The organism is Seonamhaeicola algicola, from assembly GCF_007997385.1.
GTDB classification, from domain to species: domain Bacteria; phylum Bacteroidota; class Bacteroidia; order Flavobacteriales; family Flavobacteriaceae; genus Seonamhaeicola; species Seonamhaeicola algicola.
In genome coordinates this window covers 692,346-750,016 of the sequence record NZ_VOSC01000025.1, presented here as the reverse complement: position 1 = coordinate 750,016, position 57,671 = coordinate 692,346, and the positions used below count along the sequence as shown (strand labels likewise).

Here is a 57,671-nt window from a genome sequence, read left to right as displayed (position 1 = left end):
ACCAATTAAAAATTTATTAACACTAAAAAGTTAACAAGTTTTGAAAACATTATATTAAAACAATATTAAAAAGCAACTGCAAAACCAATACCTAAAAACTGTTTCCATTGTACTTTGGCGCCTTCTTCATCAAACTCACCATCTACATCAGTTTCTTTTAACGTTTTAACATCATCATCGTATCTTAAATGCGATCCAAGACTGGCGCGTATGTAGTTATTAACTTTAAAACCAAAATCTAACCTCCAATCTACATCTACATTTCCAAAATTGTTAATGTAATCTGTATACAAACTAACTTTGTGTTGCATGGTTATATTTTGAGCAACTTCCATTTCATAACTATTGGTTATTAAAATACCCAATTCGCGCCTAAACTTTTCTCCTGGTACAATTACGTTTCCGTCTTCATCAAAAACTGCTGGCTCAACACCAAAAGCACCTGCGTTGGCTAAATCTTCATCTAAAACAAAGGTTGCTTTAAGTGTTAATGGCGAAAAATAGGCTGATATTTTATCTATATTTTTTCCATATTCCATGCCACCACCAAAAAACAAATAACCAGGTGCTAAAAACCTTGAAATTGGGTTGCTAGTATTTGGGTATTTATAACCATTAGCAAATTGGGTTCTGAAATTTAACCTTGCTGAATAGTACCAATTTGAAGATAACGTAGGTTTGTAACCAATATTGGAGTTTAATTCAAACAAATCATCAGTTTTTCTAACCTCTCTAGATTGTTGTTTGTTTACACCGTAGCGCATAACAATATCATTACGCCATGAAAAATATTTATCGCTATAATTTCTTGAAGCCTCTAACCCCACAAGCCCAGATATAGAGTTTACACCACCGGCATTCCAGTTTACAAAAGAAACCTGATTTAAATCTATAGTTGCTTTGTTTTTTCTAACCCACTGCGGACCATCATATTTTTTGGGTTTTTCTTTTAAGTACAAGGAATCTGGTTGTGCGTTTGCAAATATAAAAGATAAACAAAATAGCACTAAAATGGTGTATCTCATGGCTTTATGTTAGGTTGTTATAAAATTTCATTTTATCAACAATCATTCCAATTTAATATATTGAAGAAAAAATTAGTAATTAAACACCCCAAACTCACTTTTTATAGTAAGTTTCTTTTCTTTTGCAGGTTTAACGCTTCCTATTATTTGAGCATCTACATTAAATGATTTTGAAATTTCAATAATGCTTTCAGCTATTTCTGGTTTTACATATAACTCCATACGATGGCCACAGTTAAACACTTGATACATTTCCTTCCAATCTGTTTTTGATTGTTCTTGAATTAGTTTGAACAATGGAGGTATTGGAAATAAATTATCTTTCACAACGTGATTTTCATCTATAAAATGAAGAATTTTAGTTTGTGCTCCACCCGAACAATGCACCATACCATGTACAGAATCACTGTTGTATTTTGATAAAATTTCTTTAATAATTGGCGCATAAGTTCTTGTTGGTGATAACACCAATTTACCGGCATCAATTGGCGAATTTTCAACAGCATCGGTTAGTTTTACGTCTCCTGAATACACTAATTCTTCGGGCACTGAAGCATCAAAACTTTCGGGAAACTTTTCAGCTAAATACTTGTTAAAAACATCATGACGCGCAGAAGTTAAACCGTTACTTCCCATACCGCCATTATACGCTTTTTCATAGGTTGCTTGCCCAAACGATGCTAAACCTACAATAACATCACCGGGTTGAATGTTAGCGTTATCAATAACATTGCTTCGTTTCATTCTGGCAGTAACTGTAGAATCAACTATTATAGTTCTTACTAAATCTCCAACATCGGCTGTTTCGCCTCCTGTTGAGTGTATTGTAACACCAAATGATTTTAATTCTGAAATAAGTTCTTCAGTACCATTTATAATTGCCGAAATTACTTCACCCGGAATTAAATTTTTGTTTCTACCAATGGTAGATGATAGCATAATATTATCTGTAGCACCTACACAAAGCAAATCATCAATATTCATAATTAAGGCATCTTGCGCAATACCTTTCCATACAGAAACATCGCCTGTTTCTTTCCAATACATATATGCCAACGATGATTTTGTACCAGCACCATCGGCATGCATTATTAAGCAATAATCTTCATCATTGGTTAAATAATCTGGCACTATTTTACAAAATGCTTTAGGAAATAACCCTTTATCAATATTTTTTATAGCATTGTGTACATCTTCTTTTGATGCTGAAACACCGCGTTGTGCATAACGTTTTGAAACTTCTTGACTCATAATGTTGTATTGTGATGCAAATTTACTTTTTTGAATTAAAAAATCCTGCTTTTTTAAAACAGGATTTTGGAAGTTTTGAACACTAGCGTGTAAATAACAATTCTCTGTACTTGGTTAATGGCCAAATTTCATCATCAACCAACAACTCTAATTTATCACAATGGTAACGTATGTTTTCAAACAATGGTTTAACATCATTACAGTAAGCCACTGCTTTATCTTCCATTTTTTCAATTTTATTTGCCTTTTTTCTAGCATCAACCATTTTGTTTACGTGGGTATTTATACCTTCAATATGTGCTGAAATTTGCTCTATTAAATTTATTTGCTCTTTAGCTACAGTTTTAAAACTTTTATCAAATATTTCTTTTAAACCTTTTACGTTTTCAATTAAAGTATTTTGATATTTTACTGCTGTTGGTACAATGTGGTTTAATGCAATATCACCCAGAACGCGACCTTCAATTTGAATGTGCTTAATGTAAGCCTCCATTTCAATTTCATAGCGTGCTCTTGTTTCAATTTCGCTCATAACGTTCATTTCTTTAAACAAATCAATTGTTTGTTTTGAAATTTTTGCTTTGAGCGCTTCGGGTGTGGTTTTGTTGTTGCTTAGTCCGCGTTTTTTTGCTTCAGTTTCCCAAGCTTCACCATAGCCATTACCTTCAAACAAAATAGTTTTGCAAGATTTAATATACTCACGCAGTACGTTAAAAACTGCTTCATCTTTCTTTAAACCTTTGGTGTCAATAAGTTTATCTACTTCAACTTTAAAATCTTTTAACTGTTTGGCTACAATGGTATTTAAAATTGTCATTGGGTTACCACAGTTGGCTGTAGAACCTACGGCTCTGAATTCAAATTTATTACCTGTAAATGCAAATGGCGATGTTCTGTTTCTATCTGTATTATCTAACAATACATCTGGTATTTTACCAATTACATTTAACTTAAGTTCAGTTTTTTCTTCGGGTGATAATTTACCTTTTGTTACACCTTGTAATTCTTCTAAAACCTTAGTTAATTGTTGCCCAATAAATACAGACATAATTGCTGGTGGTGCTTCATTGGCTCCCAATCTGTGGTCGTTACTTGCGGATGCTACCGAGGCTCTTAACAATGCTTCATGCGTATGAACCGCTTTTATAGTATTTACAAAAAAGGTTAAAAACTGCAAGTTACTCATAGGTGTTTTTCCCGGAGATAGTAAGTTTACACCTGTATCTGTAGATAAAGACCAGTTATTGTGTTTACCAGAACCGTTCATACCTGAAAACGGTTTTTCATGTAACAATACTTTAAAATTGTGGCGTGATGCTACACGACCAATAACATCAACAAGCAACGAGTTGTGGTCTACTGCTAAATTAGCTTCTTCAAAAATAGGTGCCAACTCAAATTGATTTGGCGCTACCTCATTATGCCTTGTTTTTGCAGGAATACCCAAAAGCATACATTCATGCTCTAAATCTCTCATAAAATTTAAAGCTCTGTTTGGTATAGCACCAAAGTAATGATCATCTAACTGTTGGCCTTTCGCTGAAGAGTGCCCAAGCAAAGTACGGCCTGTTAAAATAATATCTGGCCTGCTAGCTGCTAATAACTTATCTACTAAAAAATATTCTTGCTCCCAACCTAATGAAGCATATACTTTTTTTACATTTTTATCAAAATATTTACAAACATCGGTTGCTGCATTATCAACGGCATTTAGCGCTCTTAGCAAAGGTGTTTTATAATCTAGAGCTTCACCTGTATAGGCTACAAAAATAGTAGGAATACATAAGGTTGTACCATATATAAATGCAGGTGATGAAGGATCCCAGGCGGTATAACCTCTAGCCTCAAAGGTGTTTCTTATACCACCACTAGGAAAACTTGAAGCATCGGGCTCTTGTTGTACTAATTGGCCACCATCAAATTTTTCAATAGCTACACCATCGCTAACCGTTTCAAAAAACGCATCGTGCTTTTCGGCAGTAGATCCTGTTAAAGGTTGAAACCAATGTGTGTAGTGTGTTACGCCTTTGGCAAGCGCCCAATCTTTCATAGAAACGGCAACTTGGTCGGCTACATTTCTATTTATTTTTGTTCCATGCTCTACCGCATTCATAACGCCTAAAAACGCATCTTTAGTTAAATATTGACGCATAGTTTGCTCATTAAACACGTTTTCGCCAAAAATTTCAGAACGTTTTTTCTCTTCTTTTATATGAATTGGCTTGCGCGAAAGCGATGCTTTTATAGCATGAAATCTAAGTACAGACATTTGTTTAGTTTAAGTGGTTTAATTGTTAACGCAAAAATAACGATAGCGCATTAAGAAAAAAAGAGAATTAATGATTTTGCAATAATTACATAAAATACTTTACATTTTTTAATGTATACCCTAAAAAAATGGGGCATAAATAAAAATAACATAGCCATTTACTAAAACCACCCCGCAAAATTTAAAGTGTATATATAAAAGTATATATTTGTTGAAACAATATTAATTACTCATATAAATAAACATTATGGCAAAAATTAAACTGGAATACATTTGGTTAGACGGTTATTATCCAACTCAAAATATGAGAAGTAAAACCAAAGTAGAAGAACACGAAGATTTTAAAGGAACATTAGAAGAATTAAGCAATTGGTCTTTTGATGGTTCATCTACAAGACAAGCTGAAGGTGGATCTTCAGATTGTATCTTAAAACCTGTGGCTATTTACCCTGATCCAGAAAGAAGAAACGGATACTTAGTAATGACTGAAGTATTAAATGCTGATGGTACGCCACACGAATCAAACGGTAGAGCTACTATTGATGATGATGACAACGATTTCTGGTTTGGTTTTGAGCAAGAGTATTTCATTATGGATACACATACACAATTACCTTTAGGATTCCCTATTGGTGGTTACCCAGCTCCTCAAGGCATGTACTACTGTTCAGTTGGTGGAAAAAACACGCACGGAAGAGATTTAGTTGAAGAGCATGCTGATTTATGTATTGATGCTGGCTTAAACTTTGAAGGTATTAACCAAGAAGTTGCTTGCGGGCAGTGGGAATTCCAATTATTTGCTAAAGGCGCTAAAAAAGCTGGTGACGAAATTTGGATTGCTAGATATTTACTAGACCGTTTAACTGAAAAATACGGTTACTATATTGAGTACCACCCAAAACCATTAGGTAAAGATATGGACTGGAATGGTTCAGGTATGCACGCTAACTTCTCAAACAGTGTTTTAAGAACTTGTGGTTCTAAAGAAACTTATGAGAAAATTTGTGAAGCTTTCCGCCCTGTAGTAAAAGAACACATTGCTGTATATGGTGAGTTTAACGACCAACGTTTAACTGGTGAGCACGAAACACAATCTATTGACCAATTCTCTTACGGAATTTCAGATAGAGGTGCTTCAATTCGTATTCCAATTATCACTGTTGAGAAAGGTTGGAAAGGTTGGTTAGAAGACAGAAGACCAGCTGCAAACGGTGACCCATACAAAATTGCTGGAAGAATTATTAAAACTGTAAAATCTGCTAAGATTTAATTATAAAGATTAAATTTTGTTCATAATAAAAAAGCACTTTCAATTGAAAGTGCTTTTTTAATTTATATAGTTTAATGTTTAAAATATTCTAAAATACGTTACTAGTTTCTTGTAAATAATAAAAACATTAACACACCGTAACCAGCTACTAAAAACATTCCTTTTAATCTGCTAATTTGCATACGCTTTGGCAAAAACACTAAAGGAATTAACACAGCTGCAAAACCTAACATCCAAAAAATATCATTTGTTAAAATAGTAGGCTCAGTTACTGGTATTGGTTTTATAATTGAAGTTAAGCCTAAAACAGAGCCTATATTAAATATATTTGAGCCTATTAAATTACCCAAAGAAATAGCCTTTTCTTGTTTAGCCGCTGCAATTACAGAGGCCGCTAATTCTGGTACACTTGTACCAATAGCAATTAAAGATAAACCTATTACACCTTGACTTACACCAACAGCTACAGCAATTTCTTCGGCGCCTTTAACAAGCCATTCACTACCAAAATACAAAGCTGCAGCTCCAATTAACAACCAAACAATAATTTTAAAATTTGAAACAATAGCCAAAGCATCATCAACCTCTTCAGTAACAACATCTTTTTTAGCACTTCGAATTAAAATAAATAGAAATAAAAGCAATCCTAAAAAAAGAACAACACCTTCAAAAGCAGATAATACATTGTCGTTTTTTAAAAAAACATATAATAACATTGAAAACACCATCATAACAGGCCAATTAAGCTTGTAAAAAGACGCATCAACAGCAATAGCTCCAACCATAGCTGTTACACCTAACACCAAACCTATGTTGGCAATATTTGATCCTACTACATTATTTATTGCAATAGCTGGCGAACCTGACAATGCTGCATTTAAACTAACTAAAAGCTCTGGTGCTGATGTTGCAAATGAAACAACCGTCATACCTATTACCATTTTAGAAATGTTAAACTTAAATGATAATGCCACTGATGACCGAACTAAAAACTCGCCTCCTACTACTAATAATATAAAACCAAGAATTACCCAAAGTATACTCATAAACATCTATTTTCTGCGAATATAAACCAAAGTAAAAAGCAACATAAGAAATGTGAAATTTTTTTTCAGTAGTATTAATTTAAATAATGAAAATTGAAAAAAATAGAATTAAATTAATAAAACACTCCTTAAGTTTTCAAAACCGTCACAAAAAACCCCTACAAATATTACAAATTGAAACAAAAAACTCATTAACACATAACACTAAAAAACATAAACCAAGCTAGTCACTTAAACCACAAAAGCAAATTCTCTTTTTTACTTACAACTCTATATGCAATTTCATCGATTTTTGGTAAAACGTTTGGAACACATATTCTTAAATATATATCTTAAAAAAACATTGATAAAAATATACTTTTTACTAACCTTAAAACCTTTAAAAATATGATGACTGCTGTTAAAGTAATAGTTGATTTAGTAATTACAATTATCACTTCAATCTAAATCAATTAAAAAAGTAAAACTTAGTCTAGAATAAGTTTTACTATTTTTACACTAAAACATCACTTTAATGAAAAAGCAAGTATTTAAGGTTTTAGCAAAAGTTAACAAAGCCATTTTACCAAGCTACACAAAAAAAAGATTAGATATTGTTAATGCAAATAAATTCCAGTTAGCTATAATTGGTTGGCGTTGGTATGTTACAAAAAATGCTTTAGATTAATTTTTATTTAAAGACTCATAATCTTCAGGAGTATCTATATCCGTTAATACTTCTTCTGATTTAGGAGTAACAGAAATAACATTAAAAATACTGTTATTTAATACATCCTTAGCACCTTTATCTCCTTTTAAATTTGTAAGATATTGGAAAGCCTTCTTCGGAAAAATAGCCGGAACACCGTGCTTACCTCCATAATTTGAAGCTATAATACTATCTGGGTTGCTAGCAAAGGTATTCACAAGCAAATCAATATAATTTACGTTTACAAACGGTTGATCACAGAGCATTATTAAAACTGCATCTAATTGTTTTTCTAATGTTTCTAGGTAATTTATTCCTTTAACAATACTAGTACTTAAACCTTCTTTCCATTTAGGATTATCTATAAAAGTAATTTGACTACTAGAAACCGTCTTTTTTATATTTTGAGAGTTGGCCCCTAAAATACAATACACCTCTTTAATCTTAGAGTTTAAAGCCTGTGAGATAGCATGTTCTAAAAGTGTAGCGTTTTTAAACGGAAGTAATTGTTTAGGTTTACCCATTCTAGAAGCATTACCAGCTGCCAATATAATTACAGAAACAGTCACTTTAGCAGTGTAATTTACCATTAAGTGTTTTTAATGAAAAAGGTTCTCTACCTCTATTTACTGCTAAAATTTCAGAAAGAATAGACAATGCAATTTCTTCGGGTGTAATAGCTCCTATGTTTAAACCTGCAGGACTGTGAATACTTTCTATAAAACTTTCTTCTAAATCTTCTATGTACTCAAATAATTCGTTTTGAAGCTGTTGTCTTCGTTTAACCGATCCTAAAATACCAATATAAGCGAGTTTACAATCTTTCAGTTTTAAAAGATATCGTAAATCTTGAGCATAATTATGAGTCATTAAAACTACTGAACATTCAGAATCTATTTTAGAGGTATTGAAAACTTCTGGAGTACTAGCAATAACCTGTTTTGCTCCGGGGAAATCTTTTAATTCTTTTGGGTCACTCATAGATGTTACCACATCAACCTCCCAACCTAACAACGAGGCCATTTTACATAGTTTAACAGCATCATGCTCTCCACCAATAATTAACAATTTAAAGCAAGGTGGTAGGTTTTGCGAAAAATGTTTTAACCCTTCATTTTTTTGCTTCGGAAGAAATGCATCATTAAACTTAAACGCACTATTATTAAAGGTTATAACCGAACCAAAATGACCAATAGCATCATCTTCTTTTTTAAAATAAGATTCAATGTTTAATGATTTTCTATTTTCTATATTATGAAAAAATGCTGTTTTAAGCGCTTCTGAAACAAAAAAGGGTTCAATTAAAATATATAGTGAACCTTCACAACCTAAGCGATAACGTCCGTCATAAACCATAACCTTAGATTCTCCTGATGAAAATACCGATTGCGCTCTTCTTAAAACCTCTTTTTCAACACAACCACCACTAACTGCACCAACCATGATTCCTTCTTCTGTAATAAGCATTCTAACTCCTGGTTTTCGGTATGAAGACCCTTCTAAATCAACCACTGTAGCAAGCACACTTTTTTTTGCTTGCAATTGATTTTGAAGAGCAGCTTCTATGATTTGCTTTAACTCGTGGGTCATTAATTTTATGTTTAAAACTTAAAAATACGCATTATATTTATTTTACAATTTATCTGTGTAAGTATTAAAAAACATTTTTATACTTTTTTTTGCTTTTTCACTTAAATTTTTCTGATTCTGTAGATACCAACACACCCGTATAGCAATTAGAAAATAGTTTTATAAAAGAGGAATCAAAGCACTATTTATAATTTCTGAATTCAGATTATTCTCCTCTATAATACTCAGAAAAACAGAAAATTATTGAAATGATTTTATGTGATGTATGTCTTCGCCAAAACTGTCTAAATATTCTTTAGTAATGTTGTGCTTGCTATACTGAAGTGATCGTAAAACAGCTATTCTTTGAAGTTTATCACTTTTAATAAATAGTAATTTTAATGCTGTTTCATAAACCTCTTGCGGTAGTTTTCCAAATATTGAATACAAGACTTTATTAAAATAGAATTTATTATATGGATTCAATTTTAGTTTATTTTAAACTGATCTTAAGATTTGCGCTTTGATAAAACTAAACTTTACCGAGTAAAGAATGCCCTATTTATTGGGGAGATATCACTTGGCAGTGTTCATGTAGCAAGGCATAGACCACGAAAAAAATGAAGTTAGAAAGAGATAAAAACCTAACTAACTTCATTAATTCTGTATAAAATAATATCCTATTTATTCAGTTAACTTTTTAATAATATGTGTTATTCTATTAAAATTGAACTTTTAGTTTTTTATTATTGGTTTTTAAAGCTTTTACATCAAAATATCTAATTGGAGTATCACCCTCACCTATTTCTATGGTGTAAGACCCCAATTCTAATACCTTAGGATGGTATACTTTACCTTTAATTCTTAAAGAAGAAACCACCTCTCTATTACTACTTTTTCTAATAGTAACAACTTGGTCTTTTTTAGACATTTCTAGAATAGGTAATTGATAGAATTTTTTTGGGTTAAAATTATCAAATTGTGATATTGTCACTGGCCAATCTTTATACTGCTTGTGGTTTGGATTTGATATATCTATATTTCTTGGCCAACACTCAAAAGTTATTGTTCTTTGCGGCTTATTGTATTTAATTACACCAAAACCAGCTACTCTAGTAGATAACTTACCACCTTCACTAATCTCTTCATTTGAAGGATTTGCAACAGCTTTTACAGTTATTTTATTCTGAAACCCGTCATGAAAATCTCCTGTATAATAAGGAGCGCCCTTTTCTCTATTTTTACCAGGCTCTTTAGGATCCCACCAACGCATCCAATAATTGGCAATAGCTGGGGTAACAAAAGAATACCCTGCATCGCCCCAATCGTCAATTCCATGTTTTACTACTGTACCCAAATGTTGATCTCCACCAACCATAGTTGAAAAACTCTTTCTAATAACAGATAACGCCTTATTCCTTCCAGATTGTGGCCAACCATTAGTGTCAAAATCGGCTATTATTTCTTTATCATGCTTGCCTGTGTAGTTATTTACCATAGCAAATACTGTTTGAGAAAGTACAGATTTCATTTCTGCATCCTCCCAATCTGTTGTCCATGCTTCTAAAAATTTTAATTGACGGTCTCCTAGCAGTTTGGCATTAGGAATATCTAATTTCCTAGTATCTATATCCGGGTCAAAAAGCGCATCTCTTGTACCATTTGGAAAAATATCTGGGGCATATTTTGGTAAATCAAGTAAACCAGATTTAAACTTTCTATCTTCTAAAATTGCAAAGCTCATTCCTCCCCATTTTAAATCTGTATAATATACGCCAATGCCCTGTTCTATGGGTGTAGCGTCATACGGATCGGGTAAATGACTTGTTTGAGCTCTTTCAACTTCTTTCACATATTCTGCTGGCATGTAATATCCTCCTGAAATACCGCTTCTCGTTTCAGTTTTTTTTCCGTTAGCTCCCCAGATGTTTCCTTGGCCAACATCATGATCATCAGTTATACAAATTGTTGGTGTATTACGTATAACGTCTCCAAAATCTCTACCAAACTTAAGCCAATACAAATAATGCTGACTATGATCATAAACTTGATCTCCTGAAAAGAAGATTAAATCTGGGTTTAATTTTTTTATATTATTTACTAAATCTGTTCTAGGAATATCACCTCCGTGTTCAGGGTAAATTGAATTACATGTAAGTGCTGCTAAAATAAATTCATCTTTATCTTTTGGGTTTTTACGAATAATTCCTTCATAAAAAGCTTTGTTATTATGAACTACTCTATAGTTTACTTCTTTTGAGTCATCCCATTCATTAACTCTAAATAAAGCGGTATACCCTGGATATCTAATTGGCGATTTAACTATTTGTACCCATTGTCCGTTTTTTTCAATCTCTAAAACTGCTTCAAAAGGTTCAAAGTTTTTAATGGGGTAAAATTGTGCCGTTAGTTTTAGTGTACTTTCATGTACTGTATACATTGTAAAACATATTCTATCAGCAGGATTTATATTTTTTGGCAAAGAGAGTAACTCTTGGCCTTGAATATTCAGAATTACTAATAAAGTTATTAATAGACTAATACTTTTTTTCATTGTTATAATATTATGATTAAGATAGATGGATATTATTAAAAACAGGTTTTTAGATGTAAAAAACTAGCAGAACAAAAACTGAACGATACAGCTTTTATTAAATCTTGAAAAAAAACTATTACTTTTTTGTCCAAACCCTAATATAATCTACATACATACTTGTTGGCATACCTTGTAATTGTTTTTTAGCTTCTTCGTCTTCTAAAGGATTTACCGCTCTATTGGCATTGTTAGAAAACTTTACAAATGGGCGGCGTAATCCCAATGAAGCCGTCACATTCATAGGACGGTACCAATCAGTATTTGATTTTCTGGCAATTTCTTTGCCATCAACATACCAAATAATTTCAGTTTCGTTAACTTCACAACCGTAAACATGATAATTTTCACTTGGGTCATCAGGTAAACGGTATTTATTTAATTGTGTTTCAGGGTATTTTTTTGGACGAAACCAAACGCCTTTACCGTTAACTTTTTTTACCAAGTGTAAGTTATGGTCTGAATCTCTTATATCATCTTGGTGCCCGTTATGCCAATCGAATTGCTGTAATTCAACTACATCAATCTCGCAATAAATAGTTTTACCCTCTTGGGCTTCTTTATCAAAATTACTATATAGCCAAAAGGATGGGCAAACACCATAACCATTTTTGGGTCCGGGCACATTAATAACTGCTCCCTTAATTCTTGCCTCTACATAACCTGTTGTAAAAGTTTCTTTTGATTTTAGAATACCTGATTTAAAATACGTACCGTTATCTGATACATTGTTTTTGTTATGGCGCATTGTTAATTGTGCCACACCGTTTTCAAGTATTACATTTTGTGTATTATTCCATTTCCAACCTGTAGTGTTGGGTAAATTTGAGGTTTTAAACCACTTGTTCCAGTTAACTTGGGCATCATTAAACTCATCAGATAAGCTAGAAACCATTACCCAATTATTAGTTGTACTACGCTCAGATAATGGCTTAAAATTATCATTTAAAACCACTTGTTTTGTTTTACAGCTTGAAACTATTAGCAACAAAACCAATATGCTTATACATTGTTTTTTCAACAGATATTAATTTTTATTTTACTTCAAGTAATAACACGTCTTCTGAAGCTAGGTTAAACGTTGTATTAACTGTATTTCCTGTCATTAAATTTTTAATAGAATTTATGGTTCCTGATTTTAATGATAATGTAATTTTTGCTGTATTGTTACCAACGTTTAGTAAATTAACCAAATACGAGCCATCATTTTGTTTAACAACACGCGATACTGTAGTTTTAAAATCTTGCCCATTATCTGAGGTTACAACAACATCTGGCATAACATTAGCTACTTCAGCTAAAGCTTTTAATTTAATTTCAGAAATACTGGCATTTTCTAAAACAATTAGTTTACCATTACCTGCTTGTAATTTTTGGCTACGTTTTTTACCATATTCATCCATTGAAAGGCTTTCTTCTGAATCTAAAATAACAGTACCACCATTATTTAAATATGTTTGTAATGCAGCAAACTCATTATTAGTTACATACTTTGTATTATAAACAACTACGGTATTCCAGGTGTTATTATCTTGCTTTTCAATGATATTTTTGGTGACAAAACCAAGTGACAACCCTTCAAAAAACAACGATTTATATAGTTTAGTAGTTTCCGTCATGTATTTATTAGTGTTTATTGCTGATGTTTCAGAATAAAATAAACGTAACGGGCGGGGTTGTTTACGTAATTCAATAATTTCTTCAGAAAAAGAATTTAAGTCATACATAACCTGTGTAACTTCATTAGTTACATGTGGCTGCATATTGTTTGATCCTGCGTAGGCGCCACCTAAACCTGGGTCAAAGAAATTTAATTCGCCTTCCAACCTATCTTCTGGAGATCCGTCTGGGTCACGTGCCCAAAACCAACCGGTATTAGCATCCATACCCATTAAAGTTGCCAACCAATACACGTTACGTACATAACTTGTTCTAGTGTCTAAATCTCTCCACATGCCAGATGATAAGAAATGAGACTCAGAATTCACATTGATTTTATTTGGTGCTACAGATTCTAGAAAATCGTGTAAAATAGCCATTCCATCCCATTTATAAGCATATTGAGCGGTCCAATCAGATTTTATGTGCGGACGAATACTAGCACTACCTAATGCTTTGGCATCATGCCCAATCATGGTTGTGAGTTCTGTTAATGCTTCAAAATCCATTCCGTGTGAACGAGCATCTTCATAAAACGTTCTTGGAAATAATTTTATATGCGTATCTGCTTCTGGGTTTACGGTATGTAGTTCATTTTGCATAAATGTAAACCAATTTGTACTACGGTGCATGTTGTATCGACACCAATCAAACCAAATTGGTTTTCCTCTTAAAGCTGTATCAATAGGAATTTCAATTGTAACAGCATCAAAACTTTTAAATGTAGTTTCCCAGTTTGAGTTTAGCGTTGCTAAGTTATTATTGTATTTATTTTTTAACCATGCTCTAAAATTATTTAAGGTGTATTTTGAAATACCATTCATTTCTTTATACCTGTAAGTCCAATGATCTTTTTCTGAAAACCAATGTGGTTCATTTGCAAAAACATAGCCTAATTCAGTAACTTTTTTACCTTTTGTAAGTGTACCTGTTTTTCTAATAATTTTGCCCCATAAATCTCGTGCCAAAGGGTTATCAATATCAAAACCAGTAAATAAAGAACGCCCTTTTCTAATTTCAGGTTCTTTCTTTTCTACCCATTCTGGAATACCCATAGACCAGTAGTATAAAAAACCTATGTTTGTATCAGGAATTCCTGTGAGTTCCTTCATCAATTCTTCATTAAAAGTACCATCTTCATTTAATAAAAATGAATTTATTGCACGGTCATGATCTATAGGATATAAGTTTTCGCCTCCATGATATAATGCTCCTAAATGATCATTATAAACATCGGTATTTGTTAAGGGCTGCCCCACGGTTTTTGAAAAATAGTCGTAGGGAAATGATGGTTTACCATTACTTACAAACATATTATCTGCAGCTTTAGCATTTTGCCAATCTACTTTATTTACAGGACGGCGCTTAGTTTCGCCATTAAGTTCTTTATTTAAATCTGCAATACTTTTATCTAAAATTTCAATTACTTTTTGGCGCTCAAAATTTGGTAATGCTTTGGCTAAAGAATCTTTTTTTGGCGCATAGTAACGCTCATAACCAAAAAGTCTAGTTATGGCTTCTTGGTTATTTTCATCCCAATTAGCAAATTTTAAAAATTGATTGGCAAACCATAGTGTTGTTTCTTCACGGGCAACATCAATAGATTTACTTTTGGCTTTATCCATTAAAGTTTCTAGTTCGCTAATTTTATTTAGTGCTTGTTGCTCTAATGTAGCTTCTTCTTTAGCATTATTACAGCTAGAAAAACTAGCGAATAACAGCACACTTAAAAAGCATTTTACAACTATTCTTTTCATGAGTTTTTAGTTTAATTTATCGTGTTTATTGTTTTTTTGATTTACCTACAAAATAGGTTTTATTTAATTTTTTTATTTCAAAGGAAGTTGTTTCTCCATTACTCCAAGTTATTTTGGCAGCATCAACAGTGGTTTCATCACCCAAACCAACATGCAAATATGTATTAAGTCCCTGAGAATACGATGATGATGTAGCCCCAACTACACGTTTATAAATTTTGTTTTTTACTTGTAACCTCAAAACAGCGCCAATAGCTGAAGCTTTACCCGATGGCGAACTACCAACATTTACAACTACGTAGTTATTTTTTTGTTTTAATTTATTGGTAAATAAGTGCCATTTACCACGTTCATTGGCATAAATAATATCTAAATCGCCATCTTTATCAAAATCAAACGCTTCTGCTCCCATGCCGGTGCTTCCGCGCTCATTTCTAACTATGCCGTGAGTTTTTGAAAGCTGAAATGCTTTACCATTATTATTTAAATATAAGAATTGCTCAATTACCGAAGCCGATTTTCCATAACGTACCACAAACATATCTGCCCACCCATCATTATTAAAATCGCCTACAGCTGTACTTGTTGTTTGTTCATTAATATTAATACCTAATTGTGCAGTAACATCAACAAACTTTCCGTTTCTATTTTCTAACAACTTAGCCGGAAGCGCTCTAAGTTTAATGGTTTTAGGTGCTTCAATTACGTTGTGAATAACCGCTGTTGTTGGAGCATTAGTAAAACCACCAATACGCCAATAACCATTACCTAAATAACCTATGTATAGCCCTTTTTTTGAAGTATCATTTGGCCAACCTTTTGCTTCTTGTTGCGTAAGTATTAAATCATGGTGCCCGTGTTGATCTTTGGTACGCTTAAAAAGTGTTTTATTAGCACCAATAAATACATCAAAATGCGGATACGCCATTTGAAGGTTTTCAATTTTTAAGTTACCATTTACTTTTATACTATCATGTTGAAAAGGTTTTCGTCTGGCTAAAAAATAAAATGTTTTATCTTCAGTATTGTAATCTGCTTCAGAATCAAACGGGTGTTTTGCTCTGGTTAGAAACACATCAAAATCTCCATCATTATCAAAATCTATTTCAGAAACACTGCTTACTAGGTTTGTATTTGAAATATTGCCCAAAACATTATTAGTTACATCGGTAAAACCAAAATTGTCTTCACCTTGAACGGCAATTATTTTACTTCCGCCATAAAACAGAAAATCTTTAATGTTATCATTATTAAAATCTGTAATTGTGGCTCTCATATTAAACCTATCGGCGTAGGGTAATAATTTTTCAAAAGCGAAGTATTTAGGTGTGTCTTTTCTATATAAAAAATGAGCTTTTTCATATTTATTTTTTGCTGGAAATGCCGATAAAATTAAATCTAACTCGCTATTATTATTGGCATCAAAAAACTTTACAGCACGTCCACGGCTAGCTTCAAAATGTTTAAACTCTGTTTCTTTTGAAATAGTTCTATCTAAATTTATGGTATAAGCCCTTAATTTTCTTGGGTTTTTACCATCACCACCTCCGGGTTGCACCAATACGTCTAATAAGCCATCATTATTATAATCGGCAACCGTCATGCCATGAGTATCACCAAAAATAAATGGTTCACCCTTTTCAAATTTACCTGTATTATTCCAATACAATTCTACTCTACGAGAATGCTCTATTAATAACAAATCTAGCCAACCATCTTGGTCTAAATCTGCTATAACTGCGTTATCAAATTTCCTTCGAGACCTATCTTCAAAAGATACAACTTCAGAATCTTCAAAAAATGAAACATCTTGAATTTGTTGTGCTTTACAGGCAAAAAAAGACAGACCAAACAACAACCATAAGTTATATTTAATGTTTTTATTCATATTTAATTAATTACAACTTTTGATGTAGCAAATGTGTTACCCGACTGAATTTTAAACAAATACACCCCTGATGGTAAATTTAAACCATCAACTTTTTTTACCCTTGTTTCTTTTTGAAAACTTTTAACCAAATTACCTGCCATATTGAAAACAGTAATGGTACCATTTAATGGCGAATTAATATGCAAGCTATTTTGGGTTGGGTTTGGGTAAATTGAGAAATTTACAGTATTATTTTTTGCTGTACTAAGTGTATTGGCAAATGTTATATCATCTACATAAAACAAAGCTTGAGACCCCGAAACATTGGCCGATTGTAGCATAAATCTAATTCTATCTCCGTTTGTTATACTTTGGTTTGAAGCGGCACTACGGCTAAATATTTTTGATACTTCTACCCATTGCCCTTTTTGTACGCCAGAAACATCAATATCAATTACCGTCCATGGGTTTTCTAAAATCATTCTTAATGAACTTATTGATGTACTTGGGTCTATCCAAACCTTAAAGTTAACTTGATTACTGCCTGCAGGTAAATTTAATGACCCGTAAGGTGTAAATGTTGTGTAATTACCTGAAAATGTTCCTGAATGTTGAAAACGTAAACTAAAATCACCAGATGCTGATTTTTCATTTTTTATACGCCATTTAGCTGCTGGCCCATTCCACCAATTTTGACTTCGCCCTTGAAAGTAAAAAGGGCCTTCAAAACCTAGTGCATTAAAATTTGGTGTGGTTATGTTTTTTTGCCATATTCTCACATAATCTATTTTAAACGCTGTTGGTGAAGTTAAGTCTGCCTGAGCCGGTAAACCGTACCAATAGAAAACCTCAGAATCTAACCAAAGCTCTTGTGGGTAATCGTGCCTCCATTGATTATTAGCCTCTAAAGATTGACGTGTTACTTCCCTTAATAAATTACCATCAAAATAGGTTCTTATATAATCTTTATCCCATTCAAAACCGTAAATATGATAATCTTCAGCTAACCTAACGCCCATATCATTTTCAACTTTCCAATTTTGATGATTTGAAGGAATATCTGGATCCCAATTAATCATATTGGTTCTTTGCTTTCTTTCTATAACTGCGTTGGTACCTTCTGGGTTCCCAATAGGTCTTTTACCGTAATTTTCAACCATATCAATTTCAGAATGGTATCCTGTTGTCCAAAAAGCAGAAGTAACAGGAGCATCGGCTATTTTAGCTCTAATTTCCATATAGCCATACCTAAAATAGGTTTCACTCATAACACAAGCCTGAGTAATTGGTTTACTATTATCTGCGCTAGTTGCTGTACCTCCGTAGTAAGTACCATCTTGTTTTTCATTAGCAAATGTAAATGTTGGCTCCCATTGGCTGGTTAAAACCAATTCTCCCCCTTCAACTTTAACGTTATGAGGTGCAAACTGCCCTGGAGCCCTACCTTTCCATTTATTCCTGTAATCTCCATTTTCACCTAGTATCCACCATTTAGATTTATCTAATTCTGGAGTATTAAATTCGTCACTAATAGTTGTATTTAAAATCCAACCTTGACTGTTTGAAGGGTCGGTAAACGGGTTTTGAGCTAATAAAGCATGTGTAAAGCATACTGCTAATACAAAGTATAAGTGGTGTTTTAGTTTGTTGGTTTTCATTTTTTCTTTTCTTTTTTTTACTTCGGAAGGTTGCCTTTCCAACCCTTATTAAATTGTGCTAATAATTGTTTTACTAGTTCTGGATTTTCATTGGCTATATTTTTAGTTTCACCTGGGTCTGTTTTATGGTCATACAACTCATAAAATAATGGTTCAGTATTTTTATTTATATAGTCTTTCCATACAATAAACCTATAGTTTTCAGTACGCATAGCATAACCCATTAAGTTATTTTCAAATAAATCTCTATTCCATTTATCTCCCATTTGTGCTTTAATTTTATCTTCTACCTCTTCAATTAATGGCCCAAAATAGGTTTCTCGCATACCTTGTGATAGAGGGTTTGCTGCCCACTCACGTAATGCAGGCGTTGGAAATTGACTAAACGCGGCTTGTTTCCATGCTTTTTTAGGGTTATTTAAAAGTGGTGCAAAACTATAACCTTCTAAATGTTCTGGTTTTTCTAAACCAGCTAACTCACATAAGGTTGGATACATATCAACCAACTCAACCAAAGCGTTAGATTTTACCCCGCGTGTATCTTTTGGCATATTTGGTGTCCAGATCATTAATGGAACACGTGTAGCAACTTCATAATTGGTAGCTTTACACCAAATACCCATATCGCCTAAATGAAAACCATGATCACTCCAAATAATTATAATGGTATTATCTCTAACTCCTGCTTCATCAAGTGCATCAATCATTTTACCAATTTGGGCATCAATGTAGCTTACACAAGCTAAGTATGCATGTTTTAAAATTCTAGCTTGATCATCTTTAATAGGCCCTTTTTTAGGTATACCGTATCTAGCGCGAAGCTCAAAAGACGGATGTAAACCCATGGTTGCTCCGTTTTCAGGAGCTTCTGTTAATGTGGCTAACTCAATATCTTCTGGGTTGTATAAATCCCAATATTTTTTTGGTGCTAACCAGTTTAAATGCGGTTTTTTCATACCCATGCCTAAAAAAAACGGTTTATTTGGATTTTTTTGAAGCATATCTTTCATTGTAGCAATAGCTAATTCAGCATTATAACCATCTTCATAAAAGGTATCTTCCACATCGGCTTTTTCATAAGCAGGCCCTTTACCTAAGCCATTTCTTGGTGCATTTGGCCCATACTTAGCAATAACTTCTGCCGTTGCTTTTTTTGAAAATTCTTGGTTTTCTGGCAATGCGTAACCGCCTGGTGTATTACTTGGTTTTATTGTCATTTTATCATAAGCCGGTTCTCTACTCCATGATTTTTCTTGGTCTGCCCAAGCTGGTTTATGATATATTTTTCCTGTATGAACAGTTTCATAACCATTATTTTTGAAGTGCTGAGACAAGGTTACAATATCTGGATTAGCTTCTCTAAAATATGTGAAGTTTTCAATAACATTGATAGTTTCGGGTCTTGCCCCCGTCATTAAACTAGCGCGTGAAGGACTACAAATAGGTTCTTGGCAGTAGGCATTATTAAATAATAACCCTTGAGATGCAAACTTATCAAAATTTGGAGTTATTGCTATTTCAGATCCGTAAGCACCAATTTCTGGCCTTAAATCATCAATAGCTAAAAAAAGAATATTTGGTTTTTTAGCTGGTGTTTCTCTAGGCTCTTCTTTAGATTTACACGCAACTATAATAGCAAACAAAAGCACTATTTTAAGGAATTTCATAATCAAGGAAATTTATTAAATAACATCCTTCAAATTACGAAAAAATAAACCCTTAAAACAGTGCTTTAGTTACCTTAAGCTTATATTATTTTAACTTGTTTTGTTACAATTTTGGTTTCAATTAAAAGTTATACCTTAACAAACTACTACTTTATTTGCAGTGTTATTTCTTGTGTTTCAAAACCTTCGGACTTAGCTTTTACTTTAACTGTGCCAGGATTTAGGTTAGATTGTAAAATCATTAAAGCTCTACCTTTTGCACTTGTTAAACTATTAGATTTAAAATCTTGAATATTATTTCTTGCACCATTATCTACACCTAAAACTCTGGCATCACCGTCAACTTCAAACTCAAATTTTGCATTTTCAGTTTTAACTGGCAAACCATTTGCATCAACCAATTGTACCACAAAATGAGATACATCATACCCATTTGCCTCTAAGATTGTTTTATCGGCTGTTAGCGTAAAGCCAACTGGTTTTGATGTTGTTTGTATTTGAGCTGTAACTTTTTGCGAACCAAAACCTGCTTTAGCTGTAAGCGTACCTGCTTCAAATGGAATTGTCCAACGGAATAGCCTATCAGGACTTTCAGACATGCTTCTACTACCCAATGAACGACCATTTAAAAACAGCTCTACAATAGAGTAGTTTGAACACACCTCTACAACTACCTGTTCACCTTCTTCATAGTTCCAATGCATGTTAGAGTCTCTCCATTTGTAGGCGTTACTATTTTCTGGTAATTGCTGGCCAGAAATTCCGGTTTGCTTGAAACCAGATTTAGCAACGGGTAAAGTACCAATAGAAATATGAGGCTCATCTACCCAAATGCTTTTAAAATAATTCCAACCTTGATATTTAAAACCAGCTAAGTCTAATAAATCTCCCCAACCACTTTTTTCAGGCCAATCTCCATCACGCTCACCCATATAATCAATACCTGTCCACATAAAAATACTGAACACGCCAGGGTTTTCTAGTACTTGCTTCCAATCATCCCAAGTTCCTGGGTTTTCGTTAATGGTTATATGTCTATCTGGCCAATGTTTATTAGCCCAAGCAATATCTAAATTTCGGTAACTAAACCCTGAAATATCAACAGCATTGGCATACCCACTAACCATACTTGTTTGCGGCACTACCATATTGGTTGTTAATACTCTGGTAGGGTCTAAAGCCCTTGTCCATTTTGCTAATTTATGTGCTGTTTCAGTTAAAATATGTTCTCCTTTTTTAGCAGCATCATAATTAGCTTTAATTTCTTCAGGTGATAAAATAGGCGCACTACCCCAATAACCACCAGCTGCTTGTGGATTATTAGGATCTTTCCAGAAACCAGTATCATATCTGTAATGTAAATATGTCCATTCAATTTCATTACCAATACTCCATTGAAATACTGATGGGTGATTTCTATCGCGCAACATAGTACGTGTTAAATCACTTTTTGCCCATTTTTGAAAATGTTCAACATAACCGCGGGTAATATAATCTGTATTTCTATCATGGTAATTTTTACGTTTATCTTTGGCATAATCCCATTCATCAAAAAATTCATTTTGAACTAGAATTCCCATTTCATCACATAACTCTAAAAATTCTTCTGAATATGGGTTATGAGCTGTTCTAATAGCGTTTACACCACAGGCTTGTAATGCTTGTAAACGACGTTTCCAAACACCTTTAGGAACAGCAGCCCCAACCAAACCAGCAGCATGGTGCAAACAAACACCTTTAACTAATGTTGGTTCTTCATTTAAATAAAAGCCCGATTTAGCATCAAAACGTAAACTTCTAATACCAAAAGGCGTTGTGTAAGTATCTAACACTTCTCCTTTATGCACAATGCTAGTTACTGCTTTGTACATGTTGGGGTTTTTAGTATCCCATAATTTGGGGTTTAACACCGAAAAATCTTGCGTAAACACTTGTTTATTGTTGCCTTTTAACGTTAGCTTATCTTCTTTTAATGCAACCTCGTTTCCTGTATTATCAATGATTTTAGTAACTAAAGTGAATTTGCTTTTTTTAGACCACTGATTATTAACAGTTGTTTCTAAATTAATGGTTGCTTTTTCTTTAGTAGCAACGGGTGTTTTTATAAATGTACCCCAAACAGGAATATGTAATTTATTTACAGTAATTAATTTTACATTTCTGTAAATACCTCCGCCAGTATACCAACGCGAGTCTGCATACCTTGAATGATCTACATGAACTGTTAAAATGTTTTCTGATGTTTTATTTAAATGCGGTGTTAAATCAAAATAAACAGGTGAGTATCCGTATGGGTTTTCGCCTAATTTTTTTCCATTCAGCCAAAAAGTAGCATTGTTATATACACCATCAAACAACACATAAACATTTTTATTATCAGTATTTCCTTGTAGTTTAAAATGCTTTTGATATAACCCAACACCACCTGGTAAATACCCTGTACAGCCTTCAAATTCTTTACTAAAAGATTGCTCTACACCAAAATCATGCGGTAATCTTATATCGCGCCAATTAGTATCGGCTATTGGAATTGTTGTAGGAAGTGTTGTATCATCTTGTAAATGAAACTTCCAATTAAAATTAAAATCTGTTTCTCTATTACTAGTGTTTATTGTTTCTTGTGCCCAAGTAAAAAAACAAAAAGTAAGTAATAAAAGTGAGGTTAAATTACGCTTGTTCATTTTAAAGTTTAGTTTAAGAGTATGCAATTTAATTAAGATTTAGTATTTTTTACTCTTACTCATATTAAAAAAAGCGCTGTCTAGTTTATGTATAGTCTTTATAAATAGTTTTTATTAGAAAAAGCTATGTTAATTTATCATTTGTTTCCTAAAAAAAACGTTTTGTTAGCCAAATTAAATGTTTTGTTTATTACTTCACCGTTTATCCAGGTAACTTTAACGTGTATTAATTTATTGCATGATGAAAGGCCAAAATGCACTAAATTATTGTGCCCTTGTGAGTATTGGGCATTTGTAGTGCCTATTCTGTATGTTTGATTTACTCCACAAGAAGACATAGTTACTTTAGCGCCTAACGGAGACACATTGTTTTTAGGAGATTTACCAACTTTAATATTAATAAATTTATTATTTGATGTTTTTGATGATAGATTTTTAAACAAGTGCCATTTACCACGTTCATTACCCATTACCACATCTACACTACCATCTTCATCAAAATCTACAACCTCAACAGCCATACCTAAAGCACCTAAATCATTTGTAATTACACCATGCTTTTGTTGTAAATAAAACCCTTTATTATTTGTATTTACGTATAACAAGGCTTCGTTTTTATAAACTAACTCGCCTCTTTTTATTACTAAAATATCTTTTAAGCCATCATTATTAAAATCTGCCACAGCACTAGCCACAGCGTGTTCTTTTTTTATGGTATTCAATTTATGTGATGCATCTTTAAATGCACCTTTTTTATTTTCTAATAGAATGTTTTTAAACCCTTCATTATGCTTGTGCTTTTTATAATTAGATACATTGTGAACAACGCCTGTTGAAGGGGCCCACAAATAACCAGCAATACGCCATTTTTTATTGCCAACGTAACCAATATACCAGCCCTTTTTTTCTTTGTAATTTGTATTATCTGGAAAACCTAAAGCGTTACTATTTACTAATTTTATGTTTTTACCAGAATGTGTTTCGCCTTCAAAATCATAACTATAACCAGTTTCACCTAAAAAATAAGTATCATTATTTGGCCATTGAGACTGCATATTTTCTAGCTTTAAAACATCACCCGTTTCAAAATCATCAAACTCAAATTGCCCTCTGGTTGTAAAAAAGCCTACTGTTTTTTCTGCTTCATTATAAAAGGTTTCCCCTTTTTCAAATTCATTTTTGCCTCTGGTTATAAACAAATCAAAATCTCCATCATTATCAAAATCTATTTCGCTTATACTTGTAGTTTCCTCAATATCAAAAGGAAAAATATTTTTAGTAACTTCGGTATACGTTAAATTGCCATTACCTTTAAAAGCGGTGGTTTTACCACTTCCGTATAAAATAATATCTAAAACATTATCATTATTAAAATCTGTTACTAGAGTTTTTTGTCCGTTACCTTTTATTGCTGGAAGAGTATCATGTAATATAAGCTCCCCATTAGTATTATTTTTATAGATATAATTTTCTGAAGCGCCTTTTTTTGAGGCATCGGGAAACGCAAAGTTTAACAAATCTAAATATCCATCATTATTACCATCAATAAATTTTACGGTACGCCCACGCATTAAGGCTAAGGGTTCTTTAAAATCTGGTAGAGGAACAAACTCACGCCCAACTACGCGGTACATTTTTGAGTTTCTGGCATTGCTACCCGAACCACCTCCGCGAGACATGATAACCTCTATGTGCCCATCTTTATCAAAATCGGCAATAGAAACACCGTGTAAATCGCCCATAATAATATCATAAGGTTTAGCAAATTTTCCGTTATTATTCCATTGTACTTGAATACCAAAACCATGGTCATTTATTAATAAATCTTGATAGCCATCTTGATCTAAATCTGCAACTACCGGCGCATCCCATTTACGTAAGTTTTTTTCTTGACGCGGAAAGTTTACATCTTCTGAAAAAACTATTAAATTATTGTTATTTGAATTATTTTGAGCTGTTATTTTAGTAGTAATAATGATTAAAAGTAATGCAACTAATAGTAAATGACACACTGTATTTTTACTTTGTTTCATGGTTTGTTTTTGATTTCTGAAATTTTACAAATAATGCGAATTTCAAAATAACTCTTTTTTAAATAACATCTTGTTTTAAAAATTACCTTATGCTTGCGCTATTTTACCAACTTAATATGTTGTTTAAATAAAAAAACTGAGAACTTTCGTTCTCAGTTTCCTATCTAAACTAAACTAAACAATATGATTTATGAATTAATTACATGAACCACAGTTTATATTTTAATACCCATCATTTTGAATAAGGGCAGGTGCTTTATCTATTTCTAATTGTGGTATTGGTAAATAGTAGTGCTTGTTAAACCAAGGCCTGTTTATTACCGTATACTCTTCATGCACCAAGTTACCACCAGCATCTTTAGTCCATTTTAAACCTTTAATATCAAAACCTAAGTTACCAGGGTTCATCCAGCGTCTTTCATCAAAAAAGTTGTGTCTTTCAAAACATAACTCTATACGTCTTTCTCTTTTTATAGCTTCTTTTAAAGCATCGCCACTAGATGTTATTTCTGGCTGAAGCGCTCTGGTTGATACTCTGTTTAAATATGTTCTAGCAATAGCATCATTACCTAGTTCTGCATTTGCTTCAGCATAGTTTAAGTATATTTCTGCCAACCTGTACAGTATGTATGGGCGCGACGGTGACAAATCTGTTAATCCTACGCTTTCATCTTGAAATTTACGAATATTATATCCTGTTTTTGATGAATGTAACACGTTACCTAAACCTCTAGGAGAGTCTAAACCATCATTAACTTCATTCACATCTAAAGCATAATCAACAGCTCTACCCCTAAATATTGCTCCTTGGTAATTTAAGTTTGCATAATAACGCATTTCTCTGTTATCATTTGGGTTTGCAGGATCATAAGTAGCATCGTTTGTGGTAGTTCCATCGGCCATATTAAACTCTAAAGCAAAGTTATGTGTTGGCGATGATAATGCCCAACCACCATAACCACTAGGAGCTTGTGTTTGGTTTGGTAAAGAATTTACATCTAAACCAAAATCATAAAACTCACCAAATGGCCTTGCAAAAAGAATATCTTGATTAGCTTCTAAAAATAGTTTTCTGTAATCTTCTGCACTATTTACGGCAATTAAATCTCTATCACCTACCATATCAATGACTTCTTTAGCAGCATTAGCTGCATCTTGCCATTTTGTTGCCTTAGTATAATCATACATTGGACCACTTGGTTCTGTACTTGGGTCATGTAATTTACTAGCCGCATACAGTAGCGTACGAGATTTTACTGCTAATGCTGCTAATGCTGTTGCTCTACCAAATTCTGCAGCATCTCTAGTTGCTGGTAAAACTGTTGCTACTTCATTTAACTCTGCAACAATAAAATCTACACACTCTTCATAGGTATTTCTTGGTATGTTAAATTCATCATTTAAACCAAGAGCTTTATCTAGCAATGGTACCCCACCATGTAATGCAATTAATTTTGAATAGATATTAGCACGAAGAAACTTCATTTCTGCTTTTAAACTGTTTACTTTATCTGGGTTTTCTTGCATAGCGCCGCTATTATCTATTCTATCTAGAAACTCATTAATTTCTCTAATAAATTGGTAATAGTCTCTCCATTTATTTCCAAAATCACCCATGTTTAAAGAGTTCCAACCGTTACCTCTTAAACGTAACCTATCTAAATCTCTAAAATTAAATTTAGCTTCAAATGAACCTGCTTCTAAATTATATCTTCTAGACCACCAAATGGTTTTGTTTAAGCCCCAACTTTCTGTGCTATTGTATGCAGAATATACAAGTCTTTCAACCTGATCTGGGTCATTATACACTAAATCTTCACCAAAGGCATCTAGTGCTGTTGTATCTAAAACATCATCACAACTTGTAAATGTTACACAAGCAGTAATAATACAAACTATAATTAGCTTTATATTTTTCATACTATTTTTTTTAAAAATTGAAATTAACCCCAAACGTATACATCTTTAATGATGGATAAGTAGCGTCTCTAAAATTGTTATAACCTGTAGCTTCTGGGTCTAAGCCTAGATCTGCAATATCAGAGAACATTGTTAACAAGTTAAACCCTCTGGCAAATAACTTAATACTGGCAAATTTTGCTACCTCTTTAGGTATTGTGTAACCAACTTCTACTTCTTTTAATCTTAAAAAAGATGCATCATGCAGCCATAAATCTGCGCCTTGAAAATTATCAGCATTACCGCTTTGGCTTCCGCTGTAAGTATCATTTAAACCGAAGGCTCTTGGGTATCTTGAGTTTCTGTTGTTAGGCGTCCATCTTTGGTCAAAAACGTAAGTTGGTTTTGCTCCATTTTGATCAAAAAATACTAAGGCTTCAGCTTTAGCTTGCCCTTGTAATAACATGTTAAAATTCCAGTTTTTATAGTTAAAACCACCTGAAATACCATATTGAATTTCTGGAATATTAGATGTTGAACGTCTTACTCTATCTTTATCATCAATAACATCATCACCATTGGTATCAACATAAATAGGCTCTCCTTCAACGGTTCCAGCTAACTTAACTGGTGTAGCATCAACTTGTGCCTGATCTCTAAAAATACCATTAGTTGGGTACACAACATATGAACCTATTGGGCTACCTTCTAGCCTTAAAGCATCTGGTACATTATCTGGTTGCGGAAATGTTTTAATTTCGTTTTTAGCTTGTGTGAAATTAAAGCCTAAGTTGTAGCTAAAGTTGTCATTAACTTGGTCTGCCCAACCTAATGTAACTTCTAAACCGTGGCTATCTACACGCCCAAGGTTTTCATCAGGAAATCTAATACCTGTAAAATCTGCTACATTTCCAGACCTTGGTATTAAAATATCTTCGCGTCTTTGCTTAAAGTAATTAACATCACCTGTTAATCTATTATCTAACAATGCAAAGCTTAATGCAAAGTTGCTCATGTATGCAGTTTCCCAAGTTACATTTGGGTTTGGCACATTATCACTTCTAAAGCCATTAAATGTTACACCTGTTTCACCAAACACATAATAGTTTGGTCTGGCTGAATCTGGGTTTGTGTTACCGTATGAGTAACGTGTTAAGAATTGAAATGGTTGAATTCTATCATTACCCATTACAGAGTAGCTTGCTCTTAGGTTTAAAGCATCAATCCATGACACATCTTTTAAAAAGTCTTTATTTAATGCCCATGACCCACCAATACTGTAAAATGTATCAAACCTTTTTCCTGGACCAAAATTACTAGAACCATCGCGCCTAACGGTTAGTTCTAAATAATATTTAGAATCGAAATTATAAGCAAAAGATCCTAAATAACTTAATAAAGCACTTTCTGAAGCAGAACCATTTGCTATTATACCTTCAGAGCTTCCTGCGAATAGATACGGATGATCTGGTGTTGGGAAATCTTGTTTTTGAGCCCAAAAGTTACTAGTTTCTGATGTTTGCTGTTCAAAACCAACAAATGTATTAATAGAGTGTTTACCAAAAGTATTGTTATACCTTAAGGTTGCATTAATTAATGTTTCATCAAATTTCCAGAAATCTTCTCTTAAAATACGTTGCTGCCCACGTTGTGAAAACCCTGTTTCAGGGTTATAATCTCCGGTAACATCATCAAATCTGTAAATTGTCCATGGTGTATACCAAGATTTTGTGTTATTGTTCATGCGGCGTAAACCAACGTAAGCATTGGCACTTAATCCTTCAGTAATATTATCTAACTTCCAATCTAAAGCTATTCTTCCTCTTAAATCATTAGTATCTCTATCTAAAAAACCAGATTGACTGCTAGACATTACTCTTGGGTTTGCACCGTTTTCTCCACCCCAACCGTATAAGCCATTAGAATACTGGCCTACTTCAGTAGGAAGATTAGTGTAAATGTGTTTGTAAATAAAAGCCGCATCTACACCTGGTTGCTCATCAACCGCAAATCTTCCTGAAAGGTCAACACTAACTTTTATATCATCGGTTAATTTTATATCAAGATTAGACCTTACTTGTGTTTGTTTGAAATTTAAATCGCCCGATGCAAAAATACCCTGTCTATCAATAAAATCACCACTAACAAAATAGCTAGTTTTTTCACTTCCTCCTGAAATTGACACAGAACTACGCGTTTCTGGTGATGAATTTGCAAACGTTAAATCTGCCCAATCTGTACTAACACCTTCGCCTGATGCAAAATTGTTAATTTGTTCTTGGGTAAAAGGCAAAGTAGCACCGTTTCTTTCAGCAATTTCATTTTCATAAATAGCATACTGTTCAGAATTCATCAAATCTGGCGTTACAGAAAAAGATGACAAACTATATGATGTTGATAAACTAATTTTTGGTTTTCCTGATTTACCTCTTTTTGTAGTTACAATAATAACACCGTTAGCAGCTCTATTACCATAAATAGCGGCAGCTCCATCTTTTAAAACACTTACAGAGGCAATATCTTGAGGTGCTAATTGATTGAATGTACCAAAACCAGATTGCACACCATCAATTAATATAAGAGGTTGATTGTTATTTAATGTTGAAACCCCTCTAATTAATAATGAAAAATCATTAGACCCTGGGTAACCACCTCTATCTGAAACTACTAAACCTGATACTCTACCTGATAATGACTTTGCTACATCTCTGTTTGATGTATTTTCAATATCTTTAGATTTTACTGTACTAACAGAACCTGTTAGCTCTCCACGTTTGCGCGTAGTATAGCCTACAACAACAATTTCATCTAAACCAGCTACGTCTTCTTCTAAAGTTACGTTTAATGTTGATGTATTACCAACAGCAACCTCTTTAGTTTTAAAACCTAAGAATGAAAATACTAAAGTTGCATTTGCGTTTACAGATATTGAATAATTTCCATCAAAATCTGTTTGTGTTCCTTGTGTTGTTCCTTTAACAACAATATTTACACCAGGAAGCGGACCTGTTGCGTCAGATACTGTTCCGCTAACTGTAAGTTGTTGAAGTTCTGCTTTTGCCTTTAAAGGCGTTTCGTTTTTAAATGTATTTGCATTTAATTGAAGTATTGCTGTAGCTAATACAAATACTGTAAGTTTGCGTTTAAAATCAAACTTAAAAAAACAAGACATTTGATATCTTAAATAAGACATATGATGCCTTGCACGAGCTTGAATATTCATATTTTTGAATTGAATTTGTGGTTAAATTTTTTAATTTAATCATTTAACATAGCCAGAGAATGTTGGAGCATTTTCTGGTTTTTTATTTAAATGCTTTTTGTCTGAAAAGAAAAGTTGAGAAGTGTTTATGCCATTGCGTTAATAATTTAGTTAGTTTTACTTAGTTTGTTAGTGTTAGGAAATGGTAATACCAAAAAGATAGTATAACCGTATTACAAAGTAAGAGATTAAAAAATGCTAATAATTAAAAAAAATTACCCTTAACTAGTATTATTTTATCAATTAAACACTAGTTAAGGGTAATTTTTTTGTACTATGTAAAGTACTACCAAATAACTGGTAAAAACACTGTCATTTCAGCTTGCCCACGGTTACTCCAAGCAAAGTATGGTACTAATTGTGTTTTATACGAAGTTAGAACTGGTTTGGTAATAACTTGGTACATTTCGTCATTTTTATCTTCCCTTAATTGTAACTCTGTATTAATTACAGTAACGCCACCTAAAAAATCTGGTTTGTGTTCTGCCACTAAATTGGCATCTCCTTTAATATAAACATCTAAAATAGATACATTTTTTGGTAAATCTGGCGTTTCAATACAATATACAATAGGCCCTCTTTTAACAGCAACTTGATTTCTTGTTTCTTCAATTCTGTTATGACCTTCAATTAATTTAACTTCCATTGGCATGTCTAGCACTATGGTATCGCCTGCTTTCCATTGTCTATTAATAACTGCAAAAGTTCCAGGTATAATTTGAACACCTGTATCTTCTCCATTTACTTTTAATGTACTGCCTGTTGCCCATTTAGGAATTCTTACTTTAATATCAAAAGCATCAGTTTTACATTCTTCAACAGTAATCTTTACAATACCTTTCCAAGGATAATCAGTATCCTGTGTTAGCTTTATTGTTGAACCGTCTAATAAATTAGTATCGAGCGTATTTCCGCCAAACAACACTACAGCTACGCCATTTTCTGATAAGGTATATGCCCAACCTGAACTTTTACAAATGGTTCTTACTAAATTTGGTGGGCAACAAAAACATTCTAAGTAAGGTTGTCTTACGGGGCTTTCTGTTACATCTGCATGTGCCTCATAATCTCTAGAGCCATTTACCATTCTTAATGGGTTAGAATAGAAATAATCTTTTCCTTCAATACTTATTCCTGATAAACCACTATTAAACAAAACCAGTTCAATAATATCGGCATAACGAGATTCTTCTTTTAAGGCCATCATTCTATTGCTAAACATGGCATTACAAAGGTTGGCACATGTTTCATTATAAGCCGTCATATTAGGCATCATGTAAGCATCAATAAATCCTTCTTCTATCATATCTAAACTAGTAGATGCGCCATAATGTGCTTGCCCTACAGCTCCGGTAACATACATTTTTTTACCTGTTACATTTTCCCAAAGTCTATCTAAAGCATCAATTAAAGCCTGTTCTCCTGTTTCAGCATATACATCGGCAGCTCCGGCATAATAATATAATGCCAACACCGCATGCCCTACAGCTTCATTTGCTTCTCTTAAAGGTGTACGCTCTTGTACCATATCACCAATAGGGTATCCTTCAGTTGTTGAATGATGTTCAATTTTAAAAGTACCACGTCGGTTTATAAATTTTTCTGCTAATTTTAAATACTTTTTATCACCAACGGTTCTGTATAATTCTACTAACCCCATAATCTGCGTTTGATTAAACCCAAAACGTTGATAATGCTTTGTATCTGGCATAAAGTAAACACACAACAAATCTGCTTGCTTAATGGCGATATCTAAAAAGTTACGTTGACCTGTTAAACGATAGTGTACGCTGGCTGCTATAAACAAATGGCCATAGTTGTACATTTCATGATACTTTCTGTTTGAAAAACGTTCAGCTCCTTCAGTAATTTGTATATGTGTATGAATGTATCCATCATCTTCTTGCGCTTTTCCAATCCATTCAATGTACTCATCTAATTTCTTTAATAACGCTTCATCTTTAGTTAAAGCATAAATATACATGCAGGCTTCCATGTACTTATAAAAATCTCCATCGTGCCAGTAAAATCCTTTATGTTCTCCTTCTTTTTCGCCTGCTGCAATTTTAAAATTGTTTAAACCATGCCCAATATCACCGCATAAAACGTCTCCCATGTATGGTAGCATAATTTGTGTAGCAACATTTTCTTTATCTGCCCAAAATCCGTTTTTCCATTTACAATCTCCAAAATCAATACTTTTAAGTTTAACGAAAGGGCTGTTTTTGGTATTTGTTATAGCCTTTGTATGTTTTTGATTATCCATTTTTATTTGGCTTTATTTTTTTAGTTATTATATTTTTTAGCTACGTGTTTTAATGGAATTAATCATATTTTTCCATATATTTTTTTACTAGTTCTGGGTTTCTAAACCAATCCATTCTGTCTGTATCGTATTTTTCAAACTCTTGTTTTAAAGTCCATAAAGGGCGCTCTAAGGTTAGCTCCCACTCCCATAATTTTTTAAACATACGTTTTAATCGCTCTGGCTCTTTATTAGCAAGGTTATTTTGTTCTGTTAAGTCTTTTGTTAAATCATATAATTCGGCTGGTCTATCTGCAAAGCGAATTAACTTCCAATCGTTATGCCTGTAAACGGCACGAACATCTTTTTTCCAGAATAAATCTTCATGAGGTCTGGCATTATTTTCACCTTTAACAAATGGTATTAAATTAACGCCATCAATATCTTTTAAATCTTTAGTATCTCCTCCAGCTGCAGCGTAAAATGTTGGTAATAAATCAAACGTACTTACAGGGTAATTGTATACTGTACCAGCTTTAAATTTCTTTGGCCATTTTATTAAATATGGGACTCTAAAGCCACCTTCTAAATGGTTAGATTTGGTACCACTTAAAGGTAAATTAATAGACGCATTTTTATCTGTTGGTCCTCCATTATCGTTAGAAAATACAACAATAGTATTTTCATCTAGTCCTAGTTCTTTTAGTTTATCCATAACCTTACCACAGGCTCTATCAAGTGCTAAGGTCATTGCAGCGACCTCTTTTCGTTTACCTTTTAAATGCGGAAATTTATCAAGATCTTCTTGAGTGGCTTCCATTGGAGTGTGTACCGCATTAAACGCTAAGTAAATAAAGAACGGCTTGTTTTTATGCCTTTCTATAAACGATATAGCCTCATTTGCAAAAGCATCTGTGGCATATGTTTTTGGCTCTTCATAATTGCCAAAATTGCGTTCCATTTTATTATCGTGATGTACGTTTTTAAAATTTTTAATAGGGAAATAGCTTCTTCCTCCACCTCTAAAACCATAAAACTCATCAAAACCTCTATTTAAAGGATGAAAACGATCTGCATTACCTAAATGCCATTTACCGTACATAGCATTAGTATAGCCTAACTTTTTAAGATAATCTGCCATAGTAATTTCATCTACAGGTAACCCCATATCATCCCCTAAATATTTAGAGTTTTCACTCATATACCCAGGAACATTAATTTCCTGATAACCAAAACGCTGTTGGTATTTCCCTGTCATTAACCCCGCTCTTGAAGGACCACAAGTAGCATCAGTTACATAACCTTGTGTAAAGCGCACACCTTGATTTGAGAGTTTATCAAGGTTAGGTGTTTTCATGATTTTACTTCCATGAAATCCGAAATCTCCATAACCGGCATCATCAGAAAACAAAAAAATAATATTTGGCTTTTCTTGGGCTTTAACAGGTGATTTACATGATACCATTAAGGTTAAAACCAAAAGAAACTTGAGTGCTTTCATAGATAAAAAATTAGCTTAAAACAGTTTAAAAATATATTTCTATTAAAATATAAAATTAATAGCTTTTAATTTGAAAAAGCTAGTGTTAACTATCCTAAACTAAAACTTTTTTATCTTTATTTAATACGATTTACATCTACAAAGTGTGGTCCGGAAGATAATCGTTCTACTTTTACATATGCATGTAAATTGCCTACAGCCTCCGGAAATTCTACATTTTTAAATACAATTTGTTTCTGCCCCTTTTTAATTGGTAGTTTTAAATGAAGCGTATTGTATTTTAAATGAGCAAAGCCATCTTTGTGTATTTCAGGCAAATCTAAAGATACATTATAAATCCCTTTTAAAGTTTTAACCCTCCAATATCCTAGTTGATTGTCTTCTACAACTCTAGGACCACCGTAATCAAAACGAGAGATAACACGAGGGCCACCCCAATCAAATCTTGATAAATTAACATTTGGCTGTTCTTTTGTTCCTAAGAATATTCGCTGAATGCCTTTAGCATCTCTTTCTTCTGTTACTTCATCAAACCAATTTTCATAGCGTTCTAACATGGCGTCCACAATTTCAGGATGCTTTTTAGCAATATTTATTCTTTCGCTAGGGTCATTTTCAACATCGTATAACTCTAAATTATTTAAAACATTTTTTAAAACAAAATCTGTTGGTTGATGTACAATTCCATGAGGAAAATCATGCGGACTAACCAATTTGTATTTATCTGTTCTTACTGCAAAATGCATGTATTTAAATGGTGTTGGGCCATAATGCATTTGTACATAAAAGTCTCTATTAATTAAAGCTTCTGAATTTCCATTTAACCAAAGCGGTAATAAGGACTTACCATCTACTTTTAAATCTTTAGGTAATTTTGATTTTGTAGCTTCTATGATAGTTGGAAAAATATCAATAACAGCACCCATGTTAGATAACTTATTTGATGGTTTAATTTCATTGGGCCATCTTACATAAAAAGGCACTCTAATACCTGCATCATAAACACTGGTTTTGGTACCTCGTAAATTGGCTACCCAACGCCCTGGATACGAATCATTTTTAGTTCTTCTGTGTCTTGGACCATTATCTGATAAGAAAATGACAATGGTATTTTCTTCAATACCTAATTCTTTAAGTTTATCTAGTACTCTTCCAACATTATAATCTATACTAGCAAGCATTCCATAGGTAAGGGCATTATCTTCATGTAGCCCCATTTTCCTGTAAGGTTCAGCCAACCTATCTGGCACTTGTAAAGGAAAATGCGGTAGATTGGTTGCTAAATAAGCGAAAAACGGTGTCTCTTTGTTCTTTTCAATAAAGTTCAAAGTTGCTTCTGTAAAGATATCGTCGCAATATCCATTATATGTTTTGGGCGTACCGTTGTGCTCCAAAACAGGATTGAAATACGTGTTCCCTTTAGGGCCTGCAGCTTGCCCAATACCACCTCCTTTATGAACTAAGGTTTCTTGAAATCCTTGGTCTATTGGTCTCATAGGCATATTATCTCCTAAATGCCATTTTCCGAAAATCCCTGTTTTATATCCATTTTCTGCAAGTATTTCTGCAATAGTTACTTCTGATGTATTCATGAAATGATCTACCTGAGTTACAGCAGTTACTCCAGCTCTATAAGGATATCTTCCGGTTAACAAAGCCGCTCTTGAAGCGGAGCAGTTAGGATAGGAAAAGAAATGAGACATTTCTATACCTTGTTCACCTAGAGTTTCTATTTGCGGTGTTTTAATATAAGGATTACCATGAGCACCAATATCTCCATAGCCTTGATCATCCGTCATCATAATAATGATATTAGGCTTTTCTTGTGCAGATATACTCTGAAATTGAGTAACAAATAGCGCAACTAATACAATTAAATGAAGTTGTGTTTTCATGTTAAGAATTTTAATTTATTGCGATTACCAATTGGTAAAAGACCCATCTTTTCTTATTAAGCGCGGTGTTTCAACAGGTTTAAATCCTTCCTTCAATGCTAATTCTTCATTAAACTCTATGCCCAATCCGGGTTCGTCTGAAACTTTGTATCTATTCCCCTCTAACTTTGGTTGTTTTGTATAATAGTTAACATCATCTAAACCGGGGTTTTCAACAGGTGTATTCATTTCTTCTAACCACGTAAAATTTGGAGAGGCAGCAGCCAAATGTATTGTGGCTGCAGTACAAATTGGCCCAATTGGATTGTGAGGAAGTAAATCTATATAATGTGCTTCGGCCATATTTGTCACTTTTACAGCTTCTGTAATACCGCCTACGTTGCACACATCAATTCTAGCAAATTGGGTAATATTTTTTTCTATGTATGGTAAAAATTGCCATTTACTTGCAAATTCTTCTCCTATTGCAAAGGGTACATTTACCATTTTTCTTAGCTCTTGGTATACTTCTGGAGATTCATCTCTTATAGGTTCTTCAATAAAATCTAAAGTTCCTTCTGGCATTCTTTGTAAAAAGGAGACTGTTTCTGGAACTGATAATCTGTGATGATAATCTATACCAATGGTTGGTTTAAACCCAACTACTTTTCTTAATTCTGTAATCCAATCTGCTATAATGGCAATAGATTCTCTGGGTTCAAAAATAGAATTATATTTTCCTTCTTCGTATTCTGCTGGGGCTAACCTTAGCATTTGCCAACCTTCCTTTATTAAAACCTTAGCGCGTTCTATTAGTTCTTCTTTAGAGCTGAAGAGAAGCGATGCAAAACACTCAACATAATCGCGTTGTTTACCTCCTAGCAACTCATAAACTGGCACATTTAAAGCTTTTCCTTTAATATCATAAAGTGCAATATCTATGGCTGATATGGCAGCAGTTAAAACTCTACCACCTTCAAAATATTGACCTCTGTATAAATCTTGCCAAATGGCCCCAATTTGCATGGGATTTCTTCCAACTAGCAAAGGCCTAAAATGATCTATAGCCCCAATAACTGCGTACTCTCTTCCTGTAATGCCAGATGCTCCCCAACCATAAATTCCTGTATTAGTTTCAATTTTTACATTAAGTTGGCTTCTTCCTGCTATGTTTACTGGAAATACTTTTACGTCTGTTATTTTCATTTTTAATATTAATTAAAAGCATAACAATATTTGTCAAAAAACCTTTTTTGATTAATTGCAATACCGAAAACAGGTTATAGTCTATATTTTAGGCGTTATTTTTGAAGTTTAGCTTGTATTTCCTCAATACTTAATCCTTTAGTTTCAATTAAATATTTTGATAAGATTACCATACCCAAAAACACAGTTACAGCATAAAAAAGGAGTGTATTACTAATGCCGAAACTAGCCAATTGCGAAGGAAAAAACGCCTGAATTAGCCAACTTGTTGTACTTGTTATAAATGTAAAAAATGGTATTGCAATACCCCTTATAGCATTTGGAAAAATTTCAGAAAACAACACCCACATTACAGGCCCTATAGAAAAATGGAAGGCAGCAATAAAACTTAAAATACCTATTAAAATTAGTATTGCATTAATTTTAGCTGATTTTTGAATTAATAATCCTGAATACTGGCGTGCTTCATCTTCACCAATAGCATCAAAAAGGGCTTTTTTAAGTTCAATATCACTACTGTATTGTACACCAATCATACTTTGTAACCTTTCAGGGTTTTTAAATTCAGTCATTTCAACAACAGCGTCTTCTGTTAATGTGTAACTAGCTGTTTTAAATCCGTAATACGCTATACCTAAGCTTAAAACCACCCAGAGCATACCGCCTAAAATCATAGGTTTTCGCCCTAATTTATCAACACAAACTAATCCTAAAATGGTAAATAATAAGCCTGTTAAACCTGTCCAGATAGCTTGCATAAAAGCCGCATCTTTGCCTAAACCAATCTGCTCAAAAACAGTTGGCGCATAAAATAAAATAGCGTTTATACCAGATGTTTGTTGGGCTATAGCTAATGTAAAAGCTATTACAAAAACAACTCTATACTCTTTACTAAAAATACCTTTAAATTGTGCCCAAACAGATCTGTTATCGGTTTCTTCCAAGCTTTTATCCATTTCGGCAATATGCCCATCAACTTCAGAGGCAGGCATTAATTTTAGTAATGTTTGTTTAGCGTTACTAATTTTTCCTTTAAAGAATAACCACGACGGACTTTTTGGTACTACAAACAATAAAACAAACCATATGATTGCTGGTATAATTTCAGAACCTAACATCCAACGCCACGTATTTTCATTTAAACCTAAATCTGTAGCCCAATTATTACCTGTTGTAGACCATTGTAATATTAGATAGTTAATAAAATAAGCCCCAGACAAACCAATTACTATATTAATTTGGATCATGGTTACTAACTTACCTCTTAACTTTGGAGGTGCTATTTCACCAATATACATAGATGCTAATGATATTGAAGTAAAGGCTAAACCACCTAAAAACCTGAATGATAAAAGCGTCCAGTAATCTGGTGCCAGTGTTGAACCTATTGCAGATACTACATATAAAGCAGCTACAATTTGCAGGGTAGTTTTTCTTCCTAATTTATCACATGAATAGCCCGCAAAAAGCAATGCTAAAATTACACCTAAAGCAGGTGCACCAACCACCATACCTAGTTCAAATTCGTTTAGGCTAAATTCTTGCGAAATAAAATCTACTGTTCCAGATATTAATGCCGCATCTAAGCCAAAAACGAAGCCTCCCATGGCAACAATAGTTGAATATATATAAGCTTTTCTTTTATACGAACCCATAATAATTAATTTAATAGTTTAGTTTAAGTTGATGTGTGTTTAGTTTTTTAGTTTTGAAGTAATATCTTTAAAAGTATTCATTACAAGTCCAACATCTACAGAATATGAAATGTATTGAACCCCAATATCTTTCCACATTTTAGCCTTCTCTGGAGATTCTGTAAATGTACCAACAGCTTTTCCATGCTTTTTCGCAATTTCAACAGCATCTTTCATAGCATTTACTACTTTTGGGTTGTTTACATCTCCGGGTACGCCGCATGATTGCGATAAATCATAAGGTCCTAAGAAAATAACATCAATACCATCTACTTTTACAATTTCGGGTAAATTTTCAATTCCTTCCATTCCTTCAATATGTATTATTGAAATTACAGAATCATTTGCCTTTCCAAAATGATCTTGCGGACCAATATTAGTGTATTCGGCTGCTCTTACATATCTGCACATACCGCGTTCTCCTTTTGGAAAAAACTTAATAGCTTTAACCACTTTATTAGCATCTGCTTTTGTGCATACTTGTGGTACTTGAATACACCTTACACCAATATCTAAAACCCTTAAAATTAGTGTTTCAGAATTTTCGGTAACTCTTACAACTGGTGTAATACCTTTAGCCTCGGCAGCTCTTACCATATTTTGGGCAGATTCTACACTAAAAGGGCCGTGTTCCATATCAATAATAACAAAATCAAAGCCACTGTGTGCAGCTATTTCTACTATTGCCGGATCTTGTAATTTACAAAAAGGGCCAAATACTGTTTGACCCTCTTTTAACTTATTTTGTAATAAATTTTGTTTCATGTTTTAGATTGCTGATGTTACTCTTTTTTTAACTAAATAATCTTCTAAAGCTAAATGTGAACAATCATGACCAATTCCACTATTTTTATAACCACCATGTGGTAAATAAATAGCATACTTTACACCGTTAATATGAATTTCACCAAACTCTAATTCTTCGGTAAATCTTTCAATACGCTTGTGGCTATTGGTAAAAATATATGATGCTAACCCAAATTCTGTATCATTGGCTAATTTTAACACTTCATCATCGGTTTCAAAAGGCATAATACCCGCAACAGGACCAAATGTTTCTTGGTTAAACAATTTCATTTCTGTTGTTATACCTGATACTACAGTTGGCTCAATCCAGTTACCACCTTCAGGAAATCCTTCAGGTATTTTTCCTCCGTATTCTAAAGTTGCTCCTTTGCTAACAGCGTCTTCAACCAAATTAAACATGCGGTCTCTATCTTTTCTGCTAACAACTGGCCCCATAAATACATCAGGATTTTCTTTGATACCAAATCCTAATTTAATTTGCGAAGCTTCTTTCACATAAGCTTTCACAAATTTATCATAGATATTTTTATGCACAAAAATTCTGTTGGCTGCTACGCAAACTTGACCAGAATTTCCATATCTTAAGGCTATAGCTAATTGTACTGCGCTATCAAAATCTGCATCATCAAAAACTATAAACGGTGCATTACCGCCCAATTCCATACCAAACTTTTTAATAGATGTTGTACTATCTGCAATAACCTTTAAACCCGTTTGTGTAGAGCCTATCATGGTTAATACAGCTGGTATATTACTGGTTGTTAAGGTAGTTGCTACTTCACTACTAGGGCCTGATAAAATATTAACAACTCCTGCAGGAAAGTTGATTTTGTGCATAATTTCACCAACCATGTAAGCTGATAATGGCGACAATGCCGATGGTTTAATAATTAACGAACATCCAGCAGCTAAAGCAGGCCCTAACTTATAACCTACGTTTAGTAATGGAAAATTCCATGCTAAGTACGCCACAGCTACACCTGCTGGTTTTGATATCATTTTGTGTGTATGCGTGTTTTCGTAATCTGGAATTTGTTCTTCACGCATATTTTTCATGGCTGCAGGATACCACTCTAAAGCTTCGGTAAGCCTATCAATATCTTCTTGTGAACCTGCGTAAGTTTTACCCATTTCATGCACCATAGCGGTTCTTAACTCATGCTCATTATCTAAAATAGCTAATCGTAATTTTTCCATCCAAGTAGTACGTTCGGCTAATGATAACTTAGACCAATATTTAAAGCCTTTCTGGGCTGTTTCTAAAGCTTTTAAAGCATCTTCTTTACCTGCTTTAGCTACCTGCGCTATTACTTCGCCGGTTGCCGGACAAATAACATCATCTTTTTCACCACTAACGGCATCTATTAATTCTCCGCCTATGTATAATTTTTTGTACCCGAAATTTTGAGTTTTCATTGTTACTTTTTTATGCAATAATTTTTTTTGATTTTTTTTCTGAAAAACTTTCTAATACATCTTCATCTACATCAATACCTAAACCTGGTCTGTTTGGTACTTCTATATATCCGTCTTTCATTTCAATTGAAGGAAAGGTTAATTTTTCTCTTAACCCATTTTCAGTTTGGTCATACTCCATTAAAAAATCAGGTTGATACATTCTACCAGGAACAGATTCTATGTTTGAAATAAAATGAAGTGCTACGTGAATACCTATGGAAGTACCCCATGTATGTGGTATGATATCTACACCATTAGCACTTGCTAGGGCTGATATGCGTTTAGCTTCAGTTAAACCACCGCTTGCACAAATATCTGGCTGAATAATATCAACAGATTTATTTTGAATTAACTGCTGAAAACCAAATCTTAAATATTCACACTCGCCACCCGAAATTGGTATGGTTGTTTTTTGTCTTAATTCACTATACTGTTCATAAAACTCTGGAGATAAAGGCTCTTCAAACCAACCAATATCATATTTTTCTATTTTTCTAGCCAATTCTGTAGCTTCACGCAGTGTGTAGGCGTGATTAGAATCTACCATCAGCTTAATATCTGGCCCAATAACGCTTCGCATTTTAGCAACATTTTCAACATCGGCTTTAATACCTAAACCTACTTTCATTTTCATGGCTTTAAAACCTTGAGAAATATACAACCTAGCTTCTTCTTCGAAGTCTTTTGAAGGGTTATTATGATCAGTAAAATAAAGACCTGTTGCGTACGGTTGCACTCTATTTCTGTGTGCACCACCTAATAATGTTGATACCGGCAAACCTAAAATTTTACCTTTTAAATCCCATATTGCAATATCAATTGCACTCATTGAGGCTACTAAAATACCGCGTCTTGCAAAGTCTAGTGTTTTACGGTACATTTTATTCCAGATAACTTCATTTTCAAGCGGATTTTCACCAACAACAAAGGGCTCTAAAAGCTTTATACCAGCCTCTAAAACTGGTGCGGGCCCATAACCTTCACCCCATCCATAAGTACCATTGGTAGCAGTTACTTTTACAACACAGATACAACGCTCTGAATACTCCCACTGAGAAAAGAAAAAACTTTTAGATAGTTTGTCCTTTAATATAAAAGTTTCAATTTTTTCTATCACCATCTTAATAATTATTTACGTTTTAGGCTTATAACACGTGTTTAGCCCTTTATTTTAGTTGTTACTAAATTAATATTTTATACCTACTCTAACGGTTTAATAATTTACCCTACAAGTAATCAATATTACCTCTTTTAAGAGCAATTTTACTTCAACTTGATGAAGATAGTAAAAAAATCTAGCCATTTTTGCTGTATCTCACTTTTTAAACATAAAGTTAAAGGTGTGGTTTTAATTTAGTTTAAAGGTTTCATTAAACCTGGGCATGTTATCTTGTTGCCATTGCTCTCCTTCTTTTTCAATATGAAACCATAAGGGCTGTATATGGGTTTTACTCCATAGGTTACCATCTTCAACCAATGTTTTCAAAATTTCAGGGTGTGAATTACTTACATCATTACTTTCACTTATATCGTTTTCAATATTGAAAAGTTTCCATGGTTTTTGGTATACTTTTAATGCTTTCCATTGGTTTTTTCTAATAGCTACATCACTAAAACCTTTTCTATGGCGCATTATAAACAAAGGCTGATCTTTTCTTGGGTTTTCTTTTTTCAAAAAATGATTCCAAAAATTTACACCATCTAAAGCTTTATCTTCGGGTATTTTGGCATTAGCTAAATGTGCAAATGTTGGATAAAAATCTAAAGCTGAAATTGGGTAACTATATGTTTTTCCTGCTGGTACAACGTTTGGCCAGTGTAAAAACATTGGCACACGAAAACCGCCTTCATAAGCACTTCCCTTACCTTCTTTTAGCGGATGGTTATTGGCTCCTGCAATTGTTTTTCCGCCATTATCACTTAAAAACACTATTAATGTATTTTCAAATTGATTAGTTTGCTTTAGCTTTTCTACAATTTTACCAACACCTCTATCTACGGCATAAACCATTGCAGCATAGGTACGTCGTTTTTTATCTTTTATATGTTGAAACAATTTTAAGTCTTCTTCTTTAGCCTCTAGAGGTGTATGTGGTGCATTATAAGATAAATACATAAAAAATGGTTTCTCTTTTTTTGAAGCATCATTAATAAACCGCATTGTTTCTCTTGACAAAGCATCTGTAACATATTCTGTTTCATCAACATCTTTTCCGTTATGTTCTAATGGGTGTAAATACTCCCAAATAAAAGATTGTCCGTTAGCTTTTTGCTTGTTATAAGCTTCTTTAAATTGCTTTGGAAAATACTTATGGCCACCTCCAAGGAATCCATAAAAATCATCAAACCCTCTGGTATTTGGGTGGTATTCTGTTTGAAAACCTAAGTGCCATTTGCCCATTACACCTGTGTAATAACCTGCTTTTTGTAACACTTTACTTATATAAGTTTCATTTACATCAACCCCTTTAGTTTGATCTCCTTCTGTTGGCAAATTAAACTGTGCTCCTATTTTATGTGCATACCTTCCTGTTAGCAAACTTGCTCTACTGGGGCCACAAAATGGATGTGCAACATATGCGTCATTAAAAATGGTTCCTTTAGCAGCTAAAGCATCTAAATTTGGTGTTTTAATATCTTTAGAACCGTTAAAACCAACATCGGCATATCCTAAATCATCACATAAAATTAAAAGGATATTAGGTTGTTTTTTATCTTGAACTCTTTTATTTTTTTCAGCAGACTGCCCTTTACAACTGGTTATAGTAAGTAATATTACTAAAGCCAAAAGTTTCTTTATCACAAATATATTTTTCATTTAATACTTTAATGCTTTGGGTTAAAAAAACGATTTGATAAAAACAAATCGCTTTTCAAAATATACTGGATGCACCTTATTATTTTACATTTTTTAATTCGTCCCGCATTCTAACCAAGAAAGGTTGAACATTATCTGTACCGGTAATTGCTTTTAAGTTTGCATTAAACTTTTGGTTATGCGCATTGATTTGAGATTTTTTTTCCTCTGGAGTAATAGCGCCGCTTTTTGCTTTTTTTACTATTTCCATGTACTCTAAAAAATAAGTAGCTCTAACTTTTAAAAGTTTATTGGTTTGTTTTTTATCTAGTTTAAATTCTTTTGCAGCGGCTTCTACAAAATAATCAATCTTTTTTTGTTGCCATTTGTTTTGGCCAAAAGTTACCGTAGCTGTTAGCATAAACAATACTGCTAATACAATTTTCTTCATAATTTAATTTTTTAATGTTAATATTTAGTTTTAGTTACATAATGTTATTGCTTTTGCCAAACTCTAACATACTCAATTTCAAAATCTACAACACCATCATGTTTTTTGTTTTCAGGGCTATGCATTTCTAACTCTTCTTTACTTTTGGGTATGTCATGCCAAGGAAAAATTTCCATATCTAACCAAATACTTATTGGCCTTGTAGCAACGTAACCATTATAATTTTTGGGTAAGTTTAAATTTTTTCTGTTTTCTTTTGCCCAAGCGGTTACTTCATTGGCTGTAACTTGAGAAAACAACTTACCATCTATATAATACTTTACCCCTTTGGCGTCCCACTCAATTCCCCAAATATGCCAATCATCAGCAATTCTAAAACCAACATCTTTTTTTTCAGTGTAGGCAGGCTTGCCTGTCATGGGTTTATCCCAGTCTCTTATAGACCACCACAGTTGGTTATCTAAATGTTTTTTATTTGGATTAATAGTGCCGCCGTAGGTTTCAAAAAAGTCAAACTCTAACCTTTCACCCATAGACCAAAACCCGCTTGTTACAGGCGCATCAGCAGCTTTACTTTTAATTTCAATATAACCGTATTTAAAAAATTTACGCCCAATAAAACATGGTGTTGTTATATTTTCATAGGGCAGCGCCTCTCCAAAAACGGGTTTTCTTATTTCATGGCTAAAGGGAAATTCTGGTTCCCAACGAGCTTCTAGCTTTAACTTACCATTTTCTAAACGATAATTTCTGCCAGAAAACTGTGAAGGCGCTCTACCTTTCCAAACTTTTTTATTTGGCAAATCGGGGTGTTTATAAAAAGGTTTTCCATCTTTAAACTTACCTACAATGTACCAACGGTTTTCATCAATTTTATGTGCATCAAACTCATCACTAACTTCTGTATTCAACACCCATTTACCTTCATTTTCTTGATCAGAAAAGGGTAATACTTGGTTTATTATTGTAGCTGTTTTTTTTGAGGTTTTACAACTTGTAAGTACTAGTATGAAACTTATTAAAAGTAATGTTTTAGCTATACTATTCATGTAAACACATTATTTGTTATGTACAAAAAAACATAAAAAAAGGGTTAAGCTATTTAATTAACTTACCCTATATATATGATATTTTACCTATGTTTAGTTTGTAATAGTTCAGGCCAATTTTTACAATCTGTACCTGTAGGCTTTTGGTGTTTGCCCCATTATTTGCTTAAACTGTTTATTAAAATTTGGAATGGATTTGTAACCTACAAGAAAACAGACTTCAGATATTGGATAATTTTCTTGCACTAGCATACGGGCAGCATTTCTAATTCTTATTTCATTAAGAAACTCTGTAAATGATTTATTGGTCATTTTTTTAAAAAATCTACAAAAGGAATTGGTTGTCATGCAAGCAATATTAGCAATATCACTTAATGATATGGTATTCATATAATTATCTGAAATATATTTTATAACTGTATCTAACCTATCTGGGTTTTCAGTTGAAAATTGTCTCATATCTGTTGAAGAAAGTGCTTTTTTATCTTCAACTTGTGATAATCTATATAAAAAATCTAATAACCTGATTGATTGTTCACCTTTTGATAATTGAACTATTTCTAAAATTTCATCATGCATTTTTTCACTTACACTTTTATCAAACAGTACCCCAAATTTAGATTCATCTAAAAGTTTAGCTACTTCAGAAAATTCGGGGTTATCAAAAGTACCTTCACCCATAAAGTTTTTGGTAAACTTCATTACTATGGTTTTAACTTTTAAATCGCCTCCTTTTTCATAATAAGCTGGGTCATTTCTGTATAAATGTGGCAAATATGAGCCTATTAAAACCAGTTCACCTGATGAGAAATGCGATACATTATCTCCAACAAACCTTATACCACTACTTTTTGATATGTATAGCAACTCAAACTCTGGATGGTAATGCCATGCAGAATCTAAACAAGGTTGCTCTTTTTTTACAATACTTATTCTTTTGTTTACAAAATTGGCTGAATTTTTTAAAACTAGTTTCATATGTGAAATTTTAACACTTACTAGTCTTTTTTACCCTAAAAAACAATTAAAAACAACTTTTTAAGATAAAATTGACTATAAAATAACCTATTTATACCAACAAGATACTAATTAAAAAGAAAACCTAAAACATTTTAACAGTTTACCAAACCAAAAGCACCTAATAAGATAAATTTGAATAGGTTAGAGGTAATAACGAATAAAAAAAAGCTGACAATAACCATTAAATTGGTAGTATAAACAATACATAAAACTAAAATTATGAGAAACTTTTACTATTTATTATTTATTAGCTTTTTAACAGTTGGTATTAACCAAACAAACGCACAGGCTGATTTAGAATACACTTTTGACGGAACTTCATGGGAAGGGTGGACTCAAGGTGGCGGTGGCACAGGCCCTTGGGCTTCCTTTTTTGGAAATAACCCCAATGGCGAATTGGAAATAACATGGCCAACAACTAGCAATAACGCAATTATGTACGCCCCTGCTGCTGTTGAGGCTTTAGACACTAATTACAAACATTTTGAATTAAAAGTAAGTAACAACTCTAGCCAAGTTAATTTATTAAGAATACGTGCCAGAGATGCTGGAGGCAATTGGTTTAATGCTGCCGATATTACCATTACAACAGATGCTGTTGGTGTTTTTAAAACTTATAATTTTGAAATTACAAATGCTAGTTGGACAGGTACTTTACAAAAATGGCAAATTATTTTTAGAAGAAGTGATAGCGGAGATATAACAGATGGAGGCACGGTGCATGTAGATAACATTCTTGTTTCGCAATCTGAAATATTATCAACTAATAATAAAAATGCTTTTGAGTTTAGTGCTTACCCTAACCCTGTTAAAAATGTTTTATACATTAACGCAAAAGAACCAATTAGTAAAGTTGAAGTATTTGATTTATTAGGAAAATCTGTTTTAACACAACTTAATGTTACTAATGAAATTAATGTTTCTTCATTAAACAAATCTATGTATTTAGTTAAATTAACTTCAGAAAATGGGGTTTCAACTAAAAAGTTTTTAAAGCACTAATATGTGTTATTTTTAAAATAATTACAACACCTCTTTTTAGAGGTGTTTTTTTATATCTATTTTATTTCAAATTTATTAAGCTATTATTTTCAAACATTTACGTTTATATTTTAATGGCAAATATTATAAAATATTAAACAAATAATTTATTATGGTATTTGTTCTGTATTTCTCATGTTAGAAAACATGACTAATAAATGTTAATTACATAAATTTCTAATATCTAAAATGATATAATTAGTTATTAAAACTTCCTTTTACAAACAGTTATTTTACAATAAATATTAATTAAAAATTAAGGATAAAAAAAGGTGAAATTTATAATTTCACCTTTTTAAAACTAACTAAAAAATATACTTACTATTGCTTTACAACTTAAGCATTAATTGTAAACATCAACTTCATTTAATACAATATTATGTACATCTGTTGTATTTATTGTTAATGTACCCTCACCTGTAATTTTATCGGCTAATATTTCATATGATTGTGAAGGTGTTTCGTCTTCAGAAACTCTAGTTACTGTAATATTATAACTGGTTTCAGTTGAGTTGTCTTGGTAATTAGATGTTTTATACCTTACAACATTAACTTCAGAGATATACTCTATTATTAAAGCTTTTTCTCTGTAAATATTAATTTTAAAAGGGCCATTACTTATATTAGTTAAGCTATAAACTGGTGTTAAAACAGCATCAAAATTTTTAAAATTACTTTCTTCATCGCATGCAGTAAATGATAATATCATTACAATTACTACATATATTTTTATAATTTTTTTCATGTTTTTAATTTTAAGGTCTTACTTCTAACTCTATAAACTGAAGGTTATCTATATACATTACTTGCGCACCTGTAACACCCGGGTTTTCATCAGCATGTGGCCTAAACGTAAATCTTAAATTCATTCCTGGCGTTATTTCATTTGTAGTAACTGTATTTTTAACAGTAATCCATTCGCCTCTTGGTTCATTTTCTATATCCCAAATTTGACGACTAAATGCTGGCTGATTAAACTCTGTTCTGAAAGTTTTTAACGTAGTACCTGGTTCAATAAACAAATCATAAGACAATAAATAGGTACCTGCTGGTATTGATGCTATTCTAGCTAGACCAAAACTCCATAGGTTTACATTAGGAAATGGATTTGATGCTGGTGTGCTCCATTTCATACTTGCCATTCCGTCTGAAGCTCTTTCAGTGTTTCTTTCAAAAACAAAATTGCCTCCTCCTAAAATATTGTTGTTTCCTGTAAAATAATTTAATGCAAATGCTCTATTAGCGGCACCGCTTGGTTCTTCAAAACTAGCATGCGCTTTTTCTGGTATTATATTGCCGGCAAAATGCATTGCTACTGTTTCTGGGCCAAAGGCTTGTAAAATTCTTTCGTCTGCAGATAGAATACTTCCATTTCCGTTGTATGACACCGTTACTACATCACTGTTATAAATAGGAGCTGATAGTACTAGTTCTAAAAAAATAGCATTTTCTTCACTTACTCTAGCTGATGCTACTGGTATATTTTGATTAAAACCTGTTAACGCATTAGTTACATTTACTGTAAAGTTAGATTCTTCACCTGTAAACGGCACAAGCTCACCATTTACTCTAAAACGAATAACCTCATTTTCATCTTCAGATAAAGCTCCATCAAATTGAAATGGCTGGCTAGACTGTACAACTTTTACTTTTAAAGGAATTACTTTTTCTGCGGTATATCGAGGCAATTCATTTAGCCTTAATGACCGTATAGCACCAGCATTGAAAGTTCCTAATTTAAAAAATTTAATTTCACGTTCTATTCCTCCTATTTGGCTAGGTACACCGTCAGGAATTATCCATGTTGTACCGTTAGGTCTTCCTACGGTTGTATTATCTACATATGTTAAACCTGTTGCTGCTTCAATTTCAACTGTTGGCCATGAAGCCTCATCTTCTAATGATGTTTCTTCATCACTAGTAACATTTAAAATTTCATTACCCTCTTGAAAAATTGAGAATGCTGGTTTTATTTTTGCATAAACATCAAAAGTAAACGTTGTGTCTATTACCCAAAAGTCACCTTCTTGGTGCGCTTCAAGAATACCTTCGCTAGACTTGTATGTTACTTTTTCTTTAAATTTATTTAGAAGCCTTACTTTATTTATTCCGCTATTTTTAAATAATACGAAAGCTTTAGGGTTTGTTAAAGATAAACCTGCATCTTCCATTATAAAATCGTCAAAAATAGAATCTTGAGATTTAAAACCTGTTTTTAAAAATTTATTGCCTTCCTCAATTATCCATTCATGACTTATAGCACCTTGTGATAAATCTAAAAATGGCACTTGTGTATCTACATTGATACTGAACGGATCATTAACAAATGGTTCTGTACCTATAAGCCAAGAAACATCTGACAACTCATCGGGCGCTGTAAAATCTGCATATTCCTTTTCTTCACAACTTGTAAAGCCAAGTAATATTAAACAAATTATTAAGTATATATTAATGTTTTTCATAACGTATTTTTTAGTTTATGTTTGGGTTTGCATTAGCTTCAGCAAAGGGTATTGGATAGTACTTTTGGGTACTTTCATTGTAATTTAATGCAGAAGTATCATACTCATAATCTACAACTATATGATCAACTAGTGGTTGTTCACTTACTAGTGACGGGTAGTTAAATCTTGTTTGGATATTACCTTCTTCATTTACATAACTAAAGTTAACACCATACAATACTGTATTAGCTAATTCATCTAGCCTGTCTTTAAAGCTATAATTATCTGATTTTTCCCATCTTATAAAATCTAACCAACGAATTGCATGTCCTTCAATTGACATTTCTAAAGGCTTTTCAACATACATTAAATGCCTCATTAGCGTGTTTTCGTTGTAAACAACATCATCATATGTTCTGTTTGTATTAGCTCCTTGCTCACCAAGTAATACTAACCCCCAACGTTTACGTATATTGTTTATAAGTTCTAAAGCACCACTAACATCTCCTGTTTTAATTTTACATTCAGCTTGCATTAGTATAACTTCAGACAACCTGTTAACTACAACATTTTTTTCTGATAGTGTTGAAGATCCAGTTGGTAACTGCCCTTCGGAAGCAACAATATCATGATTTGTGTATTTTTTCCACCATGCAAAGCCCCATGCTGTACCATGAAACCTATTGTAGGCACTGGTTTGTACTTCATAGTATAAAGTTTGTGTATCATCAACAATTGCTATCATAGATGATGCTCTTAGAGGTACATTTCGTAATGTTAAACCTGTATCTGGGTCTATGTAATAATTTCTATTATCTAACGGATCCATTGGTTCTGCCTTGTAGGCGTGGGCTATCCACGCAGGCCCAACAGCGCCTTTGGTGTTTGATGTTTGCTGGTTTAACCAATTGGTTCCTGTTTCTCCAATCCACCTACTTTCATTTGTTAAATCGGCATCTATGATGCTAAAATTTATTTCAAAAATAGATTCACTATTAAATTCACCGGCATTTGTAAACATTTTATCTAAATCATACTCCAACGTATAACCATGGTTATTAATTACATCATCAAAATAAGGCATAGCTTTGGCGTATTCTAAATTTTGCAAGTATGTATGACCTAATATGGTTGCTGCTGCACCAGAAGTTACTCTTGTAATATCTCCGTTTGGATATTCACCTTTTTTATACAAGTTTGCATAGGCATACTCTAAATCTTGCCTTACAAAACTTAACACATCTTGAGCTGGTGATAATGCTTTTGCATAATCTTGGTTAGTTACTGGTACTTTATCTCTAATAATTATACTTCCTTCATTGAAGGTTGTATATAGATAGTAATGAAATAACCCTCTAAAAAACCTAGCTTGAGCCATTTGTGAAACCCATTCGTCTTGATTATCAGTAGTGTTTTGAATATTATTAAGTGCTTCAATTACTTGATTAGCTCTAAATATACCTTGATAACATGTTTGCCACTTATCTATAATTTCATTTGTACCTCCATTATAAGTGTGAAGGTAGAAATCTTCGGTATTTTGCGGTATTGGGCGCCCGTAACCTGGGTATCCCATATCAGACCTTAATGTTTCGGCTATTACGTTTAAGACTGCTGGATGATACATGGTTTGATAAACGGCGTTTAACCCTGCATTGGTTTCTGATAAGTTTCTCCAAAAACGATCTACACCTATAATATTAGGGTTTTGTTCTTGAAGAAACTCGTTGTCTGCACATGAGCTTAATGCACTAATTGCAAAGACTAATATTATTGATTTTATTAATATATGTTTCATAACAAATAAAAGTTTTCTCTAAAAGTTTAAGTTGATACCAAATAGATACTGAATAGATATTGGCCCTGTATCTTTATCTAAACCTCTTGATACAATACCTCCACCAATTTCTGGGTTATAACCAGAGTATTTAGTGAATGTTAGTGGGTTTTGAGTTCTTACGTAAAATCTTAAATACTTTAAGCCTAACTTCTCAACTTTACGTTTTGGTATAGCGTAGCCTAAGGATACTTGCCTTAACCTTAAATACGAACCATCTTCTAACCAAAAGTCACTATACCCCAAGTAGTTAGGATGCCTTCTAACATCATTTCTAAATGCTGGAATTGGAGAATCTGGATTAGCTTCAGACCATTGATAAATTAAATCTTTATGTCTTCCAAAACCATATGCCCAAGCATCAAAACCATTCATGATTTCCTGACCTAAAGCAGCGTACCAATTCATTGAAAAATCCCAACTTTTATAATTTAAGTTTAGTGTGTAACCTAACTCATATTTAGGTAAACCACTTCCGCTGTAAACACGATCATTATCATCTAGAATACCATCATTGTTTTGGTCTATAAATCTAGTATCACCCATTCTTGCATTATTATCTAACAATTGGTACTCGGCTAATTTTTCTTCAGTATCTATAATACCATTAGTTCTCCATAAAAAGAATGCGCCAGCTTCGTGCCCTGTGGCTAAAGCCGTAACTCTAGATTGTTGAGGAGCTCTTCCAACTAATCCAAAATCATTTGTTAACTGAAAATCTGAATCGCCATCAATTTTTGTAATTTCATTTTCATTAGTTGAGAATGTTCCGTTCATATTAAATCTTACTTTACCAATATTTCCTCGGTAAGCAGCTGTAAGTTCTACCCCTTTATTTATCATGTTACCTACATTAAGAGTTACTTGGGCATTATTACCACCTCCGGCAGATAATGGTAAAAATACAGGGAATAACATATCCTTTTTATCAGCATAATAATACTCGGCAGTAAGTGTTACTTTGTTTTTTAAGAACCCTAAATCTATACCAATGTTTGATGTTGTTGTAGATTCCCATTTAAGGGTTTTATTAGCAAAATCTAGCTGAGTTGATCCTAAATTCACAAAATCTCCCGAGCCTGAATTACCTATGTAATTAATGTTTTGTTCTATACCAGGAATGAATGAATAAGGTCTTACACGATCATTACCTATGGTACCATGAGATAACCTTACTTTAAAGTTATTTACAATTCTTTTGTATTTATCCCAAAATGCCTCATCTGAAGCGTTCCAAGCAAATGAAACTCCGGGGAAAGTACCCCATTGTTTTTTTGGCGAAACTAAATATGACACTAATGATGACCCATCTCTACGAACACTTGCACTTAATAAATAACGCCCTTTATAACCATAAAGCACACGCCCAATAGTACCTATTCTAGTTGTTGTATAATCAAAACCAGATGTTACACTTTGGTCTCCTGTGGCTAAATTTAACACTCTTGCATCTGGGTTAGTTGCCTCTAAACGTCTGGCTCTAAACGCTTCATTTTGATATTTTTCTCTATCAGCAAAAAATGCAAATGTTAACTTGTGGTCATCATTAATAACTTTTTGGTAGGTTATACCTGCATTTATATTTAATGACCTATTATAGCTTGTACTATTGTCTATATAACTGTTTATAGGTTGCGATTGTAATATGCCTTGGGTATTAAAAATTTCTTGATAAGGCCTATAATCTTTTCTGAAAGTGTTATAAGCAGATAAACCTACATTACTCGTAAATGTTACGTTTTTAGTAATATCATAATCAAACCTAAATGAAGCATTAGTTCTTACACTTTTTTGATTTTGTTCTGTTCTTAAGCTTTCTAAAACCCAACCTAATCTGTTTACATCATCACCCCCTTGTTCTAGTTCATCAAAACTATTTAAATCTAAACCATTTTGCGTTGGCCTATATACAATAGCTTGCGACAGTAAATTTCCTTGCGGAATATCCCTACTGTCTTGAATAAAAGCTAAACTAGATTGAATTCTAACTTTATTTTTATTATATACCGTATTAAAACGCGTGTTAAAACGTTGGTATGCTGAATTTACTTGAATACCTTCTTGATCAAAAAAACCAAGAGCTACATTATATGTAATATCTTCTGTACCACCAGATATATTTAGGTTATGTGTTTGCGTTGGTACATCTTGATTAAATAAAATATCGTTTAAATTTGTTTCATTTTGAAACTGTATCGGGTTTTGTAGTAATTGTAACCTTACCTCGTCATCAAAAGCACCACCTGTATTTCTTTGTGTAACAACATCAAAATATGTTTGCTCAACAGAATTCATTAAAGGCACTGCAGCTTGCCTATGTTGTATAGCGTAATTACCATGATATCTTACTTGTAAAGACCCTGGTTTACCTTGCTTTGTGGTAATAATTATAACTCCTGTTGCTCCTCTTGCTCCATAAATTGCAGTAGATGCTGCATCTTTTAATATATCTATTGTTTCAATATCTGTTGGCGGAATTCTGGGGTCTCCTTCTTGAACTATACCATCTACCACATATAATGGCGTATTATTATCTAATGATGTAATACCTCTAATTAGTATTTCAGAATCTCCTCCAGGTGTTGATGAAGACACAACATTAACACCTGCTGCTTGCCCCTGTAGAGCTGTACCCAAATCGGCACTTACAATTTTTTCTAAAGCATCAGATTTTACTTGCGTTACAGCCCCTGTTAATTCTTTTTTCTTAACAGCTCCATAACCAATAACAACTACCTCTTCTAATTCATCTACTTGGGCTTTTAAAACAACGTTTAACTCTGCCCCAATAACTTTTAAAGTTTGTGCCGTCATACCTAAGTAGCTAAATTTAAGAGTATCTCCTATACTAGCTTCTATGGAATAATTACCATCAAAATCTGTTACAGCTCCTGTTGTTTTTTCATTTTTAACAAGAACTACAGAAGCCCCAGGAATAGGCATTCCGTCTTCACCTGAAACCACACCTTTTACTGTTATTTTTCCTGTTTGCGCTAAAAGAGCACAACTTAAAAACAGAAACATAACAAGCATGGTATTGCTCAGTAATTTTCTCGTAATAAATACGCTTTTCACTTTCATTTGTTTAAGTTTAATTAGCTTGTTTTTAATTATTTTTTTGTTTTTGCATGAATACAAAACACATAAAGGCTCAACTTAACTTGGTGTTAAACTGAGTTTTATACTGTAAATTTACTTTATGAAAAGAGGTTGTGAATAGTAATATTTACCCATAACCTAACCTATTTTACCTAGCTAAATAGCTTTTGTACTAAAATGAAGATAAGACACAAAAAAAGCTTGTATTAAACACAAGCTTTTATATTAATTACGGTATTTTAGTGTTATATTTTGAGTACTTTTTTTATGGTTACATCATTATCGTGATATAGCCTTAAAACATAGGTACCTTGTTGTAAATTAAACATATTTATTTCAGTTGAGTTAATATTACTTTTTTGTAATGTTTTCATAACTCTTCCTGTTAACGAAACCACTTCAGCTTTAAGGCTATTAACTACATTTTTAAATTGAATATTAATTATACCATTTGACGGATTGGGATAAATATTTAAACCAAGTGTTTTATTTGAGTTAACACTTAAAGTTCCCGCAGCACCTATTTGGCCAGCATTAGAGCTCACTGTTTGATTATAAGGCCAAAGATTATAATTTACGGTTTCTGAAGTTATCCAATTTGAAGGGTTATTGATACTTGCTCTTAACTGAGCTGGTGTACCAACCAAAGCACCCGTATATACACCGTTATCCTGATCTGTACCTACTGCATTGGCATTAACACCATTTGCTAAAGCTGTTGGTAATGCACAAAACGAATTACCACCACCAGTACCCCAACCGCCATTGGTGTTTAAACCTGTAATCCACTCACTTGAATTTGGGTTTGTTGGCAACACAAAAGGGTCTGCCTGAAAAATTAAAATGCCATCACCTGCAGAGGCCATATCAAAATCACCATCACTACTTTCAGTTTCTTTTCCTGTATAATCATGTGATGTTGTACCAACTACTGTTTGCATATTATTAACCACATGTTTTACAAGGCCATCAGAATCTAACACAAAAATAGCGCCTGTGCTAAAGGCATCACCAGCAGTCCACGTCCAAATATCATCAACACTATAATTTCCAGTCCATCCATCTTGTGTTCCTGCCCATGACCTGTTAGAAATAGATATTTTTGTAGTAGCCGAAATATCTTTAAGCAACATAAAAGCCACAGCCCCGTTATTGGTGCCTTCAGCTTTAAAACCAACTATAGCAATATCACCCGCTGTTAATGGTGTTGGTGTAATAGCATCTAACACAAAAATACTTGCAGGAGCTGTATTTACTGTACCATAACTTGTAGATTGTAAGGTAATTGTTAAAGTTTCTGATGTTTCATCTAAGCCATCAGCTATGGCTTCAACAACTATATTAGCGCTGTTTTCTCCATTTTGAATAGTTACTGTACCCGACAATGTTGTAAAATCTGTGCTATTTGTTGTATTGCCACTAATTGTATAGTTTACGTTTATAGTTTCTGAAGCTAAAACACCTTCGGGTAAACTTACTGTAAAAACACCATTTATTTCACCTTCAACAGCATCGGTTATACCTTCAATTGAAATTTGGCTTATTTCATTTTCTAATAATAATTGTTGGCTTTCAAACAACCTATTATAACCTGGTAATGTACCATCATTCCATAAAAAACTATGCGGATGCCCGCTTCCATCTCCATCATTATCAAACCAAAGTGGTTTAACATCTTTAAAATTTACAACAGTAGTTATGCCATCATTTAGCATATCTTGTATAATTTGTTCCGCATTAGGTTCAGTGCTTCTTAAATCGGTAGTTTCACCAGGATCATTTATAATATCATATAATTTCCATTCGCCACTAGCTGTTTTAACAATTTTCCACTTTCCGTTTGAAACGCCTCCGTTATGAAATCCGTTTTGAGGCCTCATGATTATAACAGATTCACTTGGTCTTGCATCGGTTCCTGCTATTAAATCATCCATAAAATCTACTCCATCTAAAGTTTTATTAACAGGTATTGTACCTCCAGCCAAATTAACTAGTGTTGGGTACAAATCTAAAGCACTTAATTGATAATCATAAACAGCGTTTGATGTTATTTGAGCTGGCCAATGTACAAACATAGGTACTTTGTGGCCGCCTTCTTTAACACTACCCTTTAAAGCATCTAAGGGCCAATTTACAGCACCTTTACTAAATGTGTAACCTCCGTTATCACTTAAAAATATAATAACCGTATTGTTAAACTCGGTCATATCTTTTTGTAATTCGGCAATAACTCGTCCAATATTCTTATCCATGTTAGCTACCATTGTTGCGTAGGTTATACGAGCCTCAGTTAACTCATCAATTTTAGCTTGTTGCTCAGCTTGAGGTAATTTTGTTACGGGATTAGAATTTTTTATATAATCACTATTGTTTACTAAAGCTTCAAAATTAGGGTTATCCGCTTTAAACTGTGCTATTTCTGCTGCAGGAGCTTGCAAAGGAGTGTGAGGCGCATTATATGATAGGTACAGAAAAAAGGGATTAGATGAAGGTGCGTTGGCTGCTATGTAATTTATAGCCTCATCGGTTAGAACATCGGTTAAATAATCTTCTTCAGGAGCATCACTAAATTCACTTTCGGCTACGTAACCTCTATTTCGCCAAAGCGGATCTTGATATTCATTGGTTACAGGATTACTTCCACCCAACCTGTTGTAATAAGCATCTTCATAAATATTTTCAAAATAGTTTTTGCCACCACCAAGCATTCCAAAAAAATAATCAAACCCTCTATCTAATGGTTGGTAGGCACCATTTTCATGCCCTAAATGCCATTTACCAATAGCTGCTGTATTATAATTAGCATCTTGCAAAACATTTGTAAAATATGTTTCATTAGTAGGCACGCCTAAAGTTGTAGTATTATCATTTGGTAAATTATATTGAGCACCTATTCTATGTGGCATAATACCCGTTAACAAGCCTACCCTACTTGGGCCGCAAAACGGATG

37 protein-coding genes (1 of these 37 only partly in view) are annotated in these 57,671 nt (G+C 33.1%); 3 read left to right on the top strand and 34 right to left on the bottom strand.

Annotated features, from left to right (window positions below; all coding sequences use genetic code 11):
* Positions 1-65 precede the first annotated feature (65 nt).
* The 3 genes from FUA26_RS11915 to FUA26_RS11905 form a co-directional block, all read right to left on the bottom strand.
* Complete coding sequence (locus FUA26_RS11915) at positions 66-1,025, bottom strand: DUF3078 domain-containing protein (RefSeq protein ID WP_147136266.1); 960 nt, start codon at positions 1,023-1,025, stop codon at positions 66-68.
* 72 nt (positions 1,026-1,097) lie between these two features.
* Positions 1,098-2,276, bottom strand: a complete 1,179-nt coding sequence (locus FUA26_RS11910) for an AIR synthase related protein (RefSeq protein WP_147136263.1) — start codon at positions 2,274-2,276, stop codon at positions 1,098-1,100.
* 82 nt (positions 2,277-2,358) lie between these two features.
* Positions 2,359-4,545 carry a glutamine synthetase III family protein gene (locus tag FUA26_RS11905; protein WP_147136259.1) on the bottom strand — a complete coding sequence of 729 codons (2,187 nt, stop codon included), beginning with the start codon at positions 4,543-4,545 and terminating at the stop codon, positions 2,359-2,361.
* Positions 4,546-4,792: 247 nt separating this feature from the next.
* Here FUA26_RS11905 and FUA26_RS11900 point away from each other — a divergent pair, with 247 nt between their 5' ends.
* Complete coding sequence (locus FUA26_RS11900; RefSeq protein ID WP_147136256.1) at positions 4,793-5,815, top strand: glutamine synthetase beta-grasp domain-containing protein; 1,023 nt, start codon at positions 4,793-4,795, stop codon at positions 5,813-5,815.
* 101 nt (positions 5,816-5,916) lie between these two features.
* Here the strand turns inward: FUA26_RS11900 and FUA26_RS11895 are convergent, their stop codons facing one another.
* Complete coding sequence (locus FUA26_RS11895; RefSeq protein WP_147136253.1) at positions 5,917-6,861, bottom strand: calcium/sodium antiporter; 945 nt, start codon at positions 6,859-6,861, stop codon at positions 5,917-5,919.
* Between the two features lie 514 nt (positions 6,862-7,375).
* Here FUA26_RS11895 and FUA26_RS11890 point away from each other — a divergent pair.
* A complete protein-coding gene (locus tag FUA26_RS11890; RefSeq protein WP_147136250.1) occupies positions 7,376-7,528 on the top strand; it encodes an SsrA-binding protein in 153 nt (50 codons plus the stop codon).
* On the opposite strand, the gene FUA26_RS11885 is transcribed toward FUA26_RS11890, so the two are convergent.
* The 25 genes from FUA26_RS11885 to FUA26_RS11765 all read right to left on the bottom strand — a co-directional run bounded on the left by FUA26_RS11885 (position 7,525) and on the right by FUA26_RS11765 (position 46,257).
* Positions 7,525-8,118: a nucleotidyltransferase family protein gene (locus FUA26_RS11885; RefSeq protein WP_186826911.1), complete on the bottom strand. Its 594-nt coding sequence runs from the start codon at positions 8,116-8,118 to the stop codon at positions 7,525-7,527. The two genes, FUA26_RS11890 and FUA26_RS11885, sit on opposite strands and share 4 nt — an antisense overlap.
* 1 nt (position 8,119) lies before the next feature.
* Positions 8,120-9,139 (bottom strand): XdhC family protein, encoded by a 1,020-nt coding sequence (locus FUA26_RS11880; protein WP_147136243.1) that lies wholly within the window; start codon positions 9,137-9,139, stop codon positions 8,120-8,122.
* 240 nt (positions 9,140-9,379) lie between these two features.
* Positions 9,380-9,568: a hypothetical protein gene (locus tag FUA26_RS11875; protein WP_186826910.1), complete on the bottom strand. Its 189-nt coding sequence runs from the start codon at positions 9,566-9,568 to the stop codon at positions 9,380-9,382.
* Positions 9,569-9,839: 271 nt separating this feature from the next.
* The gene (locus FUA26_RS11870; RefSeq protein ID WP_222611762.1) at positions 9,840-11,672 is read right to left on the bottom strand and encodes a metallophosphoesterase family protein; all 1,833 of its coding nucleotides are present in this window, start codon (positions 11,670-11,672) and stop codon (positions 9,840-9,842) included.
* Positions 11,673-11,790: 118 nt separating this feature from the next.
* Positions 11,791-12,702 (bottom strand): family 16 glycosylhydrolase, encoded by a 912-nt coding sequence (locus FUA26_RS11865; RefSeq protein ID WP_147136236.1) that lies wholly within the window; start codon positions 12,700-12,702, stop codon positions 11,791-11,793.
* Between the two features lie 43 nt (positions 12,703-12,745).
* A complete protein-coding gene (locus FUA26_RS11860) occupies positions 12,746-15,127 on the bottom strand; it encodes an alpha-amylase family protein (protein WP_222611761.1) in 2,382 nt (793 codons plus the stop codon).
* 25 nt (positions 15,128-15,152) lie between these two features.
* Positions 15,153-17,015 (bottom strand): CRTAC1 family protein, encoded by a 1,863-nt coding sequence (locus tag FUA26_RS11855; RefSeq protein ID WP_147136232.1) that lies wholly within the window; start codon positions 17,013-17,015, stop codon positions 15,153-15,155.
* Between the two features lie 2 nt (positions 17,016-17,017).
* Positions 17,018-18,655: a T9SS type A sorting domain-containing protein gene (locus FUA26_RS11850; RefSeq protein ID WP_147136230.1), complete on the bottom strand. Its 1,638-nt coding sequence runs from the start codon at positions 18,653-18,655 to the stop codon at positions 17,018-17,020.
* A 17-nt stretch (positions 18,656-18,672) separates the two neighbouring features.
* On the bottom strand, positions 18,673-20,322 hold the full coding sequence (locus tag FUA26_RS11845; protein WP_147136227.1) for a sulfatase: 1,650 nt from the start codon (positions 20,320-20,322) through the stop codon (positions 18,673-18,675).
* Between the two features lie 146 nt (positions 20,323-20,468).
* A complete protein-coding gene (locus FUA26_RS11840; protein WP_147136224.1) occupies positions 20,469-23,003 on the bottom strand; it encodes a glycoside hydrolase family 2 TIM barrel-domain containing protein in 2,535 nt (844 codons plus the stop codon).
* A 137-nt stretch (positions 23,004-23,140) separates the two neighbouring features.
* Positions 23,141-25,036, bottom strand: a complete 1,896-nt coding sequence (locus tag FUA26_RS11835; protein ID WP_147136221.1) for a CRTAC1 family protein — start codon at positions 25,034-25,036, stop codon at positions 23,141-23,143.
* 222 nt (positions 25,037-25,258) lie between these two features.
* Positions 25,259-26,956, bottom strand: coding sequence for a RagB/SusD family nutrient uptake outer membrane protein (locus FUA26_RS11830; RefSeq protein ID WP_147136218.1), 1,698 nt, complete (start codon positions 26,954-26,956; stop codon positions 25,259-25,261).
* 10 nt (positions 26,957-26,966) lie between these two features.
* Positions 26,967-30,158 carry a SusC/RagA family TonB-linked outer membrane protein gene (locus tag FUA26_RS11825; RefSeq protein ID WP_246109133.1) on the bottom strand — a complete coding sequence of 1,064 codons (3,192 nt, stop codon included), beginning with the start codon at positions 30,156-30,158 and terminating at the stop codon, positions 26,967-26,969.
* A gap of 325 nt (positions 30,159-30,483) precedes the next feature.
* Positions 30,484-32,463, bottom strand: coding sequence for a glycoside hydrolase family 127 protein (locus tag FUA26_RS11820; protein WP_147136215.1), 1,980 nt, complete (start codon positions 32,461-32,463; stop codon positions 30,484-30,486).
* A gap of 58 nt (positions 32,464-32,521) precedes the next feature.
* Positions 32,522-33,943, bottom strand: a complete 1,422-nt coding sequence (locus FUA26_RS11815) for a sulfatase (RefSeq protein ID WP_147136212.1) — start codon at positions 33,941-33,943, stop codon at positions 32,522-32,524.
* A gap of 116 nt (positions 33,944-34,059) precedes the next feature.
* Positions 34,060-35,838 carry an arylsulfatase gene (locus FUA26_RS11810; protein ID WP_246109132.1) on the bottom strand — a complete coding sequence of 593 codons (1,779 nt, stop codon included), beginning with the start codon at positions 35,836-35,838 and terminating at the stop codon, positions 34,060-34,062.
* A 24-nt stretch (positions 35,839-35,862) separates the two neighbouring features.
* Positions 35,863-37,023 (bottom strand): mandelate racemase/muconate lactonizing enzyme family protein, encoded by a 1,161-nt coding sequence (locus FUA26_RS11805; protein WP_147136206.1) that lies wholly within the window; start codon positions 37,021-37,023, stop codon positions 35,863-35,865.
* A 95-nt stretch (positions 37,024-37,118) separates the two neighbouring features.
* Positions 37,119-38,678: an MFS transporter gene (locus tag FUA26_RS11800; RefSeq protein WP_147136203.1), complete on the bottom strand. Its 1,560-nt coding sequence runs from the start codon at positions 38,676-38,678 to the stop codon at positions 37,119-37,121.
* A gap of 39 nt (positions 38,679-38,717) precedes the next feature.
* A complete protein-coding gene (locus tag FUA26_RS11795) occupies positions 38,718-39,482 on the bottom strand; it encodes an HpcH/HpaI aldolase family protein (protein WP_147136201.1) in 765 nt (254 codons plus the stop codon).
* A gap of 3 nt (positions 39,483-39,485) precedes the next feature.
* The gene (locus tag FUA26_RS11790; protein WP_147136198.1) at positions 39,486-40,940 is read right to left on the bottom strand and encodes an NAD-dependent succinate-semialdehyde dehydrogenase; all 1,455 of its coding nucleotides are present in this window, start codon (positions 40,938-40,940) and stop codon (positions 39,486-39,488) included.
* Positions 40,941-40,950: 10 nt separating this feature from the next.
* The gene (locus FUA26_RS11785; protein WP_147136195.1) at positions 40,951-42,102 is read right to left on the bottom strand and encodes a mandelate racemase/muconate lactonizing enzyme family protein; all 1,152 of its coding nucleotides are present in this window, start codon (positions 42,100-42,102) and stop codon (positions 40,951-40,953) included.
* A gap of 228 nt (positions 42,103-42,330) precedes the next feature.
* Positions 42,331-43,785, bottom strand: a complete 1,455-nt coding sequence (locus tag FUA26_RS11780; protein WP_246109131.1) for a sulfatase-like hydrolase/transferase — start codon at positions 43,783-43,785, stop codon at positions 42,331-42,333.
* A 94-nt stretch (positions 43,786-43,879) separates the two neighbouring features.
* A complete protein-coding gene (locus FUA26_RS11775; RefSeq protein WP_147136189.1) occupies positions 43,880-44,230 on the bottom strand; it encodes a hypothetical protein in 351 nt (116 codons plus the stop codon).
* 44 nt (positions 44,231-44,274) lie between these two features.
* Positions 44,275-45,279 carry a family 16 glycosylhydrolase gene (locus tag FUA26_RS11770; RefSeq protein ID WP_147136186.1) on the bottom strand — a complete coding sequence of 335 codons (1,005 nt, stop codon included), beginning with the start codon at positions 45,277-45,279 and terminating at the stop codon, positions 44,275-44,277.
* A 120-nt stretch (positions 45,280-45,399) separates the two neighbouring features.
* Positions 45,400-46,257, bottom strand: a complete 858-nt coding sequence (locus tag FUA26_RS11765) for an AraC family transcriptional regulator (RefSeq protein ID WP_147136183.1) — start codon at positions 46,255-46,257, stop codon at positions 45,400-45,402.
* A gap of 261 nt (positions 46,258-46,518) precedes the next feature.
* Here FUA26_RS11765 and FUA26_RS11760 point away from each other — a divergent pair, with 261 nt between their 5' ends.
* A complete protein-coding gene (locus FUA26_RS11760) occupies positions 46,519-47,301 on the top strand; it encodes a T9SS type A sorting domain-containing protein (protein ID WP_147136180.1) in 783 nt (260 codons plus the stop codon).
* 382 nt (positions 47,302-47,683) lie between these two features.
* Here FUA26_RS11760 and FUA26_RS11755 read toward each other — a convergent pair whose 3' ends face one another.
* The 5 genes from FUA26_RS11755 to FUA26_RS11735 form a co-directional block, all read right to left on the bottom strand.
* Positions 47,684-48,085 (bottom strand): hypothetical protein, encoded by a 402-nt coding sequence (locus FUA26_RS11755; protein WP_147136177.1) that lies wholly within the window; start codon positions 48,083-48,085, stop codon positions 47,684-47,686.
* A gap of 10 nt (positions 48,086-48,095) precedes the next feature.
* Complete coding sequence (locus FUA26_RS11750; protein WP_147136175.1) at positions 48,096-49,802, bottom strand: hypothetical protein; 1,707 nt, start codon at positions 49,800-49,802, stop codon at positions 48,096-48,098.
* Positions 49,803-49,812: 10 nt separating this feature from the next.
* On the bottom strand, positions 49,813-51,582 hold the full coding sequence (locus FUA26_RS11745) for a RagB/SusD family nutrient uptake outer membrane protein (protein WP_147136172.1): 1,770 nt from the start codon (positions 51,580-51,582) through the stop codon (positions 49,813-49,815).
* An 18-nt stretch (positions 51,583-51,600) separates the two neighbouring features.
* Positions 51,601-54,702, bottom strand: a complete 3,102-nt coding sequence (locus FUA26_RS11740; protein WP_246109130.1) for a SusC/RagA family TonB-linked outer membrane protein — start codon at positions 54,700-54,702, stop codon at positions 51,601-51,603.
* A gap of 263 nt (positions 54,703-54,965) precedes the next feature.
* Positions 54,966-57,671 carry the 3' portion of a sulfatase-like hydrolase/transferase gene (locus FUA26_RS11735; protein ID WP_186826909.1) on the bottom strand. It continues 255 nt past the right edge of the window, so 2,706 of the gene's 2,961 nt are visible here — the last part of the coding sequence; the start codon falls outside the window, past its right edge — the gene reads right to left on this strand; its stop codon occupies positions 54,966-54,968.

Coding starts and splice junctions, on each gene's coding strand:
- FUA26_RS11915 (WP_147136266.1), bottom strand. CDS start 1,025: ATGAGATACACCATTTTAGTGCTATTTTGTTTATCTTTTATATTTGCA.
- FUA26_RS11910 (WP_147136263.1), bottom strand. CDS start 2,276: ATGAGTCAAGAAGTTTCAAAACGTTATGCACAACGCGGTGTTTCAGCA.
- FUA26_RS11905 (WP_147136259.1), bottom strand. CDS start 4,545: ATGTCTGTACTTAGATTTCATGCTATAAAAGCATCGCTTTCGCGCAAG.
- FUA26_RS11900 (WP_147136256.1), top strand. CDS start 4,793: ATGGCAAAAATTAAACTGGAATACATTTGGTTAGACGGTTATTATCCA.
- FUA26_RS11895 (WP_147136253.1), bottom strand. CDS start 6,861: ATGAGTATACTTTGGGTAATTCTTGGTTTTATATTATTAGTAGTAGGA.
- FUA26_RS11890 (WP_147136250.1), top strand. CDS start 7,376: ATGAAAAAGCAAGTATTTAAGGTTTTAGCAAAAGTTAACAAAGCCATT.
- FUA26_RS11880 (WP_147136243.1), bottom strand. CDS start 9,139: ATGACCCACGAGTTAAAGCAAATCATAGAAGCTGCTCTTCAAAATCAA.
- FUA26_RS11870 (WP_222611762.1), bottom strand. CDS start 11,672: ATGAAAAAAAGTATTAGTCTATTAATAACTTTATTAGTAATTCTGAAT.
- FUA26_RS11860 (WP_222611761.1), bottom strand. CDS start 15,127: ATGAAAAGAATAGTTGTAAAATGCTTTTTAAGTGTGCTGTTATTCGCT.
- FUA26_RS11855 (WP_147136232.1), bottom strand. CDS start 17,015: ATGAATAAAAACATTAAATATAACTTATGGTTGTTGTTTGGTCTGTCT.
- FUA26_RS11850 (WP_147136230.1), bottom strand. CDS start 18,655: ATGAAAACCAACAAACTAAAACACCACTTATACTTTGTATTAGCAGTA.
- FUA26_RS11845 (WP_147136227.1), bottom strand. CDS start 20,322: ATGAAATTCCTTAAAATAGTGCTTTTGTTTGCTATTATAGTTGCGTGT.
- FUA26_RS11840 (WP_147136224.1), bottom strand. CDS start 23,003: ATGAACAAGCGTAATTTAACCTCACTTTTATTACTTACTTTTTGTTTT.
- FUA26_RS11835 (WP_147136221.1), bottom strand. CDS start 25,036: ATGAAACAAAGTAAAAATACAGTGTGTCATTTACTATTAGTTGCATTA.
- FUA26_RS11830 (WP_147136218.1), bottom strand. CDS start 26,956: ATGAAAAATATAAAGCTAATTATAGTTTGTATTATTACTGCTTGTGTA.
- FUA26_RS11825 (WP_246109133.1), bottom strand. CDS start 30,158: ATGAATATTCAAGCTCGTGCAAGGCATCATATGTCTTATTTAAGATAT.
- FUA26_RS11820 (WP_147136215.1), bottom strand. CDS start 32,463: ATGGATAATCAAAAACATACAAAGGCTATAACAAATACCAAAAACAGC.
- FUA26_RS11815 (WP_147136212.1), bottom strand. CDS start 33,943: ATGAAAGCACTCAAGTTTCTTTTGGTTTTAACCTTAATGGTATCATGT.
- FUA26_RS11810 (WP_246109132.1), bottom strand. CDS start 35,838: ATGAAAACACAACTTCATTTAATTGTATTAGTTGCGCTATTTGTTACT.
- FUA26_RS11805 (WP_147136206.1), bottom strand. CDS start 37,023: ATGAAAATAACAGACGTAAAAGTATTTCCAGTAAACATAGCAGGAAGA.
- FUA26_RS11800 (WP_147136203.1), bottom strand. CDS start 38,678: ATGGGTTCGTATAAAAGAAAAGCTTATATATATTCAACTATTGTTGCC.
- FUA26_RS11795 (WP_147136201.1), bottom strand. CDS start 39,482: ATGAAACAAAATTTATTACAAAATAAGTTAAAAGAGGGTCAAACAGTA.
- FUA26_RS11790 (WP_147136198.1), bottom strand. CDS start 40,940: ATGAAAACTCAAAATTTCGGGTACAAAAAATTATACATAGGCGGAGAA.
- FUA26_RS11785 (WP_147136195.1), bottom strand. CDS start 42,102: ATGGTGATAGAAAAAATTGAAACTTTTATATTAAAGGACAAACTATCT.
- FUA26_RS11775 (WP_147136189.1), bottom strand. CDS start 44,230: ATGAAGAAAATTGTATTAGCAGTATTGTTTATGCTAACAGCTACGGTA.
- FUA26_RS11770 (WP_147136186.1), bottom strand. CDS start 45,279: ATGAATAGTATAGCTAAAACATTACTTTTAATAAGTTTCATACTAGTA.
- FUA26_RS11765 (WP_147136183.1), bottom strand. CDS start 46,257: ATGAAACTAGTTTTAAAAAATTCAGCCAATTTTGTAAACAAAAGAATA.
- FUA26_RS11760 (WP_147136180.1), top strand. CDS start 46,519: ATGAGAAACTTTTACTATTTATTATTTATTAGCTTTTTAACAGTTGGT.
- FUA26_RS11755 (WP_147136177.1), bottom strand. CDS start 48,085: ATGAAAAAAATTATAAAAATATATGTAGTAATTGTAATGATATTATCA.
- FUA26_RS11750 (WP_147136175.1), bottom strand. CDS start 49,802: ATGAAAAACATTAATATATACTTAATAATTTGTTTAATATTACTTGGC.
- FUA26_RS11745 (WP_147136172.1), bottom strand. CDS start 51,582: ATGAAACATATATTAATAAAATCAATAATATTAGTCTTTGCAATTAGT.
- FUA26_RS11740 (WP_246109130.1), bottom strand. CDS start 54,702: ATGAAAGTGAAAAGCGTATTTATTACGAGAAAATTACTGAGCAATACC.